We start from the raw sequence: 55,852 nt of genomic DNA on the forward strand, positions 1-55,852 counted from the left end.
GATCCGGGGAGCCGCGGTCCGCCCCACCGGGATCCGCGGCTCCGTCCGGGGAGTGAGCAGGACGTCGCTTCCTTACGTATGAGGGGGTGGGCCTTCGCCGTCCGAGGCCCCCGGCTGGATCGACGTAAGGAGACAGGGTGGTGAAGCACATGCGGCGCGGCGTGCGCCGGGTCGTGCGGTTCGCGGCTGTCGGGGCACTGGTCTGTGGCGGGGTGATGGTCTCTCAGGCCGGGCCGGGCGGATCGGCCCACGGGACGACCGGAAGCGACGGCCCGAGAGCCCTGAGCGCGGACCGGACGGACGATGTGGGCGGACGCCTGGTGTCCGCGCTCGGCGCCTCCCGTACGGCGGGCAACTGGATCGGGGCCGACGGTCGCCCGGTGGTCGCGGTGACGGACGACACGGCGGCGGACGAGGTCAGCCGGGCCGGGGCCACCGCCAAACGGGTGCGCTACAGCATGGCGGACCTGGACTCCGCGACCGAGAAGCTGCGCTCGGCGCCCCGGGTGGCGGGCACCGCCTGGATGGTGGACCCCAAGTCCAACCAGGTGGTGCTGGTCGGCGACAGCACCGTCTCCACCGCCCGCTGGTCGAAGATGAAGGACCTCGCAGCGGAGGTGGGCGGCACGGTGCGCGCCCAGCGGACGGAGGGCTCCTTCACGACAAGAGCCGCCGGTGCCTCGCCCATGTTCACCAACGGCAGCCGCTGCTCGGCCGGTTTCAACGTCACCAACGGCCAGACCGGTTTCATCCTGACGGCGGGACACTGCGGCCCCAACGGCACCCCCTGGTTCACCGACGGCACCGGCTCCACCCGCCTCGGCACCACGGTCCAGAGCAGCTTCCCCGGCAATGACTTCTCGCTGATCCGCTACGACAACGCCGCACTCGACCAGAACAGCGTGGTAAACGTCGGCGGCGGCCAGACGGTGCGGGTCACCGGTGTGGCCGATCCGGTCGTGGGCCAGGAGGTGTTCCGCAGCGGCAGCACCACCGGGCTGCGCTCGGGCAAGGTGACCGGGCTCAACGCCACGGTCAACTACCCCGAGGGCACGGTCACCGGTCTTGTCCAGACCACCGTGTGCGCCGAGCCCGGCGACAGCGGGGGGCCGCTCTTCGCCCAGGGCGTGGCGCTCGGCGTCACCTCCGGCGGCAGCGGCGACTGCGACCGGGGCGGGGTGACCTTCTTCCAGCCCGTGACCAAGGCGCTGACCGCGCTCGGGGTGTCCATCCCGGGCGCCAAGGCCCAGAGCCCCAACCCGGCCATCGCCTCCGGCGCCTCCGGGAGTTCGGGGGTCGACGGCGTCTCGACGCTCGACGACGTCGTGGCGTACGCCCAGAACTTCGGGCCCGGTCTGGTGGTCATCGTGGTGGGGTTCGTGGGACTGCTGTCCACGCTGACCATCCGGCCCCGGCGGCGCCGCTACCGCGGCTACTCCACCGGCTGGGGGTGAGAGCCTGTGTCATATCCCCGGCCGGGCGTGCGACGCCTGGCACGCTCCCCCAGCTACCGCTGGGAGGTGCCCCCCTGACGCCGCACGCTGATCCGGCCGGGGATATGACACAGGCTCTAAGCCGCCCCGGCGGCCTCCCGGGGCGGTGGCAGCGGGCAGACCGCGATGCCCCGCTCGAGGAGGCTGCCCATGACGAGGAGGCCGCCGAGCGCGCATACGCTCGTGGCCATCCGGTACGGGGTCCGGCGCCGCACCAGATGGCGGACCACCCGGCCGTCGGGGCCGATCGCCACGGCGCGCACCGTGCGCCGCGGCCCGGGGCGGAGCCGGGTGGCGACGGGCACCGCCGCCCTTCTGAGCGCGGCGGGCGCGCGGTGCAGCAGATCGAGGGCGGGCTCCCGCGGCGCGGCTATGGCCACCCAGATGACCCCGTCGGGGCCACGGGTGAGATTGTCCGGGAAGCCCGGCAGATCGCGGAGGAGAAGGTCCCGTGTCCCCGCCCGGCGGCCGGTCAGCCACAGCCGGCTGATCCGGTAGGCGCCGCTCTCGACCACGGCCACATACGACTCGTCGGCGGCGAGGGCGACCCCGTTGGCGAACCGCAGCCCGTCCAGCACCACCTCCGGCCGGCCGCCCGGCCGCAGCCGGAGCAGCTGCCCGGTGGCGGTGTTCTCCAGGATGTCGCCGAGCCAGTCCTCCAGTCCGTGGCGGCGGCTGGACACGGTGAAGTACACCGTGCCGTCCTCCGCCGTGGCGACATTGCTACAGAACCGCAGCGGCCTGCCGTCCACCTCGTCGGCCACCACCCGTACGGACCCGTCGTCCGGCCCGACCCGCAGCAGCCCGCGCCGCGCGTCGCACACCAGCAGCCCGCCGTCGGGGCAGGGGACGAGCCCCAGCGGCCGGCCGCCGGTGTGCGCGAGCACCTCGGAGCGTACGAGTTCGTGGTCCGGCGACAGCGTCAGCCGCCGGACGGCCCCGTCCGCGGTCCCGGTGAGGATCCGGCCCTCCGCGTCGGCGGCGACGTGTTCCGGCCCGTGCGCCTCCGGCGCCAGGATCCGCGGACACGGCAGCGGTTCGGCCGGTACGCGGGACCGCGTCCCCGTACCGGCTCGCTCGCGCGGCATGGGCTCACACCGCCTTACGCGCCTTGGCGGCCCTCAGGCACCGCCGCATCTCCTCGGCGTAGGGCAGCACCACACAGGCGCCGATGCCGAGCCCGATCGCCGCCAGATAGCGCGCGGGCAGCGGATTGTCCTTGGGCAGCAGCTTCCAGTCCTCGGGCCGCTCCCCGCCGCGCAGCGCCGCGCGGACCTGGTCCCAGTGCAGACAGCAGGTGAACGCCATCGCCGACAGCGGCAGGACCTCCAGGAAGCTGTGGATGTGCTGCTCCACCGGGCGCACCTCGCGCTCCTCGGTGGCCAGGCTGACATCCCACAGCGCCGTGGCGCCGTGGGCGACGGCCGCTCCGCCCATCACCGACAGCACCAGCGGATTGACCCGGGCCAGCAGCCCCATCGCGACGGGGACACCGGCCTCCGTCATCATCAGGGCGTGGATCGCCGACTCCTTCGTGCCCGAGGTGTCCTCGATCCTGGTCCGGCGATGCATGAGCCAGTCCGCCACCGCCGGGACGAACCACAGGGGCATCACCCCGTACATCAGGAACCGCCGGTTGGCGTCCTCGACGTCCACGGCGCCGCGCGGCACCTTCAGATCGCGTGGCCGCCGCCACCGCCGCCAGGCACGGGCCACCGGGCTATGGGAAAGAGTCATCTCGCCTCCAGCACGACGTCGGAGAAGTCGGGTGCCCTCTTCGTATCGCGGACAAACGACCGCGGGAGGCTTCCACCCGCCCGGCGTGGCGCGGCTCGGCGGCTGACCCGGCGGCTCGGCCGCCCGCCCCCTCAGCCGTCACCGGCCTCGAGGGCGACGATGCGCTGGGCGCCGTTCGCCGCGCCCGGATGACGGCTGGTGAGGTCCAGCCGCAGCCGTGCGGTGCGGACCGGGGACGTATGCATGGCCGTTCCACGCGGACACCTCGATCCAGGCGGGCAGGGTGTGCTCGGCGTCCACGGTGAAGGACACCTCGAGACGGCGCAGCCGCCGCCTCCCGCTCCAGGTCACCGAGACCCAGTCGGCCTTCCGGGCACCGTCGAAGGCGGGAAGCAGCGCCGTCGCGGGCCTGTGGAAGGCGTTGGACCAGCCGGTGGCCGGATCGCCGTCCAGCATGGCCGCAGGCAGGGTCGTCGGCGCGCCCGAATAGCTCGCGTCGGCCAGTGGGTGGTGCGGGGCGCCGGGGCCGGGGTCCGGCGCGAACGGCGTGGGGCGGGTGACCGGCCCCGAGGTCCCGCCGGTGGCGCGGACGGTGGCGGTGGCGGTGCGCAGCCCCGCCGAGCGGGCGGTGACGGTCAGCGGCCCGGCCTCGGTGCCGGCGCGGACGATGGCCAGGGCCTTGCCGTGGAAGGCGGTACGGGTGCTCGCCTGGTAGCGCTCGGCGCTCTCCTGGCGGCCGTTGTCGACCCCGGCCAGGGAGCCTCCGGTGACCTTGAAGGCGATCAGATGATCGGCGTCCGGCACCACCACACCGTGGGCGTCGACGACTTCGGCGGTCACGAAGCACAGCGAGCGGCCGTCGGCGTCGACGGTCTCGCGGTCGGGGGTGAGCCGTACGGCGTGCGGGCGTCCCGCCGTGCGCAGCACATCGGTGGCCACCACCCGGCCACCGCGCCGGGCCACGGCCTTCAACTCGCCCGGTGCGAACGGCACCTTCCAGGTGAGGTGGAGCTTTCCGGCGCTGCCGCCCGGGCTGGTGTAGCTGCCGGGGTAGGGGCCGGAGGTGACGGTCTTGTCGTCGCCGGTCGGCTCGGTGGTCTCCAGGTAGGTACGGCCGTCCGCGGTCTGCTTGGTGTCGAACTCACGGACGCCCAGCGACCGGCCGTCGAGGAACAGCTCCACCGTGGCGACGTTGGAGTAGGCCCACACCTCCACGGTCTCGCCCGGCCGGTGGCCGGTCCAGTCCATGGGGACCAGATGGACCATCGGTTCGCTCGTCCACTGGCTCTTGAAGAGGTGGTACATGTCCTTGGGGAAGCCCGCGGTGTCCACGGCGCCGAAGAACGACGCCTTCACCGGGAACACGTCGTACGGTGTGGGCTCGCCGATGTAGTCGATGCCCGACCACAGGAACTGCCCGGCGAAGAACCTCCGGTCCCGGTCCTTCTTCAGCCCGTACTCGCCGCTCATCGTCCAGGAGGCGAGGTTGTTGTCGTAACTGGAGGTCTGGCGCCTGCCGGGGGTGTGGTTCTCGCCGGTGTTGTAGTTCAGGCCCAGCCCGTCCAGCTTGGCGAGCATCAGATCGGCGGGGGAGCCCTCGGCGGGCAGCGTGCGGTACTTGTCCGAGCCGATCACCACCGGCCTGGTGTCATCGGCCGCGCGTACGGCGTCGATGAGCCGCTGGGCCATCCCCAGCCCCGGGGCGCTGGTGGAGTCGGGGATCTCATTGCCGATGGACCACATGACCACGGCCGGGGAGTTGCGGGCGGCGCGCACCATCTCGGTGATGTCCGCGTCGCAGTACTCGTCGAAGAAGCGCCCGTAGTCATAGGTGTTCTTGCCGGTGCGCCAGCAGTCGAACGCCTCCACCAGCATCACGATGCCGAGCCGCTCGCAGAGCTCGATCAGCTCCGGCGCGGGCGGATTGTGCGAGGTGCGCAGGGCGTTGACGCCCATGCTCTTCATGATGGTCAGCTGGCGCAGCACGGCGTCGGCGTTGACGGCGGCGCCGAGCGCGCCCAGGTCGTGGTGGAGATCGACGCCCTGGAGTTTGGCGTACCGGCCGTTCAGCGAGAATCCGTGGTGGGGGGCAGTTCGGTCTCCAGGACATAGCGTTCAGGAGCGTCGAACGACCACAGCCGCGGCCGGTCGATCCGCAGCTCCTGGGTGGCGGTACGGGTCTCACCCGCCCCGACGGCGAGGGTGGAGTGTGCCTGGACCACCATGTGCCCATCGGGGTCCTTGACCGTGGACACCACGGTCACCGGCTTCCGGCCGTCCGACTCGTTGACCACGAGGGTCCGCGCCCGCACGGTGGCATGCCCGGCGCGCAGCGTGGTGGCCAGGCCGGGGGTGGTGATGTACGTGCCCCACCGGGCCACATGGACCGGGTCGGTGACGGGCGTGGCGGTAGATGCCGCTGCCGGAGTACCAGCGGCTGCTGGGAAGCCGGTTGCGCACCTTGACGGCGAGGACGTTGGGCGTGGCGCCGGCCGAGTCGTCGTACGCCGGGTCGGGGGCGTGTCCGTACGCGCCGGTCGGGTCGGTGATGCCGCCGGGGTTGACGAGGGCGAAGCGCCAGCCGTCCGTGAGCGGGATGGTCCGGCCTCCCATGGCGCGGGACGCGGTGGCGGACTGGGCGGGAGCGGCCGTGACAAGCACGACGAGGTGGCCCCCACCCGCGGCGGGGGCCACCTCGTCGGAAAGGGGTCTGGCCGGCACTCAGTAGTCGTAGTGGTGGTGGTGCCGGTGATGGTCGGGCTCTTCGACCACCGGGGGTGCCACCGCGCCCGGCTCGACGACGCGCCGGCGCTTGTAGACACTCACATACGCGCACGTGCCGATGATGCCGACTGCCATCAGAATCAGGCCGACCAGGTGGACGTTGAAGCCGTTGGCGTTCCAGTCGGTGGCGAAGGTGAGAATCCCTCCCACCGCGATCATCAAAATGCAACCGCCGAGGCCCATCAGTTCTGCCTCCGTACATGAGTTCGCTGTTGTGGGCTGGTCGTCACCGAGTACCCAGGCCCGGCGGGGCCAATCTCACGCCCCGCCCTCCTCGCGCTCCACGGCCGCCACCGTCTCCTCCAGCGCCTGGCGGTCCGCACGCGCGCTCGCCCGGTCCTTGGCCGAGGCGTCGGTGACATCGAGGAAGATCTGGTCGGCGTGCGGCCAGAACTCCGCCATCGCCGTCTTGACGCGCACCAGGACCTCCTCGACCTCCTCGCTGTCGAGTCCGGGGACGAGGTCGACCCGGGCCGCCACCAGCGTCGAGTCATTGCCCAGACGCATCGTCAGCAGCGTGGTCACGGTGTCGATCTCCGGCTGCGCCTCGAGGAACCGGCGGAGCTCCTGGCGCTGGACCGGGTCGATCGCCTCACCGATGAGCCGCCCGCGCGACTCCCTGGCCAGCCGGTAGGCCACATAGACCAGCAGCGCCCCGATCAGGAAGGAGGCCGTGGCCTCGTAGACCACCTGGCCGGTGACCATGTGCAGCCACATACCGAGCAGGGCGAACACCACGCCGAGACAGGCGGTGGAGTCCTCGGCCAGCACGGTGCGCAGCGTGGGGTCGTCACCCCTGCGCAGCTCGGTCGCCATCCCGCGGCCCGCTTCCCGGGCGTGCCGGCGCACCTGGACCAGCGCCCGGACCAGCGACGAGCCCTCGGCGATGAGTGCCACGCCCAGGACCCCGAGGCCCACCAGATAGCCGCTGTGGTCCTCGGAGCTGCCCGAACTCAGCGCCTCGGCACCCTGGATGAAGGAGAAGCAGCCGCCCATGACGAAGATGCCGACAGCGGCCAGCAGCGCCCAGAAGTAGCGCTCCTTGCCGTAGCCGAACGGGTGCTGGTCGTCGGGGGCCCGCCTGCTGCGTTTGAGTGAGGCGAGCAGGAACACCTCGTTGAGGCTGTCCGCGACGGAGTGCGCGGCCTCCGAGAGCAGCGCGGGGGAGCCGGCGAAGATCCCGCCGGCGGCCTTGGCCAGCGCGATCACCAGATTGGCGCCGAGGGCGACGAAGACGGTGACGGCGGTCCGGGCGTCCCGGCCCTGCCGCGCGCCGGACCCGTTCGGCCCGTGTTCGCTGTGTGTGGTGGAACGGCTCATCGGCGGGAAACTCCGTAGGCGGGAAGTCCGTGCCGTCCTGATGGCCCGCTCCGCCGGGGCGGCCGGACGGCCTGTCCCCTTCGCGTGTGTCCCGATGTCGGGACCTCAATCGTGACACGCCCGCCCGAGGGAGCGCGCCCCGCCGGACCCGTCCGGTCCACGGGGCGCGCTCGGAGGGGTCAGCCTGCCGGGGTGTTCGGGGACGCGGGCACCTTCGGCAGGTCGCTGAAGATGTCGAGCCCCATGGCGGCGGCGATCAGCAGACCGATCACGCCCAGCGCCACCGCTCCCCAGGCCACCGCGGTCACCCAGGGTGCCCCGGCCGTGACGGGCCGCCGCTGCCGCAGCAGCACCACAGCGGCGATCACCACGGCGACCAGCGCGAACAGCCCGTTGACCAGGGCCGTGGTGTGCCACGGAGTGCCGTACACCGCGGATATCTGATCGGCGGCCGACCCGGACTGGGCCTTGATCTGGCCGGTCAGCTGCTTGCGCTCCTGGAGCATGGTGCCGAGCCAGGTGCCGGAGAGCGAGGCGAGTCCGAGGCCCGCGGCGACGACCGAGGCGGCGCCGGGGACGACGCCCGGTGTGGTGGCCGGGGGAGGGGCCACGATGTCGTCGTCGAGGCCTGATGCGTCCAGCGAGTCCGGGGTTTCCTTCGGGTCCGGGGTTTCCTGCTGGTCCGAAACAGCGTTCGGGACACCCTCCGCCGTGGCTTCCTCGGCTTCTGCGGGCTGCGCTGCGGTGTCGGTCGGTTGGTCGGTCTTGGTGGTGTCCATGTGCCGCAACCGTACGGACCGAAGATGAAAACTCACTGAGAAAGCGATGTCCTTCGGCCGGCGGCACCGGCCGGGTGGTGGCCGGCCGCGCCGCATACGCTGACCGAAGGGTCTCACCGATGGCCGGGGACCCCTCTCGCCGTACGACGGGAGCACCCCGTGGTCTCCTCCACCCCTGGCGGCACCGCCTCCGACGGCGGGGCACGGCACCGGCTGCGCGCATGGCTGCTGGAGGGCCTGACCGACATCGCCAAGCGCCAGCCCGGGCCGCACGCCGAGCCGGAGGGCGCACACCAGGGTCGGCGGTGGTGGCGGGTGATGTGCCTGACCGGTCTGGACTACTTCTCCACCCTCGGCTACCAGCCCGGTATCGCCGCCCTGGCGGCCGGGCTGCTCTCCCCGCTGGCCACCGTGGTGCTGGTGGTGGTGACCCTGGCGGGCGCGCTGCCGGTGTACCGCAGAGTGGCCGAGGAGAGCCCGCACGGCCAGGGCTCGATCGCGATGCTGGAGCGGCTGCTGACCTTCTGGAAGGGCAAGCTGTTCGTCCTCACCCTGCTGGGCTTCGCGGCCACCGACTTCCTCATCACCATCACCCTCTCCGCCGCCGACGCCACCGCCCACCTGGTGGAGAACCCGCATTTCACCGCGGTCCTGCACGGCCATGAGGTGGCCATCACCCTGATCCTGGTGGGAATGCTCGGGGCGGTGTTCCTCAAGGGGTTCACCGAGGCCATCGGGATCGCGGTGGCGCTGGTCGCCGCCTATCTGCTGCTCAACGCCGTCGTGGTGGCGGTGGGGCTGTGGCATGTGTGCACCGCCCCCCATGTGATCCCCGACTGGTCCCAGGCGCTGGTCGCCGAGCGCGGCAGCCCCCTGGTGATGGTCGGCGTGGCGCTGGTGATCTTCCCGAAGCTGGCGCTCGGCCTGTCCGGGTTCGAGACGGGCGTGGCCGTCATGCCCCATATCGAGGGCAAGCCGGGCGACACCGAGGAGCGCCCCGCAGGGCGCGTCCAGGGCGCCCGGAAGCTGCTGACCACCGCCGCGGTGATCATGAGCGTCTTCCTCATCACCTCCAGCTTCATCACGACCCTGCTGATCCCGCAGCGGGCGTTCGAACCGGGCGGGCAGGCCAATGGGCGCGCCCTGGCCTATCTCGCCCATGAGTACCTGGGCTCGGCGTTCGGCAGCGTCTACGACGCCTCCACCATCGCCATCCTCTGGTTCGCCGGCGCCTCGGCCATGGCCGGACTGCTCAATCTGATGCCCCGCTATCTGCCGCGCTACGGCATGGCACCCCACTGGGCGCGCGCGGTCCGCCCCATGGTGCTGGTGTTCATCGCCATCGCGTTCCTGGTGACCTGGCTCTTCAAGGCGGATGTGGACGCCCAGGGCGGCGCCTACGCCACCGGGGTGCTCGTGCTCATCACCTCGGCCGCCATCGCCGTCACCATCGCCGCCCGGCGCGCCCGGCAGCGCGGCTGGACCATCGGCTTCGGTGTGATCTCGCTGATCTTCCTGTACACCACAGCGGTCAACGTCATCGAACGGCCCGACGGCGTCAAGATCGGCGCCTGTTTCATCGCGGGCATCATGGCCGTATCGCTGCTGTCCCGGGTGGCCAGGGCCTTTGAGCTACGGGTCACCAGCGTGACGTTCGACGCCCTGGCCGAGCGGTTCGTCCGTGACACCGCCCACCGCAGGATCCGCTTCATCGCCAACAAACCGGAAAGCCGTGACCTGGTCGAATACCGGGAGAAGCAGCACCAGATCCGGGCGGACAACGACATCCCGCCCGAGGACGACATCATCTTCGTCGAGGTCACGGTGGCCGACCCGTCCGAGTTCGAGAGCGAGCTGCGGGTGTGCGGCGAGGTGGTGCACGGCCGCTACCGCGTGCTGACCCTCCAGAGCGCCACCATCCCCAACGCGCTGGCGGCGCTGCTGCTGCGGGTGCGGGACATGACCGGGCAGCGCCCGCACATCTACTTCGAGTGGACGGAGGGCCATCCGCTGGCCCACTTCCTGCGCTTCTTCCTCTTCGGACAGGGGGAGGTCGCCCCCGTCACCCGTGAGGTGCTCCGCGAGGCCGAGCCCGACCGCGGCCGCCGCCCCCACGTCCACGTCGGCTGACCGGGCCCCGCAGGAGTGAACGGGTCCCGCGGAGTGAACGGCTCCCGCCGAGCCGGGGGCGGCCGCCACATCAGGGCGCCGTCGGGTCTGTCAGGGCGCCACCGGCTCCGGGTCCGGGTCCACGGCGGGCAGGCTGTCCATGAACGAGCTCACCGAGAACACCGCACGCCCCGGCCCCGGCGGGCCGTATCCGGGCGGCGAGGACAGCCCGAAGTCCTCGAGCGTCGCCCGGTAGGTCTCCAGCAGCCGGATGTGGTACTCCAGCGGGGCGCCCTGCGGATTCTCCTTGCCCAGCGGTGTCGTCGGCTCGGGACACCAGGTGGTGAACCGGGGCACGACCCCGTGCGACATGAAGAAGCGCAGCCCCTCGGCGGTGGAGTCGATCGCCTCGGCCACGGACGCGAAGCCGAGCGGCTGGGCCATCTCCACGCCCGCCACGAAGTTGGGGATCACATTCCGGGCGCCGAACACCTCGGCCGAGTCCAGGATCCGGCGGTGCCACTCGTCCCGGCCGATGTAGCGCTCCTTGCCCGGGCAGTACAGCTCGAACAGCCGCCGGTCCCACACCTCGAAGTTGGGGTGGTAGATCCGCACCCCGTAGTCGTGGAACCGCTGGACATCCTCCTTGGGCAGCGCCTGCGCCACCACCTTGCCGATCCAGCGGCCCGGGAAGCGCTCCTCGATGGCCTTCGCGTACTGGCCGTAGAAGTCGGCCTCGTCGCGGCCGCCCACATGCGAGGTGATGGCGCCGCCGGTGAGGGTGTACGCCTGCGAGGTGCGGGCGGCGTCATGGCGGTCGATGATCTCCAGCGCCTCCAGCACCTCCTCGACCGGCTTCACCCCGGTGTACGGGCGGCCCGCCGCCTTGTGCTGGCGCCAGTTGTGGTTGATGTCGCAGTACTGGCACTCCTCCTTGGCGCCGAAGTACTGGCACACCCGGAAGACCGTCAGATAGACCAGATAGCCCCACTGGATGGTCGGCGCGACCTCCATCACCGACTTGCCGTTCGACAGGGTGTGGCGGTAGTAGTCCGGCATCGGCGGCAGCCCCACATCGGCGATGCGCGCACCGTCCAGATACAGCCCCAGCGCACCGTCCTCCCCGGCCCGGACCACATACGGCGACGCGGGGTTGACGCGGACGGACACCACGGTGCGGCGCAGGTCGTACGGCCCGCCGGTGAGCACGATCTCCTCGGGCGGCCGGTTGAGGGCCGCGGCGCCCAGTTCCGGCAGGGTGCGGTGGTCGAACGAGAAGATGAAGTACGACTTCGGCTTGACGTCGCCGTCCTCGTTGCCGCTGAGCGCGGACTCGTCGAAGGCCATGCCGCCGCGCAGCAGGTCCTCCTTGAGCACGGCCTCCCGGGGCACCTGGGGGAAACGCCCCATCAGCCCCTCGATCAGCGCGGTTCGTCTCTCACTCGCCATCTGCTGCACCATCCCCCAGGCTCCGTACGGATGCGGTGTGGTTCCCACGCGGGTCTCCGTGCCGCTGAACACCATAGATCAGGACGGATGTTCGACTCCAGGGCGCCCGCTCCGGGCCCGCCCCGTGTCGGCCCCGGGCCCGCCCCGTGTCCCTCCGATGGGCGTGGCGCTTCGGGGCCGGCCGATCTACGGTGGAAGGGCCATGGCTGTCAACCGGCTCGGCATGGTCGTCCACCAGGCCCGCCCCACCGCCGTCGCGGCGGCCCGCACCGCCCGCGCATGGGCCGCCGCGCATGGCATCTCCTGCTTCGAGCTGGACGTCTGGCGTGGCGACCAGCCCCGGCGCAGCGCCCAGGAGGAGTCAGCGGCGGCCGGCCACCCCGATCTGATCGTCACCTTCGGCGGCGACGGCACCTTTCTGCGCGGCGCCCGGCTCGCCGCCAGGAACGGGGCCGCGGCGCTGGGCGTGAACGTGGGGCGGGTCGGCTTCCTCACCGAGATCAGCGTCGACCAGGTGGAGGACGCGCTCGACGCCGTCCACGAGGGCCGGGCCACGATCGAGGAGCGCATGCTGCTCACCCTGCGGGCGTCCCGGCCGCTGGAGATGCCCGAGGGCATGGAGGCGCTGCTGCGCTACGGGCGGGGCCCCGTACCGCCCCCGCCCAAGGTCCGCCCCGGCCGCGCCCCCGAGGAGGCCGGCTGGGGCATTCCACTGGATGTCAACGCCGTCAACGACGTGGTCTTCGAAAAGCTCGCCCGCGACCGCCAGGCCGGTCTCGGTGTGTATGTGTCCGCGCAGCTGCTCGCCTCGTACTCGGCCGACGCGATCATCGTGGCCACCCCGACCGGCTCCACCGCCTACAGCTTCGCCGCCGGCGGGCCGGTGGTCTCCCCGTACCTGGACGCGGTGGTCTTCACCCCGGTCGCCCCGCACATCGCCTTCGACCGCACCGTGGTGGCCGCGGTGGACGAACCCGTCGCCGTACGGGTGCTGCCGACCTCGGGGCAGGTGGCGGTCAGCCTCGACGGGCAGTTGCGCGGGGTGCTGAACCCGGGTGACTGGGTGGCGGCCTACCGGGCACCGGTTCGGCTGCGGCTGGTACGGCTCGCGCCGACGCAGTTCTACCACCGGCTGCGGGACCGCTTCCGGCTGGCCGACTCGCCCGCCGCCGACGTGGCCCCGCCGTTCTACCGCCCCAGCTCCCCGATCCCGCCGGACCTGGCACATCTGCGGCTGCCCCCGGTGCCCGACGACCCACCGGAGCCGGGGCCGGAGCCGGGGCCGGACGGCCCCGGCTGAACAGGGCCGGACGGGTGGCGCCGAAGATGCGGGGCGCACGCCCCGATGCCAGGCTGACCGGTGTGACAGCCCACGCGTTTCACAGCGACTTCGCACTGCGTGTCAACGGTGCCGACCGCCCCCTCACCCTCGACCACCGGGTGACCCTGCTGGACGCCCTCCGCGAACACCTGGCGCTGACCGGGGCCAAGAAGGGGTGCGACCACGGGCAGTGCGGGGCCTGCACCGTCCTGATCGACGGGGAGCGCGTCAACAGCTGCCTGGTGTTCGCCGTGGCCGCCCAGGGCCGGGACATCACCACCATCGAGGGCGTGGCCGCACTCGCCGCCCCCGGGGAACTCCACCCGCTTCAGCGGGCGTTCCTGGACCACGACGGCTTCCAGTGCGGCTACTGCACACCCGGCCAGATCTGCTCCGCCATCGGAGCGCTCACCGAGGCCGCGCGCGGCTGGCCCAGCCATGTCACCGAGGACATGGCGGCCGGGGCCGGCGCGCCGGGTGAGCTGGACGCCGACGAGATCCGGGAGCGGATGAGCGGCAACCTGTGCCGCTGCGGTGCGTACCCCGGCATCGTGGCCGCCATCCGCGAGGTCGCCGGGGCCGACGGCGGCGGGGCGCCGGCCCGCGCAGGCGCGGCGGGAGGGGCGCGATGAAGCCCTTCGGCTACGAGCGCGCCACCGACCCGCAGGCCGCCGCCAGGCTCGTGGCCGACTCCACCGAGGCGGTGTACCTGGCCGGGGGCACCAACCTGGTGGACCTGATGAAGCTCGGGGTGACCGAGCCCGCCCTGCTCGTCGACATCACCCGGCTCCCGTACGACACCGTCGAGCACCGCCCGGACGGCGGTGTGCTCATCGGCGCGCTGGTCCCGGGCAGCCGCCTCGCCGGGGACCCGGGCATCCGCGAGCGGTTCCCGGCGCTGGCCGAGGCGCTGCTGTCGGGGGCCTCCGGGCAGCTGAGGACCGTGGCCACCACCGGTGGCAATCTGCTCCAGCGCACCCGCTGCGTGTACTTCCAGGACGTGACCAAACCCTGCAACAAACGGCGGCCGGAGACCGGATGCTCGGCCGTCCAGGGCCTCCACCGCGACCTGGCCGTGCTCGGCACCTCCGACTTCTGCGTGGCCGGCCACCCCTCGGACATGGCGGTGGCGATGGCCGCGCTCGACGCGGTCGTCCATCTGCGGCGGGTGAACGGCAGCCCCCGCGCGGTGCCGCTGAACGACTTCTATCTGCTGCCCGGCGACACCCCGCACCGCGAGACGGTGCTCCAGCCCGGCGACCTGATCACCGGTGTCGAGCTGCCACCGCCGCCCGAGGGCGCCGCCATGTCCTACCGCAAGGTCCGCGACCGCTGGTCCTACGCCTTCGCGCTGGTGTCGGTGGCCGCCGTCGCCGCCACCGAGGCCGACGGCACACTGCGGGAGATCCGGCTGGGGCTCGGCGGCGTGGGCACCCGCCCCTGGCGCGCCCGCGAGGCCGAGCGGCTGCTGACCGGGCGGCAGCCGACCGAGGAGCGGCTGCGGGAGGCGGCCCGGGCCGAGTTCGCCGCGGCGCGCCCGCTGCCGCGGAACGCGTTCAAGATCGACCTGGCCGTGGACGTCATCACCGCGGCCGTGCGCGACCTCGTGGGAGGGCGGCGGCGATGACCACGCTCCAGCGGTCCGTGGGCGCGGAGGTGACCCGTGTCGAAGGGCGCGAGAAGGTCACCGGTGCGGCGCTCTACGCGTACGAGTACCCGGTGCCGGACGCCCTGTACGCGTGGGCGGTGCAGTCCACCGTTCCGCGCGGCACGGTGCGCGCCGTCGACACCGTCGCGGCGCTGTCCCTGCCGGGCGTGGTCGCCGTGCTCGACAGCCGCAATGTGGCCCGGCTGCGCCCGACCGACACCCCCGAACTCGCCGTTCTCCAGTCCCCCGAGGTGGCCTACCGCGGGCAGATCGTGGCCGCCGTGGTGGCGGACACCTTCGAGACGGCCCGTCAGGCGGCGGCCGCCGTACGGGTCGAGTACGACGTGGACGACCACGACGCCGAGCTGCTGGACGACGATCCGCGCATTTTCGTCCCCGAGACGGTCAACGGCGGCTACCCGGGGCACACGGAGACCGGCGATGTGGAGGCCGCCCTCGCCGCGGCGCCGGTCGTCCTCGACGCCACGTACACCACACCCCCCGAGCACACGGCCACGATGGAACCGCATGCCACCATCGCCGTCTGGGACGGGGACACGCTCACCCTCTACAACGGCGACCAGGCCCCCTGGATGACGGCCGCCAGGGTGGCCGAGCTGTTCGGCCTGCCCGAGGGCGCCGTCCGGATCGTGGCCGACCACACCGGCGGCGGCTTCGGCTCCAAGGCGATTCCCCGCCCGCCCACGGTGCTCGCCGCGCTGGCCGCCCGCGCCGTGGGCCGCCCGGTCAAGGTGGCCGCCACCCGGCAGCAGATGTTCACCATGGTCTCGTACCGCACACCCACCCTCCAGCGCATCCGGCTCGGCGCCGAACGGGACGGCAGGCTCACCGCCATCTGGCACGACGCGCTCCAGCAGAGCTCCACGCTCACCCCGTACTGCGAGCAGACGGTCACCTGCACCCGCGTCATGTACGCCGCGCGCCACCGCCGGACCACCCACCGCCTGGCGCAGCTGGACGTGCCGACGCCCTCGTGGATGCGCGCCCCCGGCGAGGCGCCCGGGATGTTCGCGCTGGAGAGCGCGATGGACGAGCTGGCCGTGGCGCTGGGCATGGACCCCATCGAGCTGCGGGTGGCCAACGAGCCGCCCGTGGACCCCGGGACCGGTCATCCCTTCAGCAGCCGCAATCTGGTGGCCTGTCTGCGGGAGGGCGCGGCGCGCTTCGGCTGGGCGGGCCGCGACCCCGCGCCGGGGGCCCGCCGGGAGGGGCACTGGCTGCTCGGCACCGGAGTGGCGGCGTGCAACTACCCCGCCCTCACCTGGCCCTCCACCGCGACCGCCCGCGCCGAGCCCGGCGGGGGCTTCACCGTACGGATCGCCGCGGCCGACATCGGCACCGGCGCCCGCACCGCGCTGACCCAGGTGGCGGCGGACGAACTCGGTGTGGGGATCGACCGCGTCACCCTCGACATCGGCCGCAGCGCCTACGGCCAGGCGCCGTGGGCGGGTGGCTCGATGGGCCTCAGCTCCTGGGGCTGGGCGGTGTCCAAGGCGTGCCGGGCGCTGACCAAGCGGCTGGACGAGGTCTCCGGCGCGATCCCGCCCGGCGGTCTCGAGGAGCGGGCGGACACCGCCGAGGACGTCGAGGCGCGCCGGGCGTTCTCGCGCCACGCCTACGGCGCCCAGTTCGCGGAGGTGCGGGTGGACGCCGTCACCGGCCAGGTGCGGGTGGACCGGCTGCTGGGGGTGTTCGCCGCCGGACGCGTCATCAACCCACGGACGGCGGGGTCGCAGCTGCGCGGCGGTATGTGCATGGGGCTGTCGATGGCGCTGCACGAAAACCTGGAGACGGACCCGCGGTTCGGCGACTTCGCCAACCACGACCTGGCCACGTATCACATCGCGGCCAACGCGGATGTGCGCGACGTCCAGGCGCACTGGCTCGAGGAGAACGACGACGAGCTCAACCCGATGGGCAGCAAGGGCGTCGGGGAGCTGGGCATCGTCGGCACGGCGGCGGCGATCGCCAACGCGGTGTACCACGCCACGCGGGTGCGGGTCCGGGATCTGCCGATCACGGTGGAGCGGGTGCGCGCGGGGCTGTCCGCGGAGCCGTCCGCTGGGCCCTTCGCCCGCTGAGCGCCCGCCCGGCCCGTCGCGGCTCCCGGGGTGTCCCGCGGTGACGGCGCGGGACACCCGGTCGCGTGGGATCAGCCGTTGTCGGCGGTCCCACCGGCGCCGTCCGCGCCCGCGCCGTCCCCGGCGGCCCCGGAGCCGTCAGCGGCGCCGCCGTCCGCCGCGCCACCGTCGCCGATCTTCGCGCCGACCGCGTCCAGCGCGGTCGTCACCGGCTGGAAGAAGGTCTCACCGCCGGAGGTGCAGTCACCGCTGCCGCCCGAGGTCAGGCCGATGGCCTGGCCGTCCGCGCTGAACAGCGGGCCGCCGCTGTCGCCGGGCTCCGCGCAGACATCGGTCTGGATGAGCCCGCTGACCGTGCCCTCGGGGTAGTTGACCGTCGCGTCGAGACCGGTGACCGAGCCGTCGTTGAGCCCCGTGGTGCTGCCCATGCGCTGCACCTGCTGGCCCACCGTGGCCTCGCCCGCCCCGACGATGTCCACGGTCTGGTCGCCGGTGTTCACCGTGCTGGGCGCCTCGGTGTTGGCGTCGTCGTACGTGACCAGCGCGAAGTCCCCGTCACCGGGGAAGGTGGCGTCCTGCACGGTGCCGATCGCCGCACCGTTCTGCGAGTCCGACCACTGCTCGGCGGCGACGCCGCAGTGACCTGCGGTGAGGAACGCCGGGGCACCGCTGTCCGTGGTGACGTTGAAGCCGAGCGAGCAGCGCGCACCGCCGCCGAAGATGGCGTCGCCGCCCGCGACGAAGGGCTTGAACTCGCCCGCGGACTTCTTCAGGGTGGCCATGCCGTCGCCCAGCGACTTCACGGTGGACTCGAGCGTGTCCCACTTCGCCCCGGTGACCGTGGAGTCCGCGGTGACCCGCAGCTCATTGGTCTTGGGGTCCACCGACCAGGAGGTGCCCGGGATGGTCGCCTTGGTCTTGAGCGTCTTCGCGGCGGTCTGGAGCGCCTTGGTGCTGTTGTCGACCTTTCTGGCCACCGCCCCGGCGCTCTTGACCTGGACGTTCACATTGTTGTTGTCGCCCACGACATTGACGATGACCTGCTGCTTGTCCTTGTCGTAGTAGGCCCCGCCGAACGCCTCGCCCAGCTGCGAGGCGAGCTCCGCGGCGATGTCCGCCGCCGACGCGGCGTCCACCTTCTTGGGCTGGGCCGCCTCGGCCTTGTCGTCCTGTGAGGCGTTGGCGTTGGGCAGGATGATCGCGGCTGCCGCCACCGCGGCGGCCCCGGCCCCCGCGAACACGATCTTTCGCTTGGGTACCCGTTTATGGCTCAACTCATGACCTCCTGTTGGGGGGTTACGGGATCCGCTCATCCGTGACGAGCACGACCCGGCAGTGGATACGGGCGGGGCACGAGTTGTGTTCAGAGAGATTTAGGAGATCTTTACGGGGCCGTCGCCGGCAGCCCGGTCCCCGGCGGCCCGTGTGGGGTGACCGGCCGGGCGATCAGCTCACGCCACTCGGGCGCCCGATGGCAGGCGGCCGTGCGGCCCCGGCCCATCGGGGCGGGTGCGGGCGCGGTGCGGCAGGCGTCGGTGACGAACGGGCAGCGGTGGGCGAAGACACACCCCTCCCGAGCCGTCAGGACGGGCGGTCCGGCCGCCGGGCGCAGCGCCGCCGCGCCCGCCCCGCCCTCGGCCCGTACCCTCGGCGCGGAGGCGATGAGCAGCGCGGTGTACGGATGCAGGGGCCGGCCGAACACCTCCCGTACGGGCCCCTGTTCCACCACCCGGCCGCGGTAGAGCACCGCGACCCGGTCGGCGATGCCCGCCAGTGAGCTGAGGTCGTGCGAGATGACCACGACGGCCATCCCGCGCTCGGTGCGCAGCCGGTCGAGCAGCCGCAGCACCCGGTTGCGGTTGGAGGCGTCCAGGGCGCTCACCGGCTCATCGGCGATCAGCAGCCGGGGCCGGGTGGCGATCGCCCGCGCGAGCAGCACCCGCTGGCGCTGACCGCCCGAGATCGCGCCCGGCAGCCGATCGCCGAGGCGCGCCGCGTCCAGGCCCACGGTCTCCAGCGCCTCGTCCACGCGGGCGGCGATGTCGGTGTCGCCGAGGTCCCCCGCCACGGCGAGCGGCTCGGCCACGGCCCGCCGGACCGTCAGCTCCGGGTCCAGCGCCCGCAGCGGATCCTGGAAGGCGTAACTCAGCCGCCCCGAACGGCGGAACGCGCGCAGCGCCCGCCCCCGCAGCCCGGAGATCTCACGCCCGTCGAAGACCACCCGCCCCGAGCGCGGAGCGACCAGCCCCACGGCCGTACGCGCCAGTGTGGTCTTGCCCGAACCGGTCTCCCCGATGACCCCGACGATCTCCCCCTCGCCCACGGACAGCTCCACCCCGTCGAGCACCGGCCGCGCGCCCCGCCGGCCGAAGGCCACGGTCAGCCCGGAGAGCTCCAGCAGCCCGCTCATACCGCCACCTCCCGGGTGCCGTGCGCACCGGCCCGCGACAGATCGAGCTCCTCACCGCGGACACACCGCACCCGCCGCCCGTCGGCCGTCTCCCGCAGCGGCACCGGGCCACTGAGGCACTCGGGCGCGGCGAACGCGCAGCGGTCGGCGAACCGGCAGCCCGGCAGCCGCGCGCCCACCTCGGGCGGCGCGCCGGGGATCACCTCCAGCTCGCGCCGCTCCCAGTCGCCGACCGTGGCCACGCGCAACAGCGCCTCGGTGTACGGATGCAGGGGATCGTTCAGCACCCGTTCGGCCGGGCCGTCCTCGACCAGCTCCCCGGCGTAGGCCACCAGGACGCGGTCGCACACCTCGGCGATCACCGCCAGGTCATGGCTGACCAGCAGCAGCGCCAGGTCGTGCTCGGCGCGCATCCGGGCCAGCAGCTCCAGGACCTCGGCCTGGACCACCACATCCAGCGCGGTGGTCGCCTCGTCGGCCACCAGCAGATCCGGTGCGCAGGCCACCGCCACGGCGATCAGCACACGCTGGAGCATTCCGCCGGACAGCTCGTGCGGATGGCGGCGGGCCACCTCGGCGGGGTCGGGCAGCCCGACGGCGGCGAACAGCTCGACGGCCCGCGCATCGGCACGCGTCCGGTCAAGGCCCAGCTTCACCCGCAACACCTCGGTCAGCTGGCGCCCCACGGTGAGCGAGGGGTTGAGATACGAGGCGGGGTCCTGGAAGACGGCGCCCACCCGGATGCCGCGTACGCGGTCCCACTCCCGGCGGGACAGCCCGGTCAGCGCCTCACCGGCCAGCGTGATCTCGCCCTCGGACACCGCACAGCCCGGCGGCAGCAGCCCGAGCACCGACCGGCAGATGAGGGTCTTGCCGCTGCCGGACTCGCCGACCAGGCCGACGGCCTCACCGCGGCCCACGGTGAACGACACATCGCGTACGGCCGTCAGCCGCCCGGACGAGACGGTGACGCCGAGCCCCTGGACCGACAGCGCGGCGGACGGGTCAGTGGGCGTGGCGGGGTCAGACGGGGAGTGCGGCATCGGCCCGCTCCTTGGTGGTGTCGGAGGTGTCGGTGCGGGAGCCGGTGGCCGGGTCCGGAGCGCCGCCGGGCAGCAACTCCTCGGCCCCGGCGTCCCGTACGGCGTCGGCCAGCAGATTGAGCGCACCGGCGGTGATGACGATCAGCGCGGCCGGGAACACCGGCGCCCAGATCTGCTGGGTGAGGAAGCCCAGATCGGTGGCGAGCATGCCGCCCCAGGTGGCGGCGGGCGGCTGCACACCGACCCCGAGGAAGGTGAGCGAGGAGACCACCAGCAGACAGGTGGCCAGCGCGTGGGCGGCCGTGACGATGACCGTCGGCAGGACCTTGCTCCAGATATGGGTGCGCAGCACCCGCCCCACCGAGGCGCCGAACAGCTCGGCCGACTCCACGTACTGGGCGTGCCGCAGGCTCAAACCGGCGGCGCGGGTCATCCGGAAGAACAGCGGGGCGTAGAGCACCCCGAGCGCCAGCATGGCCTGGTGCATCCCGTTGCCCAGCGCGCCCACCACCGCGATGGCGAACACGGTGAACGGCAGCGTCATCAGCGCGTCGACGGCGCGCTGCGCGAGCCACTCGCCCACCCGCCCCATCCACAGCGAGGCCAGCCCGGTCGGCACCCCCACCGCCATCGCGGCGGCCACCGCCTCCACGGCGCCCGCCACCGAGCGGCCACTGCCCTCCAGCAGCCGGCTGAGCACATCGCGGCCCAGGTAGTCGGTGCCGAGAAGGTGGCCGGGGCCGGGCCCGCGCAGCATGTTCCGGGGGTTCTGGGCCAGCGGGTCATGGGGCGCGAGCCAGCCGCCGAACACCGCGAGCAGCGCGATGGCCAGCAGCACCAGCAGCGCCACCTTGGCGGAGGCCGGCCGCCACGCCTGTCGCAACGTCCTCATCGGCGCGTCACCTCCCGGCGCCGGGCGGCCGGATTCAGCGCGAGCAGCGCCGCGTTGACGGCCACATTGACCACCAGGACCACCGCGATGGTCACCAGCAGCGTCCCCTGGATCACCGGAATGTCGTGCTGTTCCGCCGACTGGAGAGTGAGCTGGGCGAGCCCGGGCAGCGCGAAGATCTGCTGGGTGACCACCGCCCCGCCGAGCAGCATCGGCACGCTCATCCCGAGCGCAGTGAGCGCGGGTCCCGCGGCGTTGCGCAGGGCGTGGCCGAACACCACCCGCCGGGCGGGCAGTCCGCGCATCACCGCGCCCGTCACATAGTTCTCCCGCAACGTCCCCACCAGCGAGGTGCGCAGCTGACGGGCGATGGCGGCCGCGGCCTCCAAGCTCAGCGCGAACGCGGGCATCACGGTGTACCGCAGCCACTGCGCGGGGTCCATGTCCAGGGGCACATAGCCACCGGACGGCAGCCACCCCAGCTTCAGCGAGAACACCGTGACCAGCGCGATGGCCACGACGAAACCGGGCAGGGTGCCGAGCAGCGCGCACAGCGCGGTGACGGCGCGGTCCAGCCGTCCGCCCGCCCTGAGCGCGGCGGCGACACCGGCGGCCCCGCCCAGCACCACGGCGATCAGCAGCGCGAGCCCGGCGATGGACAGATCCACCGGAATGGCCTGCCGGATGCTCGTCGCCACCGGGACCGTGGTGAACCACGAGCGGCCCAGATCGCCGGTGAAGGCGTGCCCGAGCCAGGACACGTACTGCTCCCACAGCGGCCGGTCGAGGCCGAACTGATGGTTCATCCGGGCGATGTCGGCGGGCGTCGCCGTCTCGCCGAGCACGGCCGCCGCCGGGTTGGCCCCGGAGAGCGCGCCCAGACCGAAGGTCAGCGCGGACGACAGCAGGAACACCGTGCCCGCCGTGGCGAGCACCCGGCCGAGCGAGCGCGGCAGCCGGGCCGGGCGTACGGCCTTGCCTCGCGTACGCGCGAGGTGTGCGGTGAGCGCGGTCATCCGGCCGTCACCCCCTCGAACCGCTGCACCACGGGGAGCGAGGGGATGGCGGACACGGAGGACGTACGGGCGAGGGCGCGCGGCACGGTGTACAGGAACACGTTCGGCATCGTGCGCACCGCCACCGCGGTGGCCGCCCGCAGCACCTCCGGATAGCGCGGCGACTCCAGCGGGGTGCGGCGCACCGCGGCCACGGCCGCGTCCAGTTCGGGCGTGGTACGGCGGGAGGGGTTCATCAGCCCCTCCGCGCCGAAGAGCACCTGCATCGCCTGCACCGGTGACTCCCGCCCGGCGAACTGGTCGAGGTACAGGGCCCGGGAGTGCTGGACGTACACCACCTGCGACGCCCGCGCCTCGGGGATGACCTCGATCCGGGCCCGGAACCCGACCCGGTTCAGCTGCGCCTGCAACTGCTCGGGCGCGCCCTGCGGCTGGGCGGTGGTGATGGTCACCTGGACGCCGTCGTGATACCCGGCCTCCTTCAGCAGTGCGCGCGCCCGCTCCGGGTCGTGCCGGTACACCGCGCCGAGCGACGGGTCGAAGCCCGTATAGCCGGGCGGGAAGGGCTGGTGGTCCACCTCGCCATGGCCGAACTGCTCGCTGTCCAGCAGGGCTTGGCGGTCCACGGCGTACTTCAGGGCCTTGAGGACGGCGGGGTCGTCGAAGGGCTTCATGGCGGTGTTCACATCCAGGACGCGCACCACCATCGACGGAATGAGCTGCACCGTGAAACCGGCCTCACGCGCCGCCTCGACCTGGCTGAACGGGATCTGGGCGACATTGAGCCGCCCGGACTGGAGCGCGGCGAGCGCGGTGGTCTCATCGGGCTTGGGAAACGCCTCGAAGCGCTCGACGGCGATGTGATCCGCGTTCCAGTATCCGGGGTCGCGGCGCAGGCTCGCCATGGAGTTCTGGGTGTACGACACCAGCCGGAACGGGCCGTGGCCGACCGGCCTGGTGGCCAGCCGCGCCTCGTCCTTCCCGAACGCGGTGGGGCTGACCACCATGCCGGTCTTCCCGGCCAGCAGCGCGGGCAACTGGTAGTCGGCCTCGGTGAGTTCGAGGACCACGGTGTGCGGGTCGGGCGCCCGTACCGTGTCGATGGTGGTCAGCTGGGAGGCGATCAGGGACTTGGGGTGGTTCTTGCCGCGTTCGAGGCTCTTCCTGACGGCCTCGGCGTTCACCGGTGTGCCGTCGGAGAACCGCAGCCCCCGGCGGAGGGCGAAGGTGAGCCGCCGGCCGTCGTGGGAGTAGCGCCAGGAGGAGGCGAGCGCGGGCTTGGCGCCGCCCTCGGCGTCGAGTTGGGTCAGCCCGGAGTAGACGAGCGACAGCAGATGGACGTCCCAGCCCTTGGAGGAGAACACCGGGTCCCAGGTGGAGGGCAGATCCCAGCCCCAGCGCAGGGTCTCGCCCCCGCCGCCCGCGCCGGTGGTCGCCACCCCGCCGCAGGCGGCCAGCAGCAGGGAGCCACCCGCCCCCAGGGCCAGCCCGAGCACGGAGCGCCGGTCCGGAGCGGGGCCCGGTGTGCGGACCTGAGCGGGGCCCGGTGGCGGATCGGGCGGACGGCGGACGGGAGGTGGCGGGGCGGCGGGAGTCATGGCTGGACGTCGCCTTTCGTGGTGTCAACTACCCCCGGACGGCGCGGATTTACGGCCGGTACAGGGCCGCATACGTCAGCGAGGGCACGATTGAAAACGAGGGGGACGAGCGACACGAGGCGCTCGGGACACGGCGGATCGTCGCGGATCGCGGGATCGCGGGATCGCGGATCGCGGAACGGGAAGCGGGCGATCAGCGACAGATGGCGCTGGCGGTGCGCCCGAAGTCCACGTATCGGCACACCACACCGGGGTGCGTCGTCAGCATGTGCCCATGGTGAGGGGCGAGGACCGGCGAAGTCAATGGACACCTTCTGGTGTCTCATTCGCCAAGATGGCTACGACCAGCGGCTTTTCGACGCTGCGGCAGGGATGAGTGCCGGATGGGTGGCCGCCTCGTCCGGGTGCAGCCACAGCGGCCCGCCCGCCGTATCGACCCGTACGGCCGCGGGCGGGGGAGTGGTTCCGCCCGTCAGCAGGGACAGATCGGGCCCGGTCAGGCTGCGGTACGCCGCCAGGGCCTCCTCGGGGCCGATCGGGGCCGCCTCCCAGAGCTGACGGGGAGCCACCGTGCGCAGGGCCGCCAGGTACTCGGGCACGCTCCGCCACCCCGGCGCGGCCACGCGCCCGCCGGGGCCGGAGAACACCAGCGTGGGCAGTGCGTAGCGCACCCCGTCGTCGGTTTCCTTCACGCCCGTGCCATGCGGCCCCGGGACGTGGAAGGCATGCGCTTCCGGGATGGGGTCACGGGCCTCGGCGTGGTCCCGCCGGACGGCCGCCACCACCTCCGGATCGTCCATCTCCGCGCCCAGCCGCACCGTATCGACACCGTCGAGGCCGGCCAGGGCGTCGAGCACGCGCTCCGCCGTATCGGCCGGGGTGCCCAGCACGAACGTGGTCTCGCGCAGCCGCCGCAGCACCCGCTCCGCGGCCGTCGCGCCCTGCCGCTCGGCCGCCTTCGCGGCGAGCGAGGCCGGCCGGCTGGTGGCCGCCACCCAGCGCAGCCGGTGGGCGTGGGGCGCCCGCGTATGGCGGGCGATATCGGCGATGTAGCGGCCGTACCAGGCGGTCTCGGCGGCCGGATCGGGTGCCGGGTCGTCGTCCTCGTCGAAGAGGATGCCGAACACCCGGCGCCAGCGGGCCCGCCCCGCGGTGACCGCCCGCAGCAGGCGGAACGCGGGCTCGGAGCCCCACGCCCACGGGCAGGCCGGATCGGTGTACTCCACGATTTCGACGGCCCCGTCGCCGTCCGGCTCGGCGCTCCGGGGGCGGTCCGGGCGTACGGACGTCATGCGGCCAGCCGCTCGCGCACCAGATCGCTCAGCGCGGTGGAGGTCAGCACCTGGCGCACATGGTCCTCCATCCCGCGCCACACCCCGGGCAGCCCGGCCGCCGGGCCGCGGTAGCCGAGGTCGTCAAGACGCTCGCCGCGCAGTGTCAGGAACGCCCCGTCCACCGCGAGCACGATGTCCGCGAGTGTGGTCTCGGCGGGGTCGCGGGCGAGCCAGTAGCCACCCTCGCAGCCGCGCTGGCTGCGCACCAGACCGGCCTGGCGCAGATCGCGGAAGACCGCCTTGAGGAACCGGAAGGGGATGTCCTGGGAGGTCGCTATCGCCTCGCAGGTGAGCGGCCTGCCGGTGTCCGCGGCCAGCTCCGCCAGCGCCCGGACCGCGTAGTCCGCCTTCGCCGAGATCTGCATACGGCCATTATGCAGTGTGGATTTCATGGTGTTGTGCCTGGTGAGGGAAAGGACACCTGTTGACATCCATTACCGGTGCTTTCTACGGTCGGTGGCATGACGACGCCCGGCGGCGACCCCGCGCAGCAGCACGACGCGTTCCATCCGCATCTGAACGCCACCGCCCCCGACGGTTCCTTGCGGTCGCGGCTGCACCACATCCGCACCGAGGACGTCGACCCCGGCACCGCCCAGACCGAGGGCATGCGGCGGTTCGCCGCGATCAGCGGCCAGTCGGTGGGGTCCGAGCGGCTCTGGATGGGCCAGACCCATGTGGCGCCGGACACCGCCTCCGCCAACCACCACCACGGCGAGTCCGAGACGGCCATCTTCGTGGTGCGGGGCCACCCCGAGTTCGTCTTCGCCGAGGAGCGGGACGGGCGCGTCGAGGAGATCCGGCTGCGCACCCGGCCGGGTGACTACATCTTCGTACCGCCCTATGTGCCGCACCGGGAGGAGAACCCGGACCCCGACGACGAGGCGGTGGTGGTCATCGCCCGCAGCACCCAGGAGGCCATTGTGGTGAACCTGCCGGAGCTGTATGTGCTGGAGCGCGGGGAGTAACCGGCCGCGCGCCCGGATGGCCGCATTTGACCGGCCTGTCGTGCATCCGCCCGGCGCTCCTGGGTAATCGCCTCTGCTGTGCCCCCTCCATCGACGCATCGACGAAAGGAGAGGCATCGTGAGCGACGACCGGCGACCGGAGGAACGCGAGGAGCGGGGCGGAATCCCCAGGGACCTCCCCGACCAGCAGGCGCAGGACGGGCCCGACCACCTGGACGTGGCGGGCGACGGCCATGAGCCGGACGATGTGGACGACATCCCGGAGACGGACGAGTCCGGCACCGGACGGCGGGGGAAGCCGCAGACCGGGAGCGTGCACCCCGAGCAGCCCGTCCCGGACGAGCCCTCGGGGTGAACGCCCCGGCGGCGACGGGGGCGGGTCAGGTACCGGCGGGGCGGGCGCGGACATGGATGCGCTCGCCCTGCGCCCCGAACAGGGAGAGGAACTCCACCGGCTGGTCCCCGGCGTTGGCGAAGCCATGGGGGGTGCGGGTGTCGAATTCGGCGGCCTCGCCGGCCGCGAGCACCAGGTCGTGCTCGCCCAGCGCCAGCCGCAGCCGCCCGGAGAGCACATAGAGCCACTCATAGCCCTCGTGCACCCGCTGCTCCAGCGGTTCGTCGCTGCTGCCCTGCGGCCGGGGCGGCATGATCTGCTTGTACGCGTGCAGCCCGCCCAGATAGCGGGTCAGCGGAACGAACGTCTGGCCGTGCCGGGTGAACGGCCGTGGATGGACCCGCGGATCCCCGGTGGCCGGCGCCCCCACCAGCTCGTCCAGCTGCACTCCGTACGCCTTGGCCAGCGGCAGCAGCAGCTCCAGGGTCGGCTTGCGCTGCCCCGACTCCAGCCGCGACAGGGTGCTCAGCGAGATGCCCGTCGTCTCGCTGAGCTGGGCGAGGGTGGTGCCACGGGTGCGCCGCAGCGCCCGCAGCCGGGGTCCTACGGCGGTCAGCACCTCGGTGAGGTCTTCGTCAGCCATACCTTCATTTGCCACCCCGGCAAAGAAGTTTGTCAAGTGGCCACGGCCGGACGCACTCTCTTGACCCGACGAAGGGAGCACATCCGCTATGACCACCAAGCCCGACATCCCGCCCGGCACCACGCACGGGGAGTTCTGGGACACCTTCTACAGCGCCGAGGACCGCGTCTGGAGCGGCAGGCCCAACGCCGCCCTGGTGCGCGAGGCCACCGGGCTGACCCCCGGCCGCGCACTGGACCTGGGCTGCGGCGAGGGCGCCGACGCCATCTGGCTCGCCCGGCAGGGCTGGCGGGTCACCGCCGTCGACGTCTCCCAGGTGGCCCTGGACCGCGGCGCGGGACACGCGGCATCGGAAGGGGTCGGCGACCGCGTCGAATGGCAGCGGCACGACCTGTCCGTGTCCTTCCCAGCCGGCACCTTCGACTTGGTCTCCACCTACTTCCTGCACTCCTGGCTCGAGCTGCCCCGGGAGCGGATCCTGCGCGGCGCCGCGGGCGCCGTCGCACCGGGCGGAGTGCTGCTGATCACCGGACACGCCGGATTCCCGTCCTGGGTGGCGGACCCCGATCCGGACTTCCACTTCCCCACCCCCGAGGAGGTGCTCGCCGGTCTCGACCTCGCGGAGGGGGAGTGGGAGGTCCTCGTCAGCGAGGTGCACGAGGAGAAGATGACCGACCCCGAAGGCAAGCCGGCCACCCGCGTCGACAACACCGTGAAGGTCCGCCGCCGCTGACGGCGATTCCCGGCCGCTGACGGGGATTCCCCTACCGCCGGCGAGGACGAGGAAGCGCCTCGCCGCCCTCAGGAAGCGGCTGACGAACCGGTGCGCCGGAACGCCCAGTCCATGCGTGGCTCCACCAGAGCGCGCAGGACCCGTCGCACCGGTTCCGTGCACAATACGGTGATCATGAGCACCGCGGCCGCCGTGACGGTGAGCTCCCCGAGCGGGGTGTGCAGCCACGGATGGTCGTACCAGTCCCAGAAGCGGGACGACTTGATGATGAAGCCGTGCAGCAGATAGCCGTACAGCGTCCCGGAGCCGAGCGTGGTGAACCAGGTCCTGCGCCCCGGCACCCAGGCCAGGAAGCAGGCCGTCAGCACCAGCGCCAGGCCGAAGAGGGCGGGTGTGGTGAGCAGACCGGCCCAGGGCGGTACGCCGTCCAGCTTGGCGACGCTCTTGCGGTGGTAGAACCACTCGGCGTCCATCCAGGGCGCCACCGCGTACGCCGTGCACAGGGCGAAGGCCGCCACCGGAAGGGCGACCAGCCGGGCCCGCCGGGTGCGCAGCCGGGTGAAGTGGTCCGGGCGCAGGGTGAGCCCGACCACGAAGAACGGGAGGAACGCCAGCACCCGCTGGAGACCGAGATCCCCGCCCGCCTCCGGAGAGATCGAGGCCAGCGCGGCCACCGCCAGCGCGACCGGCACCGGATGGCGCAGCGCGAGCCACAGCGGGGTGGTGACCCGCCAGATGAACAGCGCGGCCAGGAACCACATCACATACCAGGGGTCGAGCAGGCTGATGGGATAGCCCGGATCGTCCTGCGCCCAGCGGTAGAAGAGCGTGTACGCCACCTCGAAGACCAGGTACGGCACCACGACGCCCGTGAGCAGCCGCTTCACCCGCCCCGGCGCCATGTCGAAACTCCGCGAGAAGTAGCCCGATATGAGGGCGAACGCGGGCATGTGGAACGCGTACACCGTCAGGTAGATCGCGGTGGCGGCCCGGCTGCCGTAGGTGAGCGGCTCCCATGCGTGGCCGCACGCCACCAGCACGATGGTGAGGTACTTCGCGTTGTCGAAGTACGGGTCGCGCGTCCGGCCTCTGGACGCGCCGCCATCGCGCGGCCGTGGCACGGCCGGTGGTGCGGTCACACGGGCGGCGGTCTCCTGCTGCACAGATTCTCCCGGACACCTTCGATCGAGCCGACAGTCGAATCCTGGTCGTCTGCCCCGCTCTGCTCCTCCCATGCGGCCAGGACTCGGATCCCAGTACGTGCGGCCCGGCCGTGGCGTTCACCGGCGGGCGGCACGTTCCGGGGATCCCCCGACTGGCCTCGGCCCTCCTCCTCAGGACACGGGGAGCCGGCTGAGCGAGGTGAGCTCGGCGTGTGCGGACGCGAACAGCAGGGCCACGGCCAGCGCGCCCGGGTCGGGGACGCCGCGCGAATGGTCGCCGGTGTAGCTGGCGCGCCCGCGGCGGGCGCGCAGATCGGTGGTGGAGCGGGCGCCCCGGTGGGCCGCCACCGCGGCCACATGGAGCGCGTGCGCGGGGTCGGCGGTGGGGTCGCACGAGGCGAGGGCCCGAGCGGCGGGGACGAGGGCGTCCACCATCGTCTTGTCGCCCACCTCCGCCTCGCCGACCCGTTGGATCGCGGCGGCGCCCGCGGCGGTGCCGAGGGCCAGCGCCGCGGTGCCTGGCGGGTCGGCGGCCATCCCCAGCGCGTCGGCGAGCTCCTGGAAGAGCAGTCCGAACAGGGGGCCGCTGGTGCCGCCCACGTCGTCGAGGAAGACCCGCGCGGCGGCGTCCAGCGGTGCGTCCGGGCCCCTCCGCTCCCGCTCGCCGTTCCCCGCGCCCGCCGCCAGGGCGTCCAGCGCGCGGCGGACACCGTCCATCCCGGTGACCAGATTGGCGCCGAAGTCCCCGTCGCCCGCCTTCTGGTCGAGCGCGGTGAGCTCGGGCTCGACGGAGCGTACGGTGGCGGCGAACCGTGTCATCCAGTCCATGACGGCGGTGTGGCTGAGGCCCTTGGGGCCGGGCTGTTCGGGCATGGGCGGGGCAACTCCTCGGGGCGGTGGCGGGGTCACACGGGCAGGCGGATCACAGGGGCCAGGCGGGGGTGCGGGCGGGGGCGTCCCACAGCCGCAGCGCCTCCGCGTCGGTGGCGAACAGGGTCAGCGAGAAGCCCCGCATGTCCAGGGCGCTCACGAAGGTGCCGGTCAGGGACCGGTCGAGGCCGACACCGCGGTCGTCCAGGGCCTTGGCGACCGCGTGGCGGATGCCGTACAGCTCCAGCGAGGTGATCGAGCCCAGCCCGTTGACCAGGGCGAGCACCCGTGCCCCGGCGCCGTCCGGCAGCGCGGCCAGCAGCTGGTCGGTCATGGTCTCGACCAGCTTGCCGAGCGGTGCGTGCGGGGTGGTCCCCTCGGCCCGCTCCCCGTGGATGCCGACCCCGAACTCCAGGACGTTGTCGGGCAGGGTGAAGGCCGGTGTCCCGGACTGGGGCGTGGTGTGGGCGGCCGCGGCGACGGCGAGGCTGCGGGCCCGCCGGGTCACATCGGTGCCGAGCGCGACCAGGTCCTCCAGCCCGCGCCCCTCGTCGGCGGCGGCGCCGAGGATCTTCTCGACGATCAGGGTGGCGCCGGTGCCGCGGCGGCCGACCGCGATGTCGTCCGAGTCGGTGGCGAGGTCGTCGTCGATGAGGACCCGGGCGCAGCGGATGCCCTCGTGGGCGAGGCGCTCGGCGGCGATGCCGAAGTTGATGCGGTCCCCGGTGTAGTTCTTGACGATGTGCAGCACCCCGTCGGCCCGGGCGACGGCCCGGCTGGCCTCGAAGATCTGCCGGTTGTGGGGCGAGGCGAAGATCCGGCCGGGGCAGGCGGCGTCCAGCATCCCCGTGCCGAGGAAGCCGGAGTGCAGCGGTTCATGGCCGGACCCGCCGCCCGAGACCAGCCCGACGCGGCGGGCGGGCGCGATGTGGCGGGTGTGGAAGTACCCGTGGTCCGGGTTGTAGGCGACGAGGTCGGCATGGGCGGCGGCGAAGCCCGCGAGCGCGTCGGGAACGAGAGACTCGGGCGAGTCGCGGAAGTACTGGGGCATGATCTCGGCTCCCTGGGCGAGTGGGGCGGACGGGTGGGCTCGGCGGTCGAGCGCCGTCTCGGCGGTACGAGGGCTCAGGCACAGATAGTCGCCGCGACCCGGCGGCAGGGTGCTCAGGCTGGACAGCAGCGGGACTCCAACGGCCTACTGGCATACGCCGGTCGGGTACTGAGGGGGGTGGCCGGCGAGGTGCCGGAGAGGGCTCGGCTCGTGTCCCGACGGGGCGCTCGTGTCCCGACCGGACGGTGGCGAGGGAATCGTGTGCCGAGGGGGAGGGGCGGGGTAGGGATCGGCGGACATCGGCACCACCCACAAGGAGCCACCCATGTCCCTCGATGACTTCGAGCGCCACCCCCTGCTGTTCGGCCCCAGCCCGATCCACCCCCTGGACCGGCTGAGCGAGCGGCTCGGCGGGGCGCGCGTCTGGGCCAAGCGCGAGGACTGCAACAGCGGACTGGCCTTCGGCGGCAACAAGACCCGCAAGCTGGAATACCTCGTCCCCGACGCGCTCCGGAAGGGCGCGGACACCCTGGTGAGCATCGGCGGTGTGCAGTCCAATCACACCCGCCAGGTCGCCGCGGTGGCGGCGAAGCTGGGGCTGAAGGCTGTCCTGGTGCAGGAGAGCTGGGTGGACTGGCCCGACTCCGTCAACGACAAGGTGGGCAACATCCTGCTCTCCCGGATCATGGGCGCGCGGGTGAGGCTGGTCGACGCGGGATTCGGCATCGGCTTCAAGGACAGCTGGAGCCAGGCCCTGGACGACGTCCGCGCCGAGGGCGGCACGCCGTATCCGATCCCCGCCGGGGCCTCCGACCATCCGCTGGGCGGTCTGGGCTTCGCCAACTGGGCGCGGGAGGTCCAGGCGCAGGAGCGGGAGCTGGGGGTCTTCTTCGACACCATCGTGGTGTGCAGCGTCACCGGCTCCACCCAGGCGGGCATGATCGCGGGCTTCGCGGGCCAGGACCGCCCCCGCCGGGTCCTGGGCATCGACGCCTCCGCCAAACCGGCCGAGACCCGTGCCCAGGTGGAGAAGATCGCACGCGAGACCGCCGGGCTGATCGGCCTCGGCCGGGAGCTGCGCGATGAGGAGATCACCGTGCTGGAGGGGTGGGCCGGGGACCTCTACGGCGTCCCGGTCGACTCCACCCTCGAGGCGATCCGGCTCACCGGAAGCCTCGAAGGGGTGATCCTCGACCCGGTCTACGAGGGCAAGTCCATGGCCGGGCTCATCGACCTCGTCCGCGACGGCGACATACCCAAGGACTCCAACGTGCTCTACGCCCACCTCGGCGGCCAGCCCGCGCTCAACGCCTACAGCGGCGCCTTCCGCTGACAAGTCCGCCGAGAAGTTCGCCGAGAAGTCCGCCAGGACAAGTCCGCCGAGAAGGCGGAACGGGGGCGATGGATGGCCTGCGCCGGGGTACCCGGTCCACACCCCGGGCCACGCGACCCCGTGGCCTCCCCACCCCCGTAAGACCAGGGAGCCAGGGTGACGGATACGAACACCGGGAACGACGGGCCCGCCGGAGGGGCCGCGCCCTCCCACGGCCCGCTGTCGGGCTGCGTGGCGCTGGTGACCGGCGCGTCCAGCGGCATCGGAGCGGCCACCGCCGTGGCGCTGGCCCGGCAGGGCGCCGATCTCGCGGTGGTGGCCCGCCGTACCGAACGGCTGGAGGACCTGGCCGCCACGGTGCGCGAGGAGGGCCGCTCCTGCGCCGTCCTCACCGCCGATCTGCGGGACACCGCGCAGGCCCGCCAGTGTGTCGAGGACGCCGTCGAGCGGTGCGGACGGCTCGATGTGCTGGTGAACAACGCCGGCTCCGTGGTGCCCGGCAAGGTCGAGGAGAGCGACCCCGAGGGCTGGGAGCGGATGCTCGACCTCAACGTCAGGACCGTGCTGCACACCTCCCAGCAGGCGCTGCCCCATCTGCTGCGGACGGCGTCCGACGGCCCGCGCGGGGTGGCGGACGTGGTGAACGTCAGCTCGGTGGCCGGCCGGCTGGCGCGTCCCGGCAACGGCGTCTACTCGGCCACCAAACACGCGGTGGGCGCCATGAGCGAGGCCATGCGCCAGGAGGTGACGGCCCGCGGTGTCCGGGTGGGGCTGGTGGAGCCGGGCATGGTCGCCACGGAGCTGACGGCCGACAGCGCGGTCGCCACCGTTGGACGCGGCGTGCCGCGCGAGTCCTGGCTGCGCCCCGAGGACATCGCCCGCGCGATCGCCTTCATGGTCACCCAGCCCTCGCACGCCGCCGTCAACGAGATCATGGTGCGCCCCACCGCCCAGGAGCGCTGACCACACCGCCCCGACCGCCCCGTCACGCCGTGGCGTAACGGGGCTTCAGTCGCACGCCGCCCCCGGCCGAGGGCGCTACCGGGCCCGAGCGCTTCGGGAAAGCGCGCCCCCGCCCTCTTGGCCCTGCCCCGGCCCTCGCTGAAGCCTGCGCGAGGGATTTACAACGTTGGAAATCCTCTCTAGCGTTGCGCCACGCAGGGCCCGGGCCCCTCTCCCCCTTCACCACTCCTCCCGAGGGAGCGTGCATGACCACGCCGTACCGAAGACACCTCCTGCCCACCCTGCTGACCCTCCTGGCCGTCCTGGGCTCGCTCCTGGCCGCCCAGGCACCCCCGGCCGCGGCGGCCTCCGGGACCCTGCTGCGCGACGGCACCGGCCTCTACCCCCGCGCCCTGCGCCTCCAGCACAACGGCGCCGCGAACGGCCGCGTCCTCGCCTCGGTGGTCACCTTCCGCGGCTCGGACGGGCTCGGTGCCATCTACGAGAGCACCGACGACGGCGCCACCTTCCGGCAGGTGGGCGAGGTGGCCGACCCCGAGGCGTCCGGCGGACAGGGCGAATGCTGCGCCACCCTGTACGAACTGCCGCGGGCCGTCGGCGCCATGCCCGCCGGGACCCTGCTGTGGGCGGCCTCCATCGGCCAGGACGAACCGGACCGCCGGATGGCCATCCGGGTCTTCCGCAGCAACAATCAGGGCCGCACCTGGTCCTATCTGTCCACCGTGGCCACCGCCCCCAACACCAAGGGGCTGTGGGAGCCGGAGTTCTCCATCGACTCCAGCGGACGGCTGGTGGCCCACTACTCGGACGAGACCGACCCCGCGCACAGCCAGAAGCTGGTCGCCGCCCGCAGCGCGGACGGGATCACCTGGACGGGCCACCACGCCACCGTCGCCAGCAAACTCGCCTCCGACCGGCCCGGTATGCCCATCGTGCGCAAGCTGCCCGACGGCCAGTACTTCATGGTGTACGAGATCTGCGCCGCCCAGGGGCAGTACTCATGCGTGGTCCACTACCGGACCTCGTGGGACGGCTGGAACTGGGGCGACCCCGCTCACCTCGGCTACCGTCCCGAGACCGCCGACGGGAAGTACTTCACCCATACGCCGAACCTCGCCTGGGCCCCTGAGCCCGGAAATCCCCGGGGCAAGCTGTTCCTCGTCGGCCAGGTCCTGAACAACGCCGACGGCACCACCGCCACCGGCAGCGGAGCCACCGTATGGACCAACAGCAACGGCGGCACCGGAGCCTGGCGTTCGATCTCCGCACCCGTGCGGGTGGATTCCAAGGTGGTCGACTGGTGCCCCAACTACAGCTCGGCGCTGCTGCCCTCGGCGGACGGCAGCCGAGTGCTGGAGATCGCCACGGACTACGTGGGCACCGTGTGCAAGCCGTTCTACGCCACCGGGAGGAGCTGACCCGGTGAACACCCGCTGACCGGCGTGGTGTTCACCCGGCGGCGGATTCCCCGTCCGGCCGTTCGGGGCCGGCGCCCAGCATGGTGCGGACCACCGTCTCCACCAGGGCGTCGGCCTCGGCGCGCGTCGGTGTGCCGAGCCGTTCGTCCAGCAGCAGAGTGCTCAGCCCGTGGACGAGGGCCCAGAGCCCGATCCGCAGCGGCTCGCGCCGCTCCGGTTCCGCGACGGCCGCGATGCGCTCCGCCACGACGGCGATCGCGGCGTCGGAGGCGGCGATGGTTTCGGGGTGGCTGCTGCACGCCTGCCCGAACATCAGGCGGTACACCCCGGGGTGGTCCAGCGCGTAGTCGACCGCCGCGCACGCCATGGCGATGACCTCCGCGTCCGGCGCCTCCCCGGGGGCGACCGCCGCGAGCTGTTCGCCCAGCTCCGTGAAGCCCCGGGTGGCGAGGGCGGCGAGCAGCGCCTCCTTGTCGCGGTAGTGGCGGTAGGGGGCGTTCGGGGAGACCCCGGCGTGCCGGGCGACCGCGCGCAGCGACAGCTCGCCCGGGCCCCCGGTGTCGAGGAGCTCCAGAGCGGAGTCCAGCAGGGCCGCTCGCAGATCCCCGTGGTGGTATCCCGAGCCAGTGGATGTTGACAGTGTCCACACCTCCATCCTTCAATGTGGGCATCGTACACATCGATGCGGGCCGGTCCGTGGGGACGCGGCCCGCGCACAGGAGTGCCCGATGACCGAACGACTCGCCCCGCCCGCTCAACGCCCCTGGCTGTGCCTGTGGGGCGGCGCCGCGGCGTCCTTGCTGTCCGTCGGCGGCCGGTTCGACGTGCCCCTGGCCGCGTGGGTGGCGCCGCTGCTCCTCCTCCGCTTCCTGCGCCACACCCGCCCGCTCGTGGCCCTGCCCGCGGTGTTCGCCGTGACGGTGGCGTCGGCCGCGGTGTGGATGGCCGAACTCGCCGTGCCCATCACCCGGCTCACCCTCCTGGGCGATGTGGGCCTTCGGAGTGGCCTACGGTCTGCCGTATGCGGCCGACCGGCTGCTCGGCCCGCGCGCCGGGACTCTCGGCCGGGTGCTGCTGTTCCCCGCCGCGGCCATGTCCGTGGAGTTCCTCCTCGGCACCTACGGCCCGTTCGGCACCGCGTACGGCATGCGGGCCGCGTCCCAGCACGCGAACACCGCGCTGCTCCAGATCACCGCGCTGACCGGGCCCTATGTCATCGCCTTCGTCGTCGGGGCGGGGGCGACGGTCGGCAACCTGGTCTGGGAGCGCGGGCCGCACCGGCCCGCGCCGCGCTGGGCCGCCGTCTACGCCACGGCCGTCGCGCTGATCGTCGTCGGCGGACAGCTCCGCATGATGTCCACGGACACGGGTGGAGACACCGTCAAAGTGGCCGGTATCAATCCGAGCCAGGCGGCCATCGACGCCGAGACGGCGGTGCACGGCGCGTCCCGGCTCGCCGTCACCGACCCGCGCCGCGTCGACCGGGCCGATGTGCGCCGGGCCATGCGACCGCTCCTGGACGACCTCTTCCGCCAGACCGCACGGGCGGCCGCGGCCGGTGCGCGGATCGTCGTCTGGTCGGAGAACGCCGCGCGGGTGGCCGACGAAGACCACCGCGCGTACCTGCGGCAGGCGTCGGCGGCGGCCGACGCGCACAACGTCTATCTCCTGGTGGCCGACCTGACCTATCTGCCGGACGCGCCCCACGGCAGGGACGAGACCCATCTCTTCGGCCCCGACGGCGAGAAGCTCTGGGACTACGAGAAGGCCCACCCCATCCCCGGCCTCGAGATCTACACACCCGGCGACGGCCGTGTGCCCGTCGTCGACACCCCGTACGGCCGGCTGGCGAACGTCATCTGCTACGACGCCGACTTCCCGGCGGGCAATCACATCGACGCCGACATCGTCTTCGTCCCCGGCGGCGACTGGCCCGAGATGGGGCGCACCCACACCGCCATGGCCGGGCTGCGCGCGATAGAGAACGGCTACGCGCTGGTCCGGCAGGACTTCAACGGCCAGTCCGGCGCCTACGACGCCACCGGACGGCTGCTGTCCACGCAGGACACCACCACCGACGCGGGCGTCTGGTACGCCGACGTTCCCACCCACGGCTCGCGCACCCCGTACTCCCGCACGGGCGACATCGTCTCCTGGGGCGTGCTCACCGGCACCGTGGCCGCGGCGGTGGTCCTCGCCAGGCGCACCCGGCGCCACCCCGCTCCGCCATCCGGGTCCGCCTCCTCCGCGCGGGCGTCCGCCGTTGGCCCGGGCAGGTGACGGACACCGGCCGGGCCATGACCCGAACGCCGTACGGCGGTGGCCGGGGAACGGACTGAAGGACATGCGCCGCGAGGTGACCGCACCACCCCGCACGGCCGGCGCGCCGCACCCCGGGCCACGTCGCTGACCTGGGCCGACGGCCCCGGTGGTGGCGCGGTGACGAACCGTCGCGCGGACGGAAGGCGAGCGGCCGGAGCCACTTTCCGAGCCACCGGACGCCCGCCATCCGGCCGACGGCACGGGCCGTGCGGGTGCTCGACCTGCCCCGTCCCGGATGACAGCGTGGCCGGCATGGAGCACAGCCCAGGACCGCAAGACGTGCGCGCGAGGCTGCTGCTGGCCAGCGCCACCATGCTCTTCGTCGAGCTGGCGCTGATCCGGTGGACCGGCGCCAATATCGTCCATCTGAGCTATTTCTCGAACTTCATCCTCTTGGGCTCGTTCCTCGGGATCGGCCTGGGATTCCTGCTGCCCGCCGACCGTGGGCGGTGGCTCACCCGCTGGACGCCCGTCCCGCTCGCCGTTCTCGTGGTCCTGGTGCGCGAGTTCCCCGTGCAGGTGCGGCAGACCAGCGGCGAGGTCATCTACTTCACCGCCGTGAAGACCACCGGTCTGCCCCAGTGGGTGACCCTGCCGGTGCTCTTCGGGCTGACCGCGCTGATCATGATGGCCATCGGCAAGATGACGGCCGATCAGTTCCGCCGGCTGCCCTCGCTGGAGGCGTACCGGTTCGACCTGCTGGGCTCGCTCACCGGCTCGGTGTCCTTCGCGCTGCTGTCCTGGCTGCGCGCGCCGTCGGTGGTGTGGGGGGTGATCGCCGCGGCGGCGCTGCTGACCCTCGGCGGCCGCCGCAACACCATCAGATATTCGGTGCCGCTCGCGCTGATGGTGGCCATCCTGGCGCTGGAGACGGCGGCCGGCGGTATCTCCTGGTCCCCGTATTACAAGATCGAGGTCACCAGGCCGACCTCGGGCAGCCGGGACTACAAGATCTCTGCCAATGGCGTACCGCACCAGTCCATCGCCCCGCTGAAGGTGCTCAGACGTCCCGACTCCCCGTACCAGCAGCCCTACCGCGAGACCCCGCGCAACTCCCACCGCCGGGTGCTCGTCATCGGGGCGGGCAACGGCAACGACGTGGCGATGGCGCTCGCCCACGGCGCCCGGCGGGTGGACGCGGTGGAGATCGACCCCCGGTTGCAGGAGATCGGGGCGTCACTCCACCCGGCCCGGCCCTACGAAAACCCCCGGGTGCACGTGCACATCAACGACGGCCGGGCCTTCCTCGAGCGCACCGACACCCGCTACGACCTGGTCGTCCTCGCCCTGCCGGACTCCCTGACCCTGGTGTCGGGCGCGAGCAACCTGCGCCTGGAGAGCTATCTGTTCACCCGGCAGGCGTTCGAGGCGGCACACCGCCACCTCGCCCCCGGCGGCGCGTTCGCCATGTACAACTACTACCGGCAGAACTGGCTCATCGACCGGTTCGGCTCCACGCTCACCTCCGTCTTCGGACACGCCCCCTGCATCACCCACTACGGAGGCAAGAAGGCGGCCGTCCTGGTGGCCGGTGTGACCTCCGGCGACCAGTCCTGCACCGCCTCCGCGTGGCGCCCCTCCGGCCCGGTGCCCCCGGCCGCCGCCGACGACCATCCCTTCCCGTATCTGCTGCACCGCACCATCCCCACCCTCTACATCGGGGTGCTGGGGGCGATCCTGCTGGTGACGCTGGTGTCGGTGCGGCTGACCGGGGTCCGGCTCAGGCGCACCGCCCGTTACGTGGACATGTTCCTGCTCGGCGCGGCGTTCATGCTGCTGGAGACCAAGAACGTGATCGGGTTCGCCCTCTACTTCGGCACCACCTGGCTGGTCAACGCCATGGTCTTCGCGGGGGTGCTGCTCGCCGTCCTGTGCGCGGTGGAGGTCAGGCGCAGGCTGCGCCGGGTCAATCAGCTGGTGCTCCAGCTGATGCTGTTCGCCAGCCTCGCCATCGCCTGGCTGATCCCGTCCCATGTGGTGCTGGGGCTGCCCTTCGCCCCCCGGCTGGCCGCCGCGATCGCGCTGGCCTTCGCCCCCATCTTCTGCGCCAACCTCATCTTCTCCGACCGGCTGGCGGCGGCCGCCGATCCCACGTCGGCGTTCGGCGCCAATCTGCTGGGCTCCCTGTTCGGCGGCACCCTGGAGTATCTGGCCCTGCTCACGGGCTATCAGGCGCTGCTGCTTGTGGTGGCGGTGCTGTACGCGGGTGCCTGTGTGGCCATGCGCTTCACCCGCCGCGGCCCCGGCGACGTCGCCACCCAGGAACCCCTCACCGTGCAGACGGCGCCCCGCCCCTGAGCGCTCCTTCCCCAGCCGCCCCCGGCCGCCCTCCGGCCGGGGGCGGCCGCGTGCGTGACGCGGGCCGCCGAACCCGTGGCGCCGGCCGCCGCGGTCACTCGAACATGACGTAGTCCGGGCGTGGCCGCAGGGCCAGCACCTCCTCCGGGGTCATCAGCCGACTCCCCTCGGTGTCCTCCTCGTAGAAGAGCTTGAAGCCGGTGCGCACGCCCTCGGGCTGGTTCCTGACCAGCTGTCGCCAGGTGTCGCGCTTCATCCCCGGCGAACCTATGCCGTCCGCGCTCTTGATGAGCACCACACCGGGCTGCGGGCGCAAGGCGGACTGGTCGCTGACGACGGACACGGCCACCTGGTGGAAGACGAGCGGCTTCTGCGGCAGGTCGTGCTCGTCCACGATTCCGGAGAGATAGCGGGCCACATCGGTGAGCTCCTTGCCGCTGGTGTGGCCGTAGGTGTTCCCCGGCACCTCGCCCGGACCCATCTCCCATTCCGGGTCCAGGGCTATGCCGACATCGGGGTGGACCAGCCATTCGCGCAGCGCCTTGACCTCGCCGAGGACCGAGGCCCGGCCCGGCTGGATGTTCAGCAGCAGCAGGGCACGGTGGCGCTTGGCCGCGTCGTGGAAGCGGCGGATCGTGTCGGAGGAGGTGCGTGAGCGGTAGGTGCCGTCGGGGCCCGCGCTGCTGTTGGCGACGGTCGCGAGGAGTTCGAGCACCGGCTGCGGTTCCCGGTCCGCGGCGTAGGCGCGGGCGGTCTTCTCGATCTGGCGCACCTGGTCGTCGAGGTCCCCCACACCGAGCCGGCCGAGTGCGGCGGCCCCGGGCAGCCCGCAGTAGCCCACCAGCCGGTAGCGGGACAGCTCCCGGCCGCCCCGCGGCAGTTCGGGCCGCGGTTTCGGGGTGGGGGAGGGGGAGTGCTCGGACGGGGTGGCGGACGGCGAGCGCTCCGCCTTCGTGGACCCCCGCGGGCCCGCTCCGGAGGAGCCGGCCGACTCCTCGCCGCAGCCGGTGAGCAGGGCGAGCCCGGCCGCCGCGGCCACCGAGAGCATGCCGCGCCGGGTCGGTGGCGGGGTCCCCGAACCTCCGCCGCCGTCGCCGTGCCGTAGGGCGTCCTGCCCCTCCGATGCCCCGTCGGTCGTCGGCTTTCCGGATGTGCTGTGAGCCACGTTCCCTCCGTCCGCGGTGCCGGGTCGGTGGACCGGGCACCGGTCTGTTGTGCGGGCCGATGGGTTGTCCGTGCCAGGCAGCCTGTCCGGTATGACGAAGGCGAAACGGAATAGTGTCCACCGGGCGGAGGGCATGCGTCGCTTTCAGCCCGGGCAGACGAAGAGTGGCTGGGTACGGGACGTTCGAACACGGTCGGCGAGGCCGCCGACCGGCCCCAACGCGTCTCGGAACACGCCCCCTTGGCGCTCCTCGGGGCCGAGTCAGCCGGCCGGTTCCGGCGGGCTCAGACGGCGGATCGGCGCGCCCTGAAGATACGCGCTGATGTCCTCCACCACATCGCCGAAGAACCGCTCGTAGTTGCCCCGGGTGACATAGCCCAGATGCGGGGTGGCCAGCAGATTGGGCAGCGTACGGAACGGATCGTCCGGCGGCAGCGGCTCCCGTTCGAACACATCGACCCCCGCGCCCGCGATCCAGCCGTCCCGCAGCGCCCGCGCGAGCGCCGCCTGGTCCACGATCGCGGCGCGGGAGGTGTTCACCAGAAGCGCCGTGGGACGCATCCGCCTCAGCTCCGGCGCGCCCAGCAGCCCCCGGGTGCGGTCACTGAGCACCAGATGCACCGAGACGATGTCGCTGCTCTCCAGCAGCTCCTCCTTCGAGTCCGCCGCCCGGACCCCCTCCGCCTCCGCGCGCTCGGCCGTCAGGTGCTCGCTCCAGGCGGCCACCTCCATGCCGAAGGCCCGGCCGACCCGCGCCACCTGGGCGCCGATCCTGCCGAGACCCAGCAACCCCAGACGGCGGCCGTGCAGATCGGTGCCGACGGTGCTCTGCCACGGTCCGCCGTCCCGCAGCGCCGTGCTCTCCGGCACCACATGGCGGGCGAGCCCCAGGATCAGCGCCCAGGTGAGCTCGGCGGGCGGTTGCGAGCTGCTGCCCGTGCCGCACACGGTGACGCCGTGGCGGGCGGCGGCCTCCAGGTCCACCGACGCATTGCGCATCCCCGTGGTGACCAGCAGCTTCAGCCGTGGCAGCCGCGTGAACAGCGACGCGGGGAAGGGGGTGCGCTCCCGCATGATGACGACGATCTCGCAGTCCCCGATCGCCTCGGCCACCGCGTCCTCACCGCTGATGTGCTCATGGACCGGCACCACGTCCACCGCGTCGAGCACCCCCGACCAGTCGGCCGCCGACAGCGCCACGTCCTGATAGTCGTCGAGCACGGCACAGCGCAACTTCATCGGACTACCTCGACTACGTCGGTTTCCTCGGGCAGGTACGGTGTTTTCTACCACCCATGTGATGGCACCCCGGAAACGGGGGCCTGACACGTCGTCACCGCGTTTGCGGCGCCACCCTTCCGGATGACATCGGCCGTGCGGGCATGTTGTCACGGGCGTGTGTTTTCACCGAAAGTTGGCCTCTCATGGGGTGCTGAGACATGTGTGGTTGTTTTGCGTAGTGGCACACAGGGCACCGCACACCACTGACAGCAGGCATAATCGCTGCTGCGATGGGCGCAGACGCCCAGAAAGGGGACGAAGTGAAGTGAACGCGTTGAGCGCGGACAGCAGTGTCGGTTCCACCATCGAGGTGCTGGAGGCCGAACTCCCTCAGCTCCAGAAGCAACAGGAGGCACTCAAGGGTGATTTGGAGGCCGTCACCAAGCGGCTGGAGGCGGTCAGCACCGCCCTGAGCAGTCTTCAGTCCCTCTCCACCTCCTCGGTGCCCGAGCAGGGCGGCAACGCAGCCCCGGTGGCGGTGGCGGAGCCCGTGGCCCAGCCGGCCGCGGAACCGGCCACCGAGGCCGCGGCCGAGGCCGCCGCGCCGGAGTCCGCCGAGGACACGGCCACCACCGGCCGCACCTCCGCCGCCACCCGCAAGGCGGCCATCGGCCGTCAGCGCGGCGGCGGCAAGGCGGCCAAGGCGCCGGCCACCGGACGGGGCACCAAGACGGCGGCCAAGAAGACCGCCGCCAAGAAGACCGCGGCGAAGGCCGCGGCCAAGGCTCCCAAGTCCGCCAAGGCCACGGTGAAGGCCACCAAGGCCACGTCCAAGACGGCCAAGAGCACCAAGGCCGCGGAGAAGCCGGCGGAGAAGGCCACCAAGGAGGCGGCCACCACCTCCGAGCGCTCCACCGGGCTCGCCGACAGCGTGCTGAGCGCGCTGCGCAAGGCCGGCCGCCCGATGCGGGCCTCCGAGGTCAACGAGGCACTGGGCCGCGACGAGTCCCGCACCAATGTGAACTCGGTGCGCAACACCCTCGAGCGGCTGCGCTCCTCGGACCGGGCCCAGCGCTCCGGCCGTGGCCTGTACGAGGCCACGGCCACCAGCTGAGGGGTGCCGTCAGTTCACCGCCACCCATGTGTAGCGGTGTTCGGGACGTCCGGTGTCCCCGTACTTGAGCGTGAGGCTGATACGGCCCGCATGCTCGAGGTACTTCAGATAGCGCTGGGCCGTGGAGCGGCTGATGCCGGTGCGCTCCGCCACTTCATGGGCGGAGAGCGGGTGGTCGGACTGGTCCAGGACCCGGCGTATGAGGTCGACGGTGGGCGCGGAGTGGCCCTTGGGGAGGGCGGGACCGGAGGTGTCGGCGGCCGCGAAGGCGCCGAAGATCCGGTCCACCCTCTCCTGGCCGGTCTCGCCGCGCCCGCCGACGCCCTCGAGAGTGCGGCGCAGTCCCGCGTAGCCGTCCAGCTTGGCCCGCAGCCCGGCGAAGCTGAACGGCTTGACCAGGTACTGGAGCGCGCCATGGCGCATGGCGGCCTGCACGGTGGCCACATCACACGCCGCCGTCACCATGATGACGTCGGCGTGGTGGCCGAGCTGGCGCATCCGGCGCACCAGCGTCAGCCCGGTCTCGTCCGGCAGGTAGTGGTCGAGCAGAACGAGGTCGACCGGGTTGCGTTCGAGGGTGGCGAGGGCCTGGGCGGCGGTATGGGCGCGGGCGGTGACCCGGTAGCCGGGCACCTGGGCCACATACGCAGCGTTGATCTCGGCGACGTGGAAGTCGTCGTCCACGACAAGAACGTCGATCATCGTGACTCCCCTGCTGCGGTGAACTCATGAGTGGGTGTGTCGTCCCCGGTGAGGGCCTCGGGCAGGACGACGGTGAACACCGCCCCGCCACCGGCCCGGGCGGTGACCCTGGCCATCCCTCCGTATCGCTCGGCCAGCCGCCGTACCAGGGCCAGTCCGATGCCCCGGCCGCGCGGCGACACCGAGGCGGGGCCCTCGTGGGCATCGGGGCCGTCCGGGGAGCCGGGGTGGGCGGGCCGTTTGGTGGACCAGCCCTCGGTGAAGATCTGTTCGCGCATTCCCGGCGGCACCCCCGGACCGGTGTCGCTCACCCGCAGCACCGCGGTGGTGCCCTCGGCCCTCAGCTCGACCTCGATGAACGGGGCGGGCGAGCGGTGTGCGGCCACCGCCTCCAGCGCGTTGTCGATGAGGTTGCCGAGCACCGTCACCAGATCGCGCGGATCGACCACCCGCCCCGGCAGCAGCGTGGCGGGGGAGATGCGCAGCGCGACCCCGCGCTCGGCCACGATGGCCGACTTGCCGACCAGCAGCGCCGACAGCATCGGATCGTGCACCCGTTCGGAGATCTGCTCGGCCGAGGCGCGCCGGGCGTTGGTCAGCTCGGCCACGAACTGCGCCGCCCGCTCGTGCAGTCCGAGCTCCAGCAGCCCCAGCAGGGTGTGCAGCCGGTTGGCGTGTTCGTGGTCCTGGGCGCGCAGCGCGTCCAGCAGCCCGCGGGTGCTGTCCAGCTCGCGGCCCAGCAACTCCAGCTCGGTGCGGTCCCGCAAAGTCGTCACCGCCCCGCCGTCCTTGGTGGGCATGCGGTTGGCCACCAGCACCCGGCCGCCGCTGACGGTCAGCAGGTCCGCCCCGTCCACCCGGCCCGCCAGCACATCGGTGGTGCGACCCGGAGGCAGTGACTCCTCCAGGGTGCGCCCGGTGGCGTCCGGGTGGATCCCCAGCAGCCGTCCGGCCTCGTCGTTGACCAGGCGGATCCGGCCCTGCCGGTCGAAGGCCACGACCCCTTCGCGGATGCCGTGCAGCATCGCCTCCCGCTCGTCGAGCAGCGCCGAGATGTCGGCGAAGGCCACACCGTGGGTGCGGCGGCGCAGTCGGCGCGAGACGGCGATCGCCGCGAGGACGCCCACCGCGAGCGCCGCCCCCGCGTACAGCAGCAGCCGGGGCACCGCCGCCAGCAGCTGGTCGCGCACGCTGCCGTAGCCGATGCCCACCGACACCGCCCCGATGATCCGTCCGTCCCTGGCCCGCAGCGGCACCTTGGCGCGGGCCGAGCGGCCGAGCGTCCCCACGTCGATCTGGAGGACCTCCCGGCCGGAGAGCGCCTCGCGCGGATCGGTGGAGACGTGTTCGCCGATCCGGGCGGTGGTGGTGTGCGACCAGCGCACCCCACGGGAGTCCATCACCACGATGTACAGCGCCCCGGTGGACCGGCGGATCCGCTCCGCCGCCCGCTGCACCGGACCCGACGGGGTGGGCTTCGTGGCGGCGAGGTCCCGGGCGATGTCCGGATCGGCCGCGGTGGTCTGGGCGATGGCGAGCGCCTGGTGCATCGCCTGGTTGTCGATCTCGGAGCTGAGCGGGGCCAGGAACAGCGCGGTCGCCAGCACCATCACCCCTGCGGTGATGGACAGCTGCGCGGCGAGCACCTGACCGGAGACACGCCGGGGCCATCGGATACGCATGATGGGCCCCCTGTCTCCCGTCTCGAGGTCCCGTGTGGTCCCGTACGCGAGCGGTAGTACTTCGTCCGTTTATGGTGCTGTGAAGGCACCGTAAAGGCGCCCGGGGCGTATGCCCAGTCTCCGTAGCGTTTTCGTTGTGCGGGCGCGAGCAAAACGAGCAGAACGCGGTTTGTGAGCGCAAGGGCGCGTTGTGCTCACAAGACTGCCGCTGTGGCGCGGGTCACTCCTACCCTCCCGGCCATGAGCAGCCACACCAGCCCCGCCATCGAGCTGCGGGGCACGAGCAAGGCGTTCCGGACACCGTCCGGGGCCCTCCACACCGCGGTCAGGGATCTGGACCTGACCGTCGGACACGGTGAGTTCGTCGCCGTCGTCGGGCCCACCGGCTGCGGCAAGTCCACGACCCTGACCCTGGTCAGCGGGTTGGAGGAGCCCACCGAGGGCGATGTGCTGGTGGCCGGTGAGCCGGTCCGCGGCATCGCCTCCAACGTGGGCTTCGTCTTCCAGCAGGACGCGGTGTTCCCCTGGCGCAGCGTGCTGTCGAACGTGATGGCCGGCCCGCGCTTCCGCGGTGTGCCCAAGGCGGAGGCGAAGGAGCGGGCCCGTGAGTGGCTGGCCCGGGTCGGCCTCACCTCCTTCGAGGACCGCTATCCGCACCAGCTCTCGGGCGGCCAGCGCAAGCGCGTGGCGCTCGCCTCCACCTTCGTCAACGACCCCGAGATCCTGCTCATGGACGAGCCGTTCTCGGCGCTCGACGTCCAGACCCGCGCGCTGATGTCGGACGAACTCCTGGAGCTGTGGGCGGGGACCGGCGCATGCGTCGTCTTCGTCACCCACGACCTGGAGGAGTCCATCGCCCTGGCCGACAAGGTCGTCGTGATGACGGCCGGTCCGGCCACCGTCAAGGAGGTCTTCGAGATCGATCTGCCCCGGCCCCGCAAGGTGGAGTCGGTGCGGCTGGAGCCGCGGTTCGTGGAGATCTACCGGGAGATCTGGTCCTCGCTCGGCGAAGAGGTCCGCATCACCCGTGAGAGGGGTGCCGTCGATGCCTGAGACCATCTCCGCCACGGCCGCCCCCGCCGTCGGCAAGACACCCGGTACGGAGCGCTCCAGGGCACGGGCACGCGCCGCGCGCAACCGCGCCATCCTCGTGCAGTCCACCCGCGCCCTGGTGCTCCTCGGCGTCATCGGGCTGTGGGAATGGCTGGCCCGCGCCTCCGTCATCGACCCCTTCAACTTCTCGATGCCCTCGAAGATCTGGGAGCAGCTCAAGCAGTGGGCGCTGCACGGCACCGCGCAGGGCTCGCTGTGGGAGCAGATCTGGTACACGCTCTACGAGGCGCTCCTGGGCTGGGGCATCGGCGTCGTGGCCGGTGTGGTCCTGGGGATCGCGTTCGGCCGGATCGCCTTCCTCGCCGATGTGCTCGGCCCGTACATCAAGGTGCTCAACGCGCTGCCGCGGATCGTGCTCGCGCCCATCTTCCTCATCTGGTTCGGCCTCGGCCCGGCCTCGAAGGTGGCCTCGGCCGTCGTCCTGGTCTTCTTCCCCGTCTTCTTCAACGCCTTCCAGGGCGCCCGGGAGGTCGACCGCAACCTGGTGGCCAACTCCCGGATCCTCGGCGCGAGCAACCGCCAGGTCACCCTCCAGGTGGTGATTCCCTCCGCCACCTCATGGATCTTCACCAGCCTCCATGTCAGCTTCGGCTTCGCCCTCATCGGCGCCATCGTCGGCGAGTACATCGGCGCCACCAAGGGGCTCGGCCTGCTGGTGTCCTCCTCGCAGGGCACCTTCAACGCCGCCGGTGTGTACGCCGCCATGGTGATCCTCGCCGTGGTGGCCCTGCTCGCCGAGGGGCTGCTGACCTTCCTGGAGAAGCGGCTCTTCCGCTGGAAGCCCGCCCAGCCGGGCGAGGACCGCTGAGCCCCGCCTCCCTCTTCCCGGCTCCCGCTTCAGCCGCGCCTTCCTGCTCCCCGCTCAACACCGCTCAACACCGCTCACAAGGACGTGACCTCATGCGCAGCAGTGCCAAGTTCTCCGCGGCCGCCGTCGCCGCGGCGCTCGCTCTCACCACCCTCACCGCCTGTGGCGGCGACTCCAGCGCCTCCGGCGGCGGGGACGGCAAGGTCAAGATCATGGTGGGTGGCCTGGACAAGGTCATCTACATGCCCGCGATGCTCACCCAGCGGCTCGGCTACTTCAAGGCGGAGGGCCTCAAGGTCCAGCTGCTCACCGAGCCCGCCGGGGTGCAGGCCACCACCTCGCTGGTCGCGGGCGATGTCCAGGGCGTCGTCGGCTTCTACGACCACACCCTCGATCTCCAGGTCAAGGGCAAGCAGGTGCAGTCCGTCGTCCAGCTCGCCCAGGCCCCGGGTGAGGTCGAGGTGGTCTCCAACAAGGCGGCGGGCGAGCTGAAGTCGCCCAAGGACTTCAAGGGCAAGAAGCTCGGCGTCACCGGTCTGGGCTCCTCCACGGACTTCCTGACCAAGTACCTCGCGGTCGACAGCGGCGTGCAGACCAGCGAGTTCACCCCGGTGGCGGTCGGCGCGGGCCAGACCTTCATCTCGGCCCTCAAGCAGGGCTCCATCCAGGGCGGGATGACCACCGATCCGACGGTCGCCCAGATCGTGGACCAGAAGATCGGCAAGGTCCTGATCGACATGCGTACCCCTGAGGGCTCCAAGCAGGCGCTCGGCGGTCTGTACCCGTCCTCCTCGCTCTACATGAACGCCGACTGGGTGAACGGCCACAAGGAGACGGTGCAGAAGCTGGCCAACGCCTTCGTGAAGACCCTCAAGTGGATGTCCACCCACTCGGCCGAGGACATCGCCGCCAAGATGCCGAGCGACTACGCGCAGGGCGGCGCCAAGCTCTACGCGGAGGCCATCAAGAGCACCCTGCCGATGTTCACCAAGGACGGGGTGATGCCGGCGGACGGCCCGGCGACCGTCGAGCGCGTCCTCAAGGCGTTCAACCCCAACCTGAAGAACGCCACGGTGGACCTGAAGAAGACCTACACCACCGAGTTCGTCAAGAAGGCGGGCTAGTCCAGCGGGTGTCCGGCGGGTCGTGACGCCTGCGGCGGGCTGTTCCCCTCCCCGCCCCTTCCAACAACCGGGGCCCCGGGATCCAGGGGCGAGGCCCGCCGGACACCCCGTGGGGCCGGGCGCCGGTTGCGCGGATTGACAGTCCCGCGCCCGTGGCGGACGGGTGTTTTCTCCCTGGTTCACGAAGACGTGCCGGGTGGCCGGGCGGAAGGCTGTGCGGCGTCACTCCGCATCCCTTCCGAGGAGGAACACCGTATGACCCGACACGGAAACAGACGCGTCCTCGCGCTGCTGGCGTGTACCGCGGCCCTCACCGGTGCCGCCCTCAGCACCGGTGGGGCCGCTCACGCGGCGGCCCCGGCGAAGGCGTCGACGGCGACCACCTGCACCGACCCCAAGACCGGCGTCCCGCTCACCGCCACGATCGAGGGGGACAGGAACGCCAATGCCATCTGGGGCACACCGGGCAGCGTCGTCAACGCCTTCTCCGGGGACGACTGGGTCTTCTCCGACCTGATCAACACCTCCGCCGTGGTCTGCCTCGGCGACGGCTCGGACAACTTCAACCCCAGCGACCCGACCAATGTGTCGGTGGGGACGTACTTCGGCGTCAGCGGCCAGAACGGCAACGACAACATCACGGGGGGCACCGGCAACGACTACCTCTTCGGTGACAGCCCCGACAACGCGTCCCACTCCGGCAACGACACACTGATCGGCGGTCCCGGCTACGACGTGGCGAACGGTGGCCCGGGGATCGACCGGTGCGACGCCGAAGTCGAGATCAACTGCGAGCTCTGAGGACGGGCGGCGGGGGGCCTCGTAGGCCGCCGGGGGGGATTCCCGGGCGGCCTACGTCCCGTCAGCGCACCGGCCTCATGTCGTCCAGGCGCCGGAGGCGGCCCTGGCCACCACGGTGCTCAGGATGCGTACGCCACGGGCGGATCCGGGGTCGACATCGGTGAGCCGGCGCACCCGCTGGAGACGGTAGTCCAGCGTCCGCGGATGGATGTTCAGCGCGGCGGCGGTGTTCCTGCGGTGCATGTCATGGGCGTAGTACGTCTCCAGGGTGGCGAGCAGTTCGGGGCCCCGGGCGAGGGTCCGGGCCATGCCGGACAGCCAGCTGTCGATGTCGCGGTCCTCGGCGACGGCCAGTTCGACGAAGACATCGGCCAGGGTGTGCAGGCGGCGCGGCACGGGCTGGAGCGGAGCCGCCAGGCTGATGCGCCGGGCGCGGTCGTACGCGTCGGCCAGCGCACGCACGCGGCCCGTACTGGTGCCGACCGCGCAGGGCCGCGCCACCGCCTCGCCCGCGTCGCGCACGAAGGCGAGCGCCCGGTCCCGCGCCGACCGGTCGCTGCCCGGCCGGGCCGCATCGGGCGTGCTGTCCTGGCCGGCGGGCACCAGGGCCACCAGCTCCTCCGCCCGGGGCCAGGCGATCGGCATCCGGTGGTGGGTCAGGAGGGTTTCGACGATCGCCTCGCGCCCTCCGGCGGCCGGGGCGGGACGGCCGGGGACACGGACGACCACCACCTCGTACGACGCGGCCGGGCTCATGCCGACGGCGCGGGCGAGGCCCGGGGCCAGGGAGTCGTCGGCGAGGAGGGCCGTGGTGAGGGCGCGCACCCGGGCGACGAGGGGGAGGCGGCGCTTCTGCTCCGCCGCATGGCCGCGGGTGTAGGCGTCGATGCCGCGGGTGCCCTGCGCGGTGAACCAGGCCATGAGCCGCATCAGCTCATCGGTGTTCTCCGGGCCGGACGTCTCCTGGATCTCCCGGAGCATGAGGTTGGTGTGCAGACCGAGGACCCGCCGCCGGGACGCGGCGGACATCCCCGTCCTGGCCCGCGAGGCGCCCATCGACGCGATGTGGTCGAGGTCCTCCTGGGAGAGGGGGGTTCCGTCGGGGGCTAAGTCCAGGGTGCGGCGTCTGAGCCAGACCGCGTAGTCCAGCGCCTCGGCCCGTCGCCGGCCGTCGTGCTCCACGAACCGGTACTCGGGGATCTCCTGTCCGTAGACCTCCACTTCGTGGCGTGCGTCGTCCAGGGTGCGCCGGGCCAGTTCGGCGAAGAGATGACTTCCCATCGGGCGGTGCCTCCGTCAGTCGTTCGGGAACTCCGGCGGGACCGCACGGGGACAACTCACGCGCGGGGGGCGGTGCTCCACACGGGGTTCCCGAGGTCGGATGGGTCGGGGCCGAGCATGCCACCAGTCGCCGTCGGACGGTCGGCACGGGCGGCATCGCGTGCGCGGAAATTCACCTCGCGGCCGTCCGGGCGACTCACCTGGTCGTGTCGGCCGCTCATCTCGCGGCCGTCCGGGCGACCGCGTCGGTCAGCCGGGCGGCGGCGTCGTCGGCGAACAGCCGGTGGCCCGCCGCGATACGGCGCTCCCGCCACGCGGAGGGTTCGGTGACCGCGTCGAGCAGCCGCACCAGCTCCCATGAGTCCCGCGCGTGGTCCGAGAGCCCCAGCGCGGCCATCCGCCGGACGCCCTCGCGGCCATGGCCCGGGATGGGGCGGTAACCGATCACGGGCACCCCGGTGGCCAGCGCCTCCAGCGCGGTCTGACCGGCCGCGTTGTCCACCACGGCCCGTACGGCGGACAGCAGGCCCGGCATGTCCGGCTCCCAGCCGAGGGCCGCCACCTCCGGGCGGCGCGACAGCTCGGCGCGCAGCCGTTCGTCCCGGCCGCACAGCACCACCGGCAGATACCCCGCCCCGGACACCAGCCGCGCGGTGTCCGCCACCCGTGTGCCCGCGCCCCACGCCCCCACGGACAGCAGCACCGGCGGCCTCCCGGGCGCGAGCGCGCCCAAGCGCCGCCGCCACCGCGCCGCCCCCCGCGCCGGGCCGAAGAAGCGCGCCGCCACCACCGGCCCGGTGGCCAGCGACGGGCGGCCCAGCGCGCGGCGCACGGTGTCCGCGGCGTCCGGGGTGACACACAGATGCAGATCGTTGCCCGGGTGCAGCCACTGGCGGTGCACCGCGAAGTCGGTCACCACCACCGCGCTGGGCACCCCCAGGGCCCCGCGCGCCCGCAGCCTGCCGGTCAGCTGCGCGGCCAGATGGAACACCGGGACCACCACATCCGGCCGCTCCCGCGCCACCAGCGCCAGCAGCCGGTCCTCGGCGAGCGCGGCCAGCGGGGCGCTGCCCGGCCGGGGGCCCCTGCCGGGGCGGAAGAACGCCCGGTAGATGCCCTCGTACAGCACCGGGGCGCGGCGGATGGTCGTCCGGTAGAACGAACGCAGCCCCGCCCCGATCCGGTGCGGCAGCAACTCCAGCACATCCACCCGACCGGCCCCCTGACCCCGCTCCTCCAGCCTGCGGACCAGCTCGGCGGCGACCGCGTCATGTCCGGCCCCCATCCCGGCGCTGACAACGAGAAAGCGGGCCGACAGCGGGTGCATGACCACCTCCGATGGTGCGAGGCGCGGCTCCTCATGGCTCACTGGAGGTATCCGCTCCGCATGCCGTCAAACCGCGCGCTCGACGGCCGGTGACCCCAGGACCAGCGGCCGGTCGGCGGCGAGACAGGGAGATGCCATGATCCGCCCCCTCCCGGACACACCCCTGGATCGCGGCCAGGTGCGGGACACCGGGCACCCGGCGGCCACCGGGACGAGGGTCGCGCTGGTGACCGGCGCCTCCTCGGGCATCGGGGCCGCGATCGCCGACCGGATCGCGGCCGAGGGCGGATGGCGGCTGCTGGTCAGCGGCCGCCACCGGGAACGGCTCGACCGCGTGGCCGCCAGGACGTCGGCCCTCGCCCTCCCCGTCGACCTGGCCGCGCCGGAGGGCCCGGAGGCGCTCGTCAGGGACGCCCTCCGTGCCGCCGGACGGGTGGATCTGCTGGTCGCGGGGGCGGGCGTGGGCTGGGCGGGCCCCTTCGCCACCATGCCGCCCGCCGCCATCGACCAGGTGGTCCGGGTGGATCTGCTCGCCGCGATGCGCCTGGTCCGCATGGTCGTCCCCCGGATGGAGGCCGAGCGGCGCGGACACATCGTGCTGATCGGCTCGGTGGCCGGGACCGTCGGGGTGCGCGGCGAGGCGGTGTACTCCGCCGCCAAGGCCGCGCTCGGCGTCTTCGCCGACGCCCTGCGGCACGAGCTGGGCCGGGCCGGTGTGCGCGTCACCCATGTGGTCCCCGGCGTGGTGGACACCCCGTTCTTCGCCCGGCGCGGCGCCCCGTACACCCGGCGGCTGCCCCGCCCGCTGCCGCCCGAGCGGATCGCCGACGCGGTCTGGGACGCGGTCGAGCGCGGGCGGGACGAGGTGTACGTACCGGCCTGGATGCGGCTGCCCGCGGTGGTCCGGGCCCTGGCCCCCCGGCTCTACCACCGGTTGGCCGCACGCTTCGGGTGACCTCCGGTGAGCGCCCTGACCGTCGTACTGGCCCTGCTGTCCGCCCTGGGCAACGGCGCGGCCTCGGTACTACAGCGGCGGGCCGCGATGGACCAGGCCCGGGAGGAACGCGGCGACGGCGGGCCGATACGGAGTCTGCTGCGGCTGGCGCGGCTGCTGCGCCGCCCGTTCTGGCTGGCCGGTCTCGCCGCGATGATGGTGTCGGCGGTGGCGCAGGTGGGCGCGCTGGCGGTCGGACGGCTCTCGGTGGTCCAGCCGCTGCTGGTCAGCGAGCTGCTGTTCACCCTGGTGGTGGGCAGTCTGGTGTTCCGCCACCGCCCGGACGGCCGGACCTGGCTGTCGTTCGTGATGCTCGCCGCCGGGCTCGCGCTCTTCCTGGTGGCGGCCGACCCCTCCAGCGGCGCGCACACGGCGCGCAACGGCCGCTGGATGCCGGTGGGCGTGGTGGTGGCCATCGCCGTGGGCGCCCTGATCGCGGTGGCCCGTGTGGTGCGCGGGGCCGCGCGCGCCGTCGCTCTCGGCAGCGCCACCGCCGCCTGCTTCGCCTGCACCGCGGCGCTGATCAAGGAGCTGACCGGGCGGTTCGGCGGTGGGGTGGTGGCGGTGCTCACCGACTGGCCGCTGTACGCGGTGTGCGCCGTGGGACTGCTGAGCTTCCTGCTGCTCCAGAGCACCCTGCGCGCGGGCACCCTGGCCGCCTCGCAGCCCGCGCTCACCCTCGGCGACGCCCTGGTCAGCATCGCGCTGGGCTGGGTGCTGTTCGACGAGCGCGTCGAGCTGGGGCTGCGCATCGTGCCCGAAGTGGCCGGGATCCTGCTGATGGCGGCCGGCATCGTGGGCCTGACCCGCTCGCCCGCCATGTGCGGCGGCTGGGACCAGGCCGTCCCCGAACCGCCGCGGAACGCGGGAACACCGCTCCCCGGAGGGCGAGGCGGCCCCGGTGGCGAGGGAACACCATGAGCGCGCGCCACCGATCCGGTGTCCTGGTGCGCAATGCGGCGCTGCTCGCGGCGGCCGCGCACCTCGCACCCGCCGGTACCTGGCTGCCCGGGCCCCGGCGCGCCCTGTTCCCCGCCCTGGCGGGGCGCGGACGGCCCGACCATGTGGCCCTCACCTTCGACGACGGACCCGATCCACGCACCACTCCGCGCTTCCTCCAGGTGCTCGACGAGCTCGGGGTCCGCGCCACCTTCTTCGTCCTGGGGGACGGTGTGGCGCGCTTCCCGCACACCACGCTGGAGATCGTCCGCCGGGGCCATGAGCTCGCCGTCCACGGCTGGACCCACAGCCGCCCCTGGCTGCCCACGGTGTCCCGGGACGCCCACGAGGTGGCCCGGGCCGCCCGCGCGATCCGGCTGGCCACCGGCGCGGTGCCGCGGTGGTACCGGCCGCCGTACGGCATCCTCACCGGCGGCCGCTGGCTGGCGGCGGCCCGGGCCGGGCTCACCCCGGTCCTCTGGTCGGCCTGGGGGCGCGACTGGACCGAGGACGCCACCGCGGGTTCGGTGGCCGCCGCCGTACGGCGCGATCTGCGCGGCGGCGCGACCGTTCTGCTGCACGACACCGACCGCGCCGCGGCCACCGGCTGCTGGCGCGCCGCGCTGGCCGCGCTGCCCGCGGTGGTGGCGGAGTGCCGGGCCGCGGGTCTTGAGGTGGGGCCGCTGGCCGAGCACGGGATACGGCGCCGATGAGCTCAGCCGTCGCGCAGCCGGGCCATCTTCCGGGGGTCCACGATCCGGTCGAAGTCCTCGGCGCCGATGTGGCCGCTGGCGATGGCCGCCTCGCGCAGGGTCGTTCCCTCGGCGGCGGCCTTACGGGCGATCTCGGCGGCCCTGTCGTGGCCGATCCGCGGGGACAGCGCGGTGACCAGCATCAGCGAACGGGCCAGGTACTCGTCGATCCGCTCGCGGTTCAGCTCGACGCCCTCGACGCAGTACGCGCGCAGCTTCTCGCAGGCGTCGGCGAGGATGCGCGCGGAGTGCAGGAAGTCGCTGATGACCAGCGGCCGTGCCGCGTTGAGCTGGAAGTTCCCCCGGGTGCCCGCGTGCGCCACGGCGGCGTCGTCGGAGAGCACCTGGGTGCACACCATCATCATGGCCTCGCACTGCGTCGGATTGACCTTGCCGGGCATGCTGGAGCTGCCGGGCTCGTTCGCGGGCAGCGTCAGCTCCCCGATCCCGCCGTGCGGGCCGGAGGCGAGCCAGCGGATATCGTCGGCGATCTTCATCAGGGGGACGGCGAGCCCCCGCAGCCCGGCGGAGGCGGCCACCATGGTGTCCACACCGCTCTGCGCCGCGAAGGAGTTGGACGCCACCTTGAACGGATGGCCGGTGGCCACGGCGATCTCCCGGGCCACCGCCGGGCCGAAGCCCTCGGGGGCGCCCAGACCGGTGCCGACCGCCGTGCCGCCGATGGCGAGCTGGTACAGATCAGGCAGCGTGGCCCGCAGCCGCTCCAGCGCGTCGGAGAGCTGGGCGGCGTAGCCGGACCACTCCTGCCCCACCGAGAGGGGGACCGCGTCCCGCAGATGGGTGCGGCCGGTCTTGACGATCTCGTACCAGGCCCGGGACTTGGCGGCGATGGCCTCCTGGAGCAGGCTGACCTGCGGCAGCAGCGGGTCGTGCAGGATGCGCACCGCGGCGATGTGCATGGCCGTGGGGAACGTGTCGTTGGAGGACTGCCCCAGATTGACGTGGTCGTTGGGGTGCACCGGCTCCTTGCTGCCCAGGGCGCCGCCGACCAGCTGAATCGCGCGATTGCTGATGACCTCGTTGACGTTCATATGGGTCTGGGTGCCGGAACCGGCCTGCCACACATACAGCGGGAAGTGGTCGTCCAGCGCACCGGAGACCACCTCGTCGGCCACATGCGCGATCAGATCCGCCTGCCATCCGGCCAGCCGCCCCTCCCGCCCGTTGACCAGCGCGGCGGCCTTCTTCACATAGCCGTACGCGTGGTAGACCGCCTTGGGCATACGGTCGTCACCGATCGAGAAGTGGACCAGGGCCCGCTGGGTCTGGGCGCCCCAGTACCGGTCGGCCGGGACCTCGACGGTCCCCAGCGCGTCCGTCTCCCGCCGGGTGCCGGTGGCGTCGATGCGGGTGGGCAGGTCCCGCCGCACCCTCGGGGTGCCCTGGGCGCCCCGGCGCCGGTGGGGCGTGTTCATCGCGTGCTCTCCCAGACGGAGGGCAGCCCATCCATATGCACACTCCGCTCACGGCTGTTGCCCTCCCCGCCAGTGTCGCTCCGCACCGGCCCGGCCGCATCCGGCCGGGGCCGCCGCGCTCGGGCCGAATCCGGCCGTCGGGATGGGGGCCGGACGCGCTGGGGACCGCCGAGGTCGCGGGTGGGAGTCAGATCCGGGTGCGCAGCCGGATGAGGGTGCCGTCCGCGTCGGCCTGCATCTGCACCACGTCGCACAGCATCCG

Annotated in this window: 50 protein-coding genes and 1 pseudogene (2 of these 51 running past the window's edge); 23 read left to right on the top strand and 28 right to left on the bottom strand. The window is 72.7% G+C overall.

Annotated elements, in window-relative coordinates:
• Both ACT2CW_RS29610 and ACT2CW_RS29615 read left to right on the top strand, forming a co-directional pair.
• Positions 1–2, top strand: partial view of a hypothetical protein gene (locus ACT2CW_RS29610; RefSeq protein WP_445518831.1) — a 2-nt sliver only. The gene continues 361 nt to the left of window position 1, outside the view; only 2 of the gene's 363 nt are visible here; the start codon falls outside the window, past its left edge; only part of the stop codon is in view: it crosses the left edge, with 2 bases visible at positions 1–2.
• Between the two features lie 138 nt (positions 3–140).
• Positions 141–1,454, top strand: coding sequence for a S1 family peptidase (locus tag ACT2CW_RS29615; protein WP_432045037.1), 1,314 nt, complete (start codon positions 141–143; stop codon positions 1,452–1,454).
• 116 nt (positions 1,455–1,570) lie between these two features.
• On the opposite strand, the gene ACT2CW_RS29620 is transcribed toward ACT2CW_RS29615, so the two are convergent.
• From ACT2CW_RS29620 to ACT2CW_RS29645, 6 genes and pseudogenes are all read right to left on the bottom strand, one after another.
• On the bottom strand, positions 1,571–2,581 hold the full coding sequence (locus ACT2CW_RS29620; protein WP_445518832.1) for an SMP-30/gluconolactonase/LRE family protein: 1,011 nt from the start codon (positions 2,579–2,581) through the stop codon (positions 1,571–1,573).
• A gap of 4 nt (positions 2,582–2,585) precedes the next feature.
• Entirely contained in the window at positions 2,586–3,230 is a 645-nt protein-coding gene (locus tag ACT2CW_RS29625) for a diguanylate cyclase (RefSeq protein ID WP_445518833.1), read from the bottom strand.
• A 131-nt stretch (positions 3,231–3,361) separates the two neighbouring features.
• Positions 3,362–5,951, bottom strand: a pseudogene (locus ACT2CW_RS29630) (glycoside hydrolase family 2 TIM barrel-domain containing protein).
• Entirely contained in the window at positions 5,952–6,197 is a 246-nt protein-coding gene (locus tag ACT2CW_RS29635; RefSeq protein ID WP_138912926.1) for a hypothetical protein, read from the bottom strand. It abuts the pseudogene before it with no gap.
• A gap of 75 nt (positions 6,198–6,272) precedes the next feature.
• The gene (locus ACT2CW_RS29640; RefSeq protein ID WP_445518834.1) at positions 6,273–7,334 is read right to left on the bottom strand and encodes a cation diffusion facilitator family transporter; all 1,062 of its coding nucleotides are present in this window, start codon (positions 7,332–7,334) and stop codon (positions 6,273–6,275) included.
• A 179-nt stretch (positions 7,335–7,513) separates the two neighbouring features.
• The gene (locus ACT2CW_RS29645; RefSeq protein ID WP_182472704.1) at positions 7,514–8,113 is read right to left on the bottom strand and encodes a hypothetical protein; all 600 of its coding nucleotides are present in this window, start codon (positions 8,111–8,113) and stop codon (positions 7,514–7,516) included.
• Between the two features lie 159 nt (positions 8,114–8,272).
• Between ACT2CW_RS29645 and ACT2CW_RS29650 the strand changes: the two genes are divergently transcribed.
• Positions 8,273–10,243 carry an APC family permease gene (locus tag ACT2CW_RS29650; protein ID WP_164423531.1) on the top strand — a complete coding sequence of 657 codons (1,971 nt, stop codon included), beginning with the start codon at positions 8,273–8,275 and terminating at the stop codon, positions 10,241–10,243.
• Between the two features lie 90 nt (positions 10,244–10,333).
• Here the strand turns inward: ACT2CW_RS29650 and ACT2CW_RS29655 are convergent, their stop codons facing one another.
• On the bottom strand, positions 10,334–11,671 hold the full coding sequence (locus ACT2CW_RS29655; protein WP_445519003.1) for a radical SAM protein: 1,338 nt from the start codon (positions 11,669–11,671) through the stop codon (positions 10,334–10,336).
• Between the two features lie 202 nt (positions 11,672–11,873).
• Between ACT2CW_RS29655 and ACT2CW_RS29660 the strand changes: the two genes are divergently transcribed.
• Genes ACT2CW_RS29660 through ACT2CW_RS29675 form a run of 4 tightly spaced genes read left to right on the top strand, consistent with a single transcriptional unit; the run spans position 11,874 to position 16,742 of the window.
• On the top strand, positions 11,874–12,971 hold the full coding sequence (locus tag ACT2CW_RS29660) for an NAD(+)/NADH kinase (protein ID WP_445518835.1): 1,098 nt from the start codon (positions 11,874–11,876) through the stop codon (positions 12,969–12,971).
• Between the two features lie 26 nt (positions 12,972–12,997).
• Positions 12,998–13,624, top strand: a complete 627-nt coding sequence (locus ACT2CW_RS29665; protein ID WP_445518836.1) for a 2Fe-2S iron-sulfur cluster-binding protein — start codon at positions 12,998–13,000, stop codon at positions 13,622–13,624.
• Positions 13,621–14,619 carry an FAD binding domain-containing protein gene (locus tag ACT2CW_RS29670; RefSeq protein ID WP_445518837.1) on the top strand — a complete coding sequence of 333 codons (999 nt, stop codon included), beginning with the start codon at positions 13,621–13,623 and terminating at the stop codon, positions 14,617–14,619. The genes ACT2CW_RS29665 and ACT2CW_RS29670 overlap by 4 nt, the downstream gene beginning before the upstream one ends.
• Positions 14,616–16,742, top strand: coding sequence for a xanthine dehydrogenase family protein molybdopterin-binding subunit (locus ACT2CW_RS29675; RefSeq protein WP_445518838.1), 2,127 nt, complete (start codon positions 14,616–14,618; stop codon positions 16,740–16,742). Before ACT2CW_RS29670 ends, ACT2CW_RS29675 begins: the two co-directional genes overlap by 4 nt.
• A 71-nt stretch (positions 16,743–16,813) precedes the next feature.
• Here the strand turns inward: ACT2CW_RS29675 and ACT2CW_RS29680 are convergent, their stop codons facing one another.
• From ACT2CW_RS29680 to ACT2CW_RS29715, 8 genes are all read right to left on the bottom strand, one after another.
• On the bottom strand, positions 16,814–18,016 hold the full coding sequence (locus ACT2CW_RS29680) for a S1 family peptidase (protein ID WP_445518839.1): 1,203 nt from the start codon (positions 18,014–18,016) through the stop codon (positions 16,814–16,816).
• Between the two features lie 110 nt (positions 18,017–18,126).
• Positions 18,127–19,152, bottom strand: coding sequence for an ABC transporter ATP-binding protein (locus ACT2CW_RS29685; RefSeq protein WP_445518840.1), 1,026 nt, complete (start codon positions 19,150–19,152; stop codon positions 18,127–18,129).
• Complete coding sequence (locus tag ACT2CW_RS29690) at positions 19,149–20,195, bottom strand: ABC transporter ATP-binding protein (RefSeq protein ID WP_445518841.1); 1,047 nt, start codon at positions 20,193–20,195, stop codon at positions 19,149–19,151. Before ACT2CW_RS29690 ends, ACT2CW_RS29685 begins: the two co-directional genes overlap by 4 nt.
• A complete protein-coding gene (locus ACT2CW_RS29695) occupies positions 20,176–21,087 on the bottom strand; it encodes an ABC transporter permease (protein ID WP_182472712.1) in 912 nt (303 codons plus the stop codon). Before ACT2CW_RS29695 ends, ACT2CW_RS29690 begins: the two co-directional genes overlap by 20 nt.
• Positions 21,084–22,103: an ABC transporter permease gene (locus ACT2CW_RS29700; protein ID WP_330806732.1), complete on the bottom strand. Its 1,020-nt coding sequence runs from the start codon at positions 22,101–22,103 to the stop codon at positions 21,084–21,086. Before ACT2CW_RS29700 ends, ACT2CW_RS29695 begins: the two co-directional genes overlap by 4 nt.
• Positions 22,100–23,701 carry an ABC transporter substrate-binding protein gene (locus tag ACT2CW_RS29705; protein ID WP_164423553.1) on the bottom strand — a complete coding sequence of 534 codons (1,602 nt, stop codon included), beginning with the start codon at positions 23,699–23,701 and terminating at the stop codon, positions 22,100–22,102. The genes ACT2CW_RS29700 and ACT2CW_RS29705 overlap by 4 nt, the downstream gene beginning before the upstream one ends.
• Before the next feature lie 338 nt (positions 23,702–24,039).
• Complete coding sequence (locus ACT2CW_RS29710) at positions 24,040–24,993, bottom strand: DsbA family oxidoreductase (protein WP_445518842.1); 954 nt, start codon at positions 24,991–24,993, stop codon at positions 24,040–24,042.
• Positions 24,990–25,400, bottom strand: coding sequence for an RrF2 family transcriptional regulator (locus ACT2CW_RS29715; protein WP_037959306.1), 411 nt, complete (start codon positions 25,398–25,400; stop codon positions 24,990–24,992). The genes ACT2CW_RS29710 and ACT2CW_RS29715 overlap by 4 nt, the downstream gene beginning before the upstream one ends.
• Positions 25,401–25,496: 96 nt before the next feature.
• On the opposite strand from ACT2CW_RS29715, the gene ACT2CW_RS29720 reads away from it, so the two are divergent.
• A complete protein-coding gene (locus ACT2CW_RS29720; RefSeq protein WP_414081938.1) occupies positions 25,497–26,003 on the top strand; it encodes a cupin domain-containing protein in 507 nt (168 codons plus the stop codon).
• Positions 26,004–26,121: 118 nt separating this feature from the next.
• Positions 26,122–26,358: a hypothetical protein gene (locus ACT2CW_RS29725; RefSeq protein ID WP_037959301.1), complete on the top strand. Its 237-nt coding sequence runs from the start codon at positions 26,122–26,124 to the stop codon at positions 26,356–26,358.
• A gap of 25 nt (positions 26,359–26,383) precedes the next feature.
• On the opposite strand, the gene ACT2CW_RS29730 is transcribed toward ACT2CW_RS29725, so the two are convergent.
• Entirely contained in the window at positions 26,384–26,980 is a 597-nt protein-coding gene (locus tag ACT2CW_RS29730; RefSeq protein WP_445518843.1) for a helix-turn-helix domain-containing protein, read from the bottom strand.
• An 88-nt stretch (positions 26,981–27,068) separates the two neighbouring features.
• Between ACT2CW_RS29730 and ACT2CW_RS29735 the strand changes: the two genes are divergently transcribed.
• Complete coding sequence (locus ACT2CW_RS29735; protein WP_445518844.1) at positions 27,069–27,713, top strand: class I SAM-dependent methyltransferase; 645 nt, start codon at positions 27,069–27,071, stop codon at positions 27,711–27,713.
• Between the two features lie 68 nt (positions 27,714–27,781).
• On the opposite strand, the gene ACT2CW_RS29740 is transcribed toward ACT2CW_RS29735, so the two are convergent.
• The 3 genes from ACT2CW_RS29740 to ACT2CW_RS29750 form a co-directional block, all read right to left on the bottom strand.
• Positions 27,782–28,876 (bottom strand): acyltransferase family protein, encoded by a 1,095-nt coding sequence (locus ACT2CW_RS29740; protein WP_164423560.1) that lies wholly within the window; start codon positions 28,874–28,876, stop codon positions 27,782–27,784.
• A 171-nt stretch (positions 28,877–29,047) separates the two neighbouring features.
• A complete protein-coding gene (locus ACT2CW_RS29745) occupies positions 29,048–29,749 on the bottom strand; it encodes a DAK2 domain-containing protein (protein WP_445518845.1) in 702 nt (233 codons plus the stop codon).
• Positions 29,750–29,798: 49 nt separating this feature from the next.
• The gene (locus tag ACT2CW_RS29750) at positions 29,799–30,797 is read right to left on the bottom strand and encodes a dihydroxyacetone kinase subunit DhaK (RefSeq protein WP_164423564.1); all 999 of its coding nucleotides are present in this window, start codon (positions 30,795–30,797) and stop codon (positions 29,799–29,801) included.
• Between the two features lie 325 nt (positions 30,798–31,122).
• Between ACT2CW_RS29750 and ACT2CW_RS29755 the strand changes: the two genes are divergently transcribed.
• The 3 genes from ACT2CW_RS29755 (at position 31,123) to ACT2CW_RS29765 (ending at position 34,511) form a co-directional block, all read left to right on the top strand.
• Positions 31,123–32,130 (top strand): 1-aminocyclopropane-1-carboxylate deaminase, encoded by a 1,008-nt coding sequence (locus ACT2CW_RS29755; RefSeq protein ID WP_445518846.1) that lies wholly within the window; start codon positions 31,123–31,125, stop codon positions 32,128–32,130.
• Positions 32,131–32,286: 156 nt separating this feature from the next.
• The gene (locus ACT2CW_RS29760) at positions 32,287–33,093 is read left to right on the top strand and encodes an SDR family oxidoreductase (protein WP_445518847.1); all 807 of its coding nucleotides are present in this window, start codon (positions 32,287–32,289) and stop codon (positions 33,091–33,093) included.
• Positions 33,094–33,338: 245 nt separating this feature from the next.
• A complete protein-coding gene (locus ACT2CW_RS29765) occupies positions 33,339–34,511 on the top strand; it encodes an exo-alpha-sialidase (RefSeq protein WP_445518848.1) in 1,173 nt (390 codons plus the stop codon).
• Positions 34,512–34,542: 31 nt separating this feature from the next.
• Here ACT2CW_RS29765 and ACT2CW_RS29770 read toward each other — a convergent pair whose 3' ends face one another.
• Complete coding sequence (locus ACT2CW_RS29770; protein WP_445518849.1) at positions 34,543–35,160, bottom strand: TetR/AcrR family transcriptional regulator; 618 nt, start codon at positions 35,158–35,160, stop codon at positions 34,543–34,545.
• A 338-nt stretch (positions 35,161–35,498) separates the two neighbouring features.
• On the opposite strand from ACT2CW_RS29770, the gene ACT2CW_RS29775 reads away from it, so the two are divergent.
• Together ACT2CW_RS29775 and ACT2CW_RS29780 are read left to right on the top strand one after the other, a co-directional pair.
• Complete coding sequence (locus tag ACT2CW_RS29775) at positions 35,499–36,791, top strand: nitrilase-related carbon-nitrogen hydrolase (RefSeq protein WP_445518850.1); 1,293 nt, start codon at positions 35,499–35,501, stop codon at positions 36,789–36,791.
• Positions 36,792–37,112: 321 nt separating this feature from the next.
• Positions 37,113–39,131 carry a spermine/spermidine synthase domain-containing protein gene (locus tag ACT2CW_RS29780; RefSeq protein WP_445518851.1) on the top strand — a complete coding sequence of 673 codons (2,019 nt, stop codon included), beginning with the start codon at positions 37,113–37,115 and terminating at the stop codon, positions 39,129–39,131.
• A gap of 94 nt (positions 39,132–39,225) precedes the next feature.
• Here ACT2CW_RS29780 and ACT2CW_RS29785 read toward each other — a convergent pair whose 3' ends face one another.
• Positions 39,226–40,296 carry a hypothetical protein gene (locus ACT2CW_RS29785; RefSeq protein ID WP_445518852.1) on the bottom strand — a complete coding sequence of 357 codons (1,071 nt, stop codon included), beginning with the start codon at positions 40,294–40,296 and terminating at the stop codon, positions 39,226–39,228.
• A gap of 261 nt (positions 40,297–40,557) precedes the next feature.
• Entirely contained in the window at positions 40,558–41,535 is a 978-nt protein-coding gene (locus ACT2CW_RS29790; protein ID WP_445518853.1) for a D-2-hydroxyacid dehydrogenase family protein, read from the bottom strand.
• Between the two features lie 307 nt (positions 41,536–41,842).
• Between ACT2CW_RS29790 and ACT2CW_RS29795 the strand changes: the two genes are divergently transcribed.
• Positions 41,843–42,631 carry a prephenate dehydrogenase gene (locus ACT2CW_RS29795; RefSeq protein ID WP_445518854.1) on the top strand — a complete coding sequence of 263 codons (789 nt, stop codon included), beginning with the start codon at positions 41,843–41,845 and terminating at the stop codon, positions 42,629–42,631.
• A gap of 9 nt (positions 42,632–42,640) precedes the next feature.
• On the opposite strand, the gene ACT2CW_RS29800 is transcribed toward ACT2CW_RS29795, so the two are convergent.
• A complete protein-coding gene (locus ACT2CW_RS29800) occupies positions 42,641–43,333 on the bottom strand; it encodes a response regulator (protein WP_164423584.1) in 693 nt (230 codons plus the stop codon).
• Positions 43,330–45,015 carry a sensor histidine kinase gene (locus ACT2CW_RS29805; protein ID WP_164423586.1) on the bottom strand — a complete coding sequence of 562 codons (1,686 nt, stop codon included), beginning with the start codon at positions 45,013–45,015 and terminating at the stop codon, positions 43,330–43,332. The genes ACT2CW_RS29800 and ACT2CW_RS29805 overlap by 4 nt, the downstream gene beginning before the upstream one ends.
• A 240-nt stretch (positions 45,016–45,255) precedes the next feature.
• On the opposite strand from ACT2CW_RS29805, the gene ACT2CW_RS29810 reads away from it, so the two are divergent.
• From ACT2CW_RS29810 to ACT2CW_RS29825, 4 genes are all read left to right on the top strand, one after another.
• Positions 45,256–46,068, top strand: coding sequence for an ABC transporter ATP-binding protein (locus ACT2CW_RS29810; RefSeq protein WP_037959268.1), 813 nt, complete (start codon positions 45,256–45,258; stop codon positions 46,066–46,068).
• Positions 46,061–46,936 carry an ABC transporter permease gene (locus ACT2CW_RS29815; RefSeq protein ID WP_086881822.1) on the top strand — a complete coding sequence of 292 codons (876 nt, stop codon included), beginning with the start codon at positions 46,061–46,063 and terminating at the stop codon, positions 46,934–46,936. Before ACT2CW_RS29810 ends, ACT2CW_RS29815 begins: the two co-directional genes overlap by 8 nt.
• Positions 46,937–47,028: 92 nt before the next feature.
• Positions 47,029–48,060, top strand: coding sequence for an ABC transporter substrate-binding protein (locus ACT2CW_RS29820; protein ID WP_138912959.1), 1,032 nt, complete (start codon positions 47,029–47,031; stop codon positions 48,058–48,060).
• Positions 48,061–48,315: 255 nt separating this feature from the next.
• Positions 48,316–48,861, top strand: coding sequence for a hypothetical protein (locus tag ACT2CW_RS29825; RefSeq protein WP_199335745.1), 546 nt, complete (start codon positions 48,316–48,318; stop codon positions 48,859–48,861).
• A 75-nt stretch (positions 48,862–48,936) separates the two neighbouring features.
• On the opposite strand, the gene ACT2CW_RS29830 is transcribed toward ACT2CW_RS29825, so the two are convergent.
• Positions 48,937–50,142, bottom strand: coding sequence for a PucR family transcriptional regulator (locus tag ACT2CW_RS29830; protein ID WP_445518855.1), 1,206 nt, complete (start codon positions 50,140–50,142; stop codon positions 48,937–48,939).
• Between the two features lie 217 nt (positions 50,143–50,359).
• Positions 50,360–51,469, bottom strand: a complete 1,110-nt coding sequence (locus tag ACT2CW_RS29835) for an MGDG synthase family glycosyltransferase (RefSeq protein WP_445518856.1) — start codon at positions 51,467–51,469, stop codon at positions 50,360–50,362.
• Positions 51,470–51,605: 136 nt separating this feature from the next.
• Between ACT2CW_RS29835 and ACT2CW_RS29840 the strand changes: the two genes are divergently transcribed.
• From ACT2CW_RS29840 to ACT2CW_RS29850, 3 genes are read left to right on the top strand one after another with little or no spacing between them, the layout of a single operon-like run.
• A complete protein-coding gene (locus ACT2CW_RS29840; protein ID WP_445518857.1) occupies positions 51,606–52,424 on the top strand; it encodes an SDR family NAD(P)-dependent oxidoreductase in 819 nt (272 codons plus the stop codon).
• Between the two features lie 6 nt (positions 52,425–52,430).
• Complete coding sequence (locus tag ACT2CW_RS29845) at positions 52,431–53,384, top strand: DMT family transporter (protein WP_445518858.1); 954 nt, start codon at positions 52,431–52,433, stop codon at positions 53,382–53,384.
• Entirely contained in the window at positions 53,381–54,115 is a 735-nt protein-coding gene (locus tag ACT2CW_RS29850; RefSeq protein ID WP_445518859.1) for a polysaccharide deacetylase family protein, read from the top strand. Before ACT2CW_RS29845 ends, ACT2CW_RS29850 begins: the two co-directional genes overlap by 4 nt.
• 2 nt (positions 54,116–54,117) lie before the next feature.
• Here the strand turns inward: ACT2CW_RS29850 and ACT2CW_RS29855 are convergent, their stop codons facing one another.
• Both ACT2CW_RS29855 and ACT2CW_RS29860 read right to left on the bottom strand, forming a co-directional pair.
• A complete protein-coding gene (locus ACT2CW_RS29855; RefSeq protein ID WP_445518860.1) occupies positions 54,118–55,590 on the bottom strand; it encodes a class II fumarate hydratase in 1,473 nt (490 codons plus the stop codon).
• A gap of 187 nt (positions 55,591–55,777) precedes the next feature.
• Positions 55,778–55,852 carry the 3' end of a sensor histidine kinase gene (locus ACT2CW_RS29860; RefSeq protein WP_164423603.1) on the bottom strand. Its footprint extends 876 nt past the window's final position, so 75 of the gene's 951 nt are visible here — the last part of the coding sequence; its start codon lies off the right edge, out of view; the stop codon is at positions 55,778–55,780.

It is taken from the genome of Streptomyces sp. NEAU-174, from assembly GCF_052665095.1.

Bases quoted from the DNA above. Each gene is read 5' to 3' on its own strand.
- ACT2CW_RS29820 (WP_138912959.1), top strand. From the start codon at position 47,029: ATGCGCAGCAGTGCCAAGTTCTCCGCGGCCGCCGTCGCCGCGGCGCTC.
- ACT2CW_RS29625 (WP_445518833.1), bottom strand. From the start codon at position 3,230: ATGACTCTTTCCCATAGCCCGGTGGCCCGTGCCTGGCGGCGGTGGCGG.
- ACT2CW_RS29730 (WP_445518843.1), bottom strand. From the start codon at position 26,980: ATGGCTGACGAAGACCTCACCGAGGTGCTGACCGCCGTAGGACCCCGG.
- ACT2CW_RS29765 (WP_445518848.1), top strand. From the start codon at position 33,339: ATGACCACGCCGTACCGAAGACACCTCCTGCCCACCCTGCTGACCCTC.
- ACT2CW_RS29775 (WP_445518850.1), top strand. From the start codon at position 35,499: ATGTGGGCCTTCGGAGTGGCCTACGGTCTGCCGTATGCGGCCGACCGG.
- ACT2CW_RS29700 (WP_330806732.1), bottom strand. From the start codon at position 22,103: ATGACCGCGCTCACCGCACACCTCGCGCGTACGCGAGGCAAGGCCGTA.
- ACT2CW_RS29635 (WP_138912926.1), bottom strand. From the start codon at position 6,197: ATGGGCCTCGGCGGTTGCATTTTGATGATCGCGGTGGGAGGGATTCTC.
- ACT2CW_RS29830 (WP_445518855.1), bottom strand. From the start codon at position 50,142: ATGGGAAGTCATCTCTTCGCCGAACTGGCCCGGCGCACCCTGGACGAC.
- ACT2CW_RS29855 (WP_445518860.1), bottom strand. From the start codon at position 55,590: ATGAACACGCCCCACCGGCGCCGGGGCGCCCAGGGCACCCCGAGGGTG.
- ACT2CW_RS29660 (WP_445518835.1), top strand. From the start codon at position 11,874: ATGGCTGTCAACCGGCTCGGCATGGTCGTCCACCAGGCCCGCCCCACC.
- ACT2CW_RS29620 (WP_445518832.1), bottom strand. From the start codon at position 2,581: ATGCCGCGCGAGCGAGCCGGTACGGGGACGCGGTCCCGCGTACCGGCC.
- ACT2CW_RS29675 (WP_445518838.1), top strand. From the start codon at position 14,616: ATGACCACGCTCCAGCGGTCCGTGGGCGCGGAGGTGACCCGTGTCGAA.
- ACT2CW_RS29805 (WP_164423586.1), bottom strand. From the start codon at position 45,015: ATGCGTATCCGATGGCCCCGGCGTGTCTCCGGTCAGGTGCTCGCCGCG.
- ACT2CW_RS29735 (WP_445518844.1), top strand. From the start codon at position 27,069: ATGACCACCAAGCCCGACATCCCGCCCGGCACCACGCACGGGGAGTTC.
- ACT2CW_RS29670 (WP_445518837.1), top strand. From the start codon at position 13,621: ATGAAGCCCTTCGGCTACGAGCGCGCCACCGACCCGCAGGCCGCCGCC.
- ACT2CW_RS29790 (WP_445518853.1), bottom strand. From the start codon at position 41,535: ATGAAGTTGCGCTGTGCCGTGCTCGACGACTATCAGGACGTGGCGCTG.
- ACT2CW_RS29745 (WP_445518845.1), bottom strand. From the start codon at position 29,749: ATGCCCGAACAGCCCGGCCCCAAGGGCCTCAGCCACACCGCCGTCATG.
- ACT2CW_RS29840 (WP_445518857.1), top strand. From the start codon at position 51,606: ATGATCCGCCCCCTCCCGGACACACCCCTGGATCGCGGCCAGGTGCGG.
- ACT2CW_RS29640 (WP_445518834.1), bottom strand. From the start codon at position 7,334: ATGAGCCGTTCCACCACACACAGCGAACACGGGCCGAACGGGTCCGGC.
- ACT2CW_RS29750 (WP_164423564.1), bottom strand. From the start codon at position 30,797: ATGCCCCAGTACTTCCGCGACTCGCCCGAGTCTCTCGTTCCCGACGCG.
- ACT2CW_RS29850 (WP_445518859.1), top strand. From the start codon at position 53,381: ATGAGCGCGCGCCACCGATCCGGTGTCCTGGTGCGCAATGCGGCGCTG.
- ACT2CW_RS29690 (WP_445518841.1), bottom strand. From the start codon at position 20,195: ATGCCGCACTCCCCGTCTGACCCCGCCACGCCCACTGACCCGTCCGCC.
- ACT2CW_RS29715 (WP_037959306.1), bottom strand. From the start codon at position 25,400: ATGCAGATCTCGGCGAAGGCGGACTACGCGGTCCGGGCGCTGGCGGAG.
- ACT2CW_RS29705 (WP_164423553.1), bottom strand. From the start codon at position 23,701: ATGACTCCCGCCGCCCCGCCACCTCCCGTCCGCCGTCCGCCCGATCCG.
- ACT2CW_RS29825 (WP_199335745.1), top strand. From the start codon at position 48,316: ATGACCCGACACGGAAACAGACGCGTCCTCGCGCTGCTGGCGTGTACC.
- ACT2CW_RS29815 (WP_086881822.1), top strand. From the start codon at position 46,061: ATGCCTGAGACCATCTCCGCCACGGCCGCCCCCGCCGTCGGCAAGACA.
- ACT2CW_RS29720 (WP_414081938.1), top strand. From the start codon at position 25,497: ATGACGACGCCCGGCGGCGACCCCGCGCAGCAGCACGACGCGTTCCAT.
- ACT2CW_RS29665 (WP_445518836.1), top strand. From the start codon at position 12,998: ATGCGGGGCGCACGCCCCGATGCCAGGCTGACCGGTGTGACAGCCCAC.
- ACT2CW_RS29800 (WP_164423584.1), bottom strand. From the start codon at position 43,333: ATGATCGACGTTCTTGTCGTGGACGACGACTTCCACGTCGCCGAGATC.
- ACT2CW_RS29685 (WP_445518840.1), bottom strand. From the start codon at position 19,152: ATGAGCGGGCTGCTGGAGCTCTCCGGGCTGACCGTGGCCTTCGGCCGG.
- ACT2CW_RS29710 (WP_445518842.1), bottom strand. From the start codon at position 24,993: ATGACGTCCGTACGCCCGGACCGCCCCCGGAGCGCCGAGCCGGACGGC.
- ACT2CW_RS29645 (WP_182472704.1), bottom strand. From the start codon at position 8,113: ATGGACACCACCAAGACCGACCAACCGACCGACACCGCAGCGCAGCCC.
- ACT2CW_RS29655 (WP_445519003.1), bottom strand. From the start codon at position 11,671: ATGGCGAGTGAGAGACGAACCGCGCTGATCGAGGGGCTGATGGGGCGT.
- ACT2CW_RS29835 (WP_445518856.1), bottom strand. From the start codon at position 51,469: ATGCACCCGCTGTCGGCCCGCTTTCTCGTTGTCAGCGCCGGGATGGGG.
- ACT2CW_RS29695 (WP_182472712.1), bottom strand. From the start codon at position 21,087: ATGAGGACGTTGCGACAGGCGTGGCGGCCGGCCTCCGCCAAGGTGGCG.
- ACT2CW_RS29810 (WP_037959268.1), top strand. From the start codon at position 45,256: ATGAGCAGCCACACCAGCCCCGCCATCGAGCTGCGGGGCACGAGCAAG.
- ACT2CW_RS29755 (WP_445518846.1), top strand. From the start codon at position 31,123: ATGTCCCTCGATGACTTCGAGCGCCACCCCCTGCTGTTCGGCCCCAGC.